General features: G+C 47.9%; 32 protein-coding genes and 1 tRNA gene (1 of these 33 only partly in view). 20 read left to right on the top strand and 13 right to left on the bottom strand.

Annotation, left to right across the window (positions count from 1 at the left end):
• The 4 genes from DXZ20_RS14850 to DXZ20_RS14865 form a co-directional block, all read left to right on the top strand.
• On the top strand, positions 1-948 hold a 948-nt coding region (locus tag DXZ20_RS14850; protein ID WP_250565762.1), incomplete at its 5' end, for a GNAT family N-acetyltransferase.
• Between the two features lie 213 nt (positions 949-1,161).
• On the top strand, positions 1,162-2,787 hold the full coding sequence (locus DXZ20_RS14855; RefSeq protein ID WP_163698961.1) for an SAM-dependent methyltransferase: 1,626 nt from the start codon (positions 1,162-1,164) through the stop codon (positions 2,785-2,787).
• A gap of 145 nt (positions 2,788-2,932) precedes the next feature.
• On the top strand, positions 2,933-4,621 hold the full coding sequence (locus DXZ20_RS14860) for a collagen-like protein (protein ID WP_250565763.1): 1,689 nt from the start codon (positions 2,933-2,935) through the stop codon (positions 4,619-4,621).
• 231 nt (positions 4,622-4,852) lie between these two features.
• Positions 4,853-5,440: an alpha-ketoglutarate-dependent dioxygenase AlkB gene (locus DXZ20_RS14865; protein WP_163666434.1), complete on the top strand. Its 588-nt coding sequence runs from the start codon at positions 4,853-4,855 to the stop codon at positions 5,438-5,440.
• Between the two features lie 4 nt (positions 5,441-5,444).
• Here DXZ20_RS14865 and DXZ20_RS14870 read toward each other — a convergent pair whose 3' ends face one another.
• Positions 5,445-5,624: a hypothetical protein gene (locus tag DXZ20_RS14870; RefSeq protein WP_163661781.1), complete on the bottom strand. Its 180-nt coding sequence runs from the start codon at positions 5,622-5,624 to the stop codon at positions 5,445-5,447.
• Positions 5,625-6,142: 518 nt separating this feature from the next.
• On the opposite strand from DXZ20_RS14870, the gene DXZ20_RS14875 reads away from it, so the two are divergent.
• The 5 genes from DXZ20_RS14875 (at position 6,143) to DXZ20_RS14895 (ending at position 8,708) form a co-directional block, all read left to right on the top strand.
• Positions 6,143-6,436 (top strand): DUF6916 family protein, encoded by a 294-nt coding sequence (locus DXZ20_RS14875; RefSeq protein ID WP_163666437.1) that lies wholly within the window; start codon positions 6,143-6,145, stop codon positions 6,434-6,436.
• Positions 6,437-6,526: 90 nt separating this feature from the next.
• Complete coding sequence (locus DXZ20_RS14880; protein WP_163666439.1) at positions 6,527-7,042, top strand: GNAT family N-acetyltransferase; 516 nt, start codon at positions 6,527-6,529, stop codon at positions 7,040-7,042.
• A 74-nt stretch (positions 7,043-7,116) separates the two neighbouring features.
• Entirely contained in the window at positions 7,117-7,620 is a 504-nt protein-coding gene (locus DXZ20_RS14885; protein ID WP_163666441.1) for a phage tail protein, read from the top strand.
• Positions 7,621-7,632: 12 nt separating this feature from the next.
• Positions 7,633-8,160 carry a phage tail protein gene (locus DXZ20_RS14890; RefSeq protein ID WP_163666443.1) on the top strand — a complete coding sequence of 176 codons (528 nt, stop codon included), beginning with the start codon at positions 7,633-7,635 and terminating at the stop codon, positions 8,158-8,160.
• Between the two features lie 17 nt (positions 8,161-8,177).
• Entirely contained in the window at positions 8,178-8,708 is a 531-nt protein-coding gene (locus DXZ20_RS14895) for a phage tail protein (protein ID WP_163666445.1), read from the top strand.
• A gap of 271 nt (positions 8,709-8,979) precedes the next feature.
• Here DXZ20_RS14895 and DXZ20_RS14900 read toward each other — a convergent pair whose 3' ends face one another.
• Both DXZ20_RS14900 and DXZ20_RS14905 read right to left on the bottom strand, forming a co-directional pair.
• Positions 8,980-11,700 (bottom strand): calcium-binding protein, encoded by a 2,721-nt coding sequence (locus DXZ20_RS14900; RefSeq protein ID WP_163698962.1) that lies wholly within the window; start codon positions 11,698-11,700, stop codon positions 8,980-8,982.
• 693 nt (positions 11,701-12,393) lie between these two features.
• The gene (locus DXZ20_RS14905; protein WP_163698964.1) at positions 12,394-13,407 is read right to left on the bottom strand and encodes a ParB/RepB/Spo0J family partition protein; all 1,014 of its coding nucleotides are present in this window, start codon (positions 13,405-13,407) and stop codon (positions 12,394-12,396) included.
• Between the two features lie 713 nt (positions 13,408-14,120).
• On the opposite strand from DXZ20_RS14905, the gene DXZ20_RS14910 reads away from it, so the two are divergent.
• Positions 14,121-22,964: a CHAT domain-containing protein gene (locus DXZ20_RS14910; RefSeq protein ID WP_163698966.1), complete on the top strand. Its 8,844-nt coding sequence runs from the start codon at positions 14,121-14,123 to the stop codon at positions 22,962-22,964.
• Positions 22,965-22,974: 10 nt separating this feature from the next.
• Here the strand turns inward: DXZ20_RS14910 and DXZ20_RS14915 are convergent, their stop codons facing one another.
• Both DXZ20_RS14915 and DXZ20_RS14920 read right to left on the bottom strand, forming a co-directional pair.
• Entirely contained in the window at positions 22,975-23,754 is a 780-nt protein-coding gene (locus DXZ20_RS14915) for a DUF4114 domain-containing protein (RefSeq protein ID WP_163698968.1), read from the bottom strand.
• Positions 23,755-24,096: 342 nt separating this feature from the next.
• Positions 24,097-26,541 (bottom strand): cadherin-like domain-containing protein, encoded by a 2,445-nt coding sequence (locus DXZ20_RS14920; protein WP_163698970.1) that lies wholly within the window; start codon positions 26,539-26,541, stop codon positions 24,097-24,099.
• Positions 26,542-27,364: 823 nt separating this feature from the next.
• Between DXZ20_RS14920 and DXZ20_RS14925 the strand changes: the two genes are divergently transcribed.
• Positions 27,365-32,866 carry a CHAT domain-containing protein gene (locus DXZ20_RS14925; RefSeq protein ID WP_163698972.1) on the top strand — a complete coding sequence of 1,834 codons (5,502 nt, stop codon included), beginning with the start codon at positions 27,365-27,367 and terminating at the stop codon, positions 32,864-32,866.
• 376 nt (positions 32,867-33,242) lie between these two features.
• On the opposite strand, the gene DXZ20_RS14930 is transcribed toward DXZ20_RS14925, so the two are convergent.
• Positions 33,243-33,920 (bottom strand): hypothetical protein, encoded by a 678-nt coding sequence (locus DXZ20_RS14930; protein WP_163698974.1) that lies wholly within the window; start codon positions 33,918-33,920, stop codon positions 33,243-33,245.
• Positions 33,913-34,458 carry a hypothetical protein gene (locus DXZ20_RS14935; RefSeq protein ID WP_163661649.1) on the bottom strand — a complete coding sequence of 182 codons (546 nt, stop codon included), beginning with the start codon at positions 34,456-34,458 and terminating at the stop codon, positions 33,913-33,915. Before DXZ20_RS14935 ends, DXZ20_RS14930 begins: the two co-directional genes overlap by 8 nt.
• Positions 34,459-34,662: 204 nt before the next feature.
• On the opposite strand from DXZ20_RS14935, the gene DXZ20_RS14940 reads away from it, so the two are divergent.
• The 4 genes from DXZ20_RS14940 (at position 34,663) to DXZ20_RS14955 (ending at position 39,153) form a co-directional block, all read left to right on the top strand.
• Complete coding sequence (locus DXZ20_RS14940) at positions 34,663-35,643, top strand: tyrosine-type recombinase/integrase (protein WP_163698976.1); 981 nt, start codon at positions 34,663-34,665, stop codon at positions 35,641-35,643.
• A 426-nt stretch (positions 35,644-36,069) separates the two neighbouring features.
• Positions 36,070-38,124 carry a cation:proton antiporter domain-containing protein gene (locus DXZ20_RS14945; protein WP_163698978.1) on the top strand — a complete coding sequence of 685 codons (2,055 nt, stop codon included), beginning with the start codon at positions 36,070-36,072 and terminating at the stop codon, positions 38,122-38,124.
• A 104-nt stretch (positions 38,125-38,228) separates the two neighbouring features.
• Complete coding sequence (locus DXZ20_RS14950; RefSeq protein ID WP_163698980.1) at positions 38,229-38,678, top strand: YaiI/YqxD family protein; 450 nt, start codon at positions 38,229-38,231, stop codon at positions 38,676-38,678.
• A gap of 196 nt (positions 38,679-38,874) precedes the next feature.
• Positions 38,875-39,153, top strand: a complete 279-nt coding sequence (locus DXZ20_RS14955; RefSeq protein ID WP_163663104.1) for an HU family DNA-binding protein — start codon at positions 38,875-38,877, stop codon at positions 39,151-39,153.
• An 81-nt stretch (positions 39,154-39,234) separates the two neighbouring features.
• Here the strand turns inward: DXZ20_RS14955 and DXZ20_RS14960 are convergent, their stop codons facing one another.
• Both DXZ20_RS14960 and DXZ20_RS14965 read right to left on the bottom strand, forming a co-directional pair.
• Positions 39,235-40,839, bottom strand: a complete 1,605-nt coding sequence (locus tag DXZ20_RS14960; RefSeq protein ID WP_163698981.1) for a TROVE domain-containing protein — start codon at positions 40,837-40,839, stop codon at positions 39,235-39,237.
• Positions 40,840-40,914: 75 nt separating this feature from the next.
• Positions 40,915-41,055: transfer RNA gene (locus DXZ20_RS14965), tRNA-OTHER, on the bottom strand.
• Positions 41,056-41,217: 162 nt separating this feature from the next.
• Here DXZ20_RS14965 and DXZ20_RS14970 point away from each other — a divergent pair.
• Positions 41,218-44,004, top strand: coding sequence for an NACHT domain-containing protein (locus DXZ20_RS14970; protein ID WP_163698983.1), 2,787 nt, complete (start codon positions 41,218-41,220; stop codon positions 44,002-44,004).
• Between the two features lie 61 nt (positions 44,005-44,065).
• Here the strand turns inward: DXZ20_RS14970 and DXZ20_RS14975 are convergent, their stop codons facing one another.
• Both DXZ20_RS14975 and DXZ20_RS14980 read right to left on the bottom strand, forming a co-directional pair.
• Complete coding sequence (locus DXZ20_RS14975) at positions 44,066-44,992, bottom strand: hypothetical protein (RefSeq protein ID WP_163698984.1); 927 nt, start codon at positions 44,990-44,992, stop codon at positions 44,066-44,068.
• Complete coding sequence (locus DXZ20_RS14980; RefSeq protein ID WP_348917920.1) at positions 44,985-45,845, bottom strand: ParA family protein; 861 nt, start codon at positions 45,843-45,845, stop codon at positions 44,985-44,987. The genes DXZ20_RS14975 and DXZ20_RS14980 overlap by 8 nt, the downstream gene beginning before the upstream one ends.
• 765 nt (positions 45,846-46,610) lie before the next feature.
• Between DXZ20_RS14980 and DXZ20_RS14985 the strand changes: the two genes are divergently transcribed.
• On the top strand, positions 46,611-47,417 hold the full coding sequence (locus DXZ20_RS14985; protein ID WP_163663119.1) for a hypothetical protein: 807 nt from the start codon (positions 46,611-46,613) through the stop codon (positions 47,415-47,417).
• Positions 47,418-48,237: 820 nt separating this feature from the next.
• On the opposite strand, the gene DXZ20_RS14990 is transcribed toward DXZ20_RS14985, so the two are convergent.
• Positions 48,238-51,420, bottom strand: coding sequence for a hypothetical protein (locus DXZ20_RS14990; RefSeq protein WP_163698986.1), 3,183 nt, complete (start codon positions 51,418-51,420; stop codon positions 48,238-48,240).
• A gap of 437 nt (positions 51,421-51,857) precedes the next feature.
• Between DXZ20_RS14990 and DXZ20_RS14995 the strand changes: the two genes are divergently transcribed.
• Positions 51,858-54,653 (top strand): protein-arginine deiminase family protein, encoded by a 2,796-nt coding sequence (locus tag DXZ20_RS14995; protein ID WP_163698989.1) that lies wholly within the window; start codon positions 51,858-51,860, stop codon positions 54,651-54,653.
• 175 nt (positions 54,654-54,828) lie between these two features.
• On the opposite strand, the gene DXZ20_RS15000 is transcribed toward DXZ20_RS14995, so the two are convergent.
• On the bottom strand, positions 54,829-55,404 hold the full coding sequence (locus tag DXZ20_RS15000) for a pentapeptide repeat-containing protein (protein WP_163669281.1): 576 nt from the start codon (positions 55,402-55,404) through the stop codon (positions 54,829-54,831).
• A 176-nt stretch (positions 55,405-55,580) separates the two neighbouring features.
• On the opposite strand from DXZ20_RS15000, the gene DXZ20_RS15005 reads away from it, so the two are divergent.
• Together DXZ20_RS15005 and devC are read left to right on the top strand one after the other, a co-directional pair.
• Positions 55,581-56,771 (top strand): HlyD family efflux transporter periplasmic adaptor subunit, encoded by a 1,191-nt coding sequence (locus DXZ20_RS15005; protein WP_163698990.1) that lies wholly within the window; start codon positions 55,581-55,583, stop codon positions 56,769-56,771.
• Between the two features lie 11 nt (positions 56,772-56,782).
• On the top strand, positions 56,783-57,671 hold the 5' portion of the coding sequence (gene devC / locus DXZ20_RS15010) for an ABC transporter permease DevC (protein ID WP_163698992.1). The gene runs 299 nt beyond the window's last position; the window shows 889 of its 1,188 coding nt (coding positions 1-889); the start codon lies at positions 56,783-56,785; its stop codon lies beyond the right edge, outside the window.

Here is a 57,671-nt window from a genome sequence, read left to right on the forward strand (position 1 = left end):
CGCCAAAAACTCTTCCCCAACACCAACAACAACCTTTTCCCCACCCTCCCCACCACCACCCTCCTCCTGCTAATAAAAGCCTGTCAGCACCTGCAAGACTGGCCCCTGATAATCCACTGCTGCCAAGAATACCAAACTCGCCTCGACCGAGCCGACAACAACAAACCCTCTCGCAACAGCCTCAACAACCTACACCTGCTCAGCCAAGCCTACCAACACCTCGGCCTGTACCCCCTAGCCCAACAAACCCTACAACGAGCCATTCACCAGACTGACCAGCCCCCCCAAACCCTCCTCGACGCTTACCAACAACTACAAAAACAAACCAAAACCCTCCCCAACGGCATCGACACCCTACAAACCGACCCACTCATCCTCACCCCCCTCCAAAGCCACCACCAAGACAACTTTCTCTGGCAATACGCCGACCCCACCATCGCCGAGCTGTGCAACCTGCCCGACTTCAACAACGCAGACGAAGACTGGCAACAATGGCTCCACACCAACCAAACAACCACCAAACACCTGTTCGCCGTCAACCACCGCCACTGGGGCCTGATCGGCTCCGTCGGCCTCGAACACTTCAAACACATCGGCTTTTTCCACTACTGGCTCGGCCAAAACTTCCAAGGCCAGGGCCACGGCCCCCAGGCCGTCACCACCCTGCTCAACTGGGCACATCGTTACTTAGGTCTACGCTGCTGCTACGCCACCACCTATCGCCACAACATCCCCTCCCGCAAAGCCCTCGCCAAAATTGGTTTTCAACCCATCCCCCTAAAAGTAGTCCTCCCCAACAACCCAGCCTATGAAGAAGACATATTTTATCGAGGTAACCAGAAAAGCGACAGAGCCCTATTTTCTGAGATTAATCGACTTTTTATAGAACGTGATTTTGAAGGACAGGTGGTGTCGGTGGGGAGGAGAGGGGTTGGACTAGCGGCGTGAGAGGGAAAGTAAAAAGTAGCAAGTAGAGAGTAACAAGTTTGTATGCAGAAAACCCAGTCCAGCTAACTGATTATTTTTCACTTGTTACTTTCCCACAACGCCAACCCATTACTTGTTACTTCTTACTTTTTACTCTTTACTTTTCTCCCAACGCCAACCCATCCAACTTTTTACTCTTTACTCTTTACTTTTTACTCTTTACTTCCCACTCCCATGGCCCACTGCATCGGCAAAAAACGAAAACGACACCCCAGACACCGTACCCAAAACGGCTACGCTGCCAGCCACGACCACCGAGGCCACTGCATCGAGCAATCTCAGCCATTTTCCCAGTCTCTGTTATGGACCCTGCAGCGCGACTACTTCACCCAGCGTGGTATAAACGCATGGTCCCAGGGCGAAGTGCCCCACTACATCACCAGTAACCCCACTATTGCTACCGCCTACGCAGAAATTGTTTTTGCCCACTGGCAAGATCAACGCCAGCACATCACCAGTGCTCAGCCCTTCTATCTATGTGAGCTGGGTGCAGGCTCCGGGCGCTTTGCCTTTCAGTTTCTTACCCACCTCACTCAGCTTTGTCAGCAACACCAAGTTCCCCCTACCCATTTTCGCTATATCCTCACCGACTTTGCCCAGGCCAACCTTGATGCCTGGGAGCGTCATCCTCAGTTCCAACCCTTTTTCCAGCAGGGCATCCTTGATACCGCTCGCTTTGATATTAACAACGACGACCACCTTACCCTGCACCATAGCGGCGAAACCATCAGACCCGGTACCCTTGAACGCCCCCTGGTGGTCATCGCCAACTATCTTTTTGACAGCATCCCCCAGGATCTGTACTACATCAACAACGGTGAGATCCATACCTGTCTTGTCTCCCTATTCTGCCAACAAAATCCCCAAACCCTTGCCAAGGCAAAACTGCTGGAGCACATCGAACTCCACTACGACTACCAACCCACCGATCTCAGCCGGTTAGACCCCACTCTGCAGACCCTACTGCGGCACTACAAAAATCGCCTCACCGACACCCACCTGCTAGTGCCCAACATTGGCTTTCTCTGCCTCAAACGACTGCAGGCACTATCCCAGCAAGGACTGCTGCTACTCTCCGCTGACAAAGGTAAACTCGACCTCAGCCACCTCCAGGGCAATCGGCCCCCCAGACTGGTCACCCACCATGGCTGTTTCTCCCTTAGCGTCAACTACGGCCTATTCCAAACCCTTTGCCAACAGCAGGGAGGCATTGCCCTGATGCCGGCATCCCACCACAGCCTCTGCGTCATCGCCCTAATCATGGGCCAGCATCCAGAGCGCTACCACCACACCCAGTGGGCCTATGAGCACTACATCCAAACCTTTGGCCCCGACGACTTTTTCCGCATTACCAAACACGTACGCAACACCCTGGACCAAACAACAGTGGCCGACATTCTGGCTTACCTACGCCTCAGCCAGTACGACAGCCATCAATTTAACCGCTACCTACCCCGACTACAGCAGCTTGCCCCCCATATTACCTCCCAGGAACAAACCACCCTCCTAACCACCATCGACCAAGTCTGGCAGCGCTACTTCCCCATCGGCGAAACCAACGACTTTGCCTTTAACCTAGCCAGCTTCTGCTATCAACTCCAAGACTACCAGCGAGCCCTAACCTACTTCGAACAATCACTACAACTCCACGGCCCACAAATTAACACCCTGCTCAACACAGCCCTATGCAGCCAGCACCTAAACCAAAACCACCGAGCAAACACCCTCCTCAAACAAATACTCAACCAAGACCCCAACCACAAACAAGCCAACAAACTACTAGCCAACATAAATAGTTAGAAACCATCCCCTAACTTGTTACTCGTCACTCGTTACTCGTTACTCGTTAATTGTTACTCGTTACTTGTTACTCGCCACTTTTTACTTTTTACTTTCTACTTGTTACTCGTTACTCATCACTCGTTAATTCCCCCCCTCCACCACCATGACCACCACCACCTTTTCCACTCGCACCGCCTGGGAAGCCGAAATAAAAGACAACCCATTAACCATTGAAACCTTTGATGCCGAGCGTCCTCGCCCGTTAATTTATAACGATACCAATACCGTCGGTGTTCTAGAAATAGAGACCATACGACCGACGGGCGCGACGGGCAGTATGGTGATCATCGACGCCACCAACTCCCATGCATTTAACACCACCAACGCCTTTTACTTGGGTCTTGATGGTAACCCCCAGGCATCCCTGACTATTCACTTCCCTAAACCTGTTTTAGCCTGGGGGGCAAACTACTCAGCTCCCAAGTCCGTAGGTGACTCAGCCCAGGCTACCTTTAACGAGGATACCTATGACTTTCCGGCCACAAATTCTGAGGGCTTTATTGGGTTTGTTAGTGATACGCCTATTTCCTCTGTTGTGATCCAGAATCCTGGCAGCAGCTTTGCCACCCTGGTGCTGGATGATTTCTCATTTATTACCGGCCCCCGCATTACCAGCCCCATCGACGGTGCGATTGTCACCGCAGGAGAGTCTGTAGTCTTTTCCGCCATTCCCGCCGAGGTTACTGACCCCATTTGGACCTCCAGCATCGATGGTGTGCTAGGTAGCGGTACCAGCCTTTCGTCGGATCTGCTCTCGACCGGTATTCATCAGATCACCATTACCGATGGGTCTTCTGAGTCAACATTCCTGCTGGCCGTGCTAAGCGTATCCCAAACGGGGCAGGGAGAAACCGGTCCCCAGGGTCCCCAGGGTGAGAAAGGTGAAACCGGGGCTCAGGGCATGCAGGGTGAGAAAGGTGAAACGGGAGCCCAGGGGCCCCAAGGTGAACAAGGTGAGAAAGGTGAAACGGGAGCCCAGGGGCCCCAAGGTGAACAAGGTGAGAAAGGCGAAACCGGAGCTCAGGGGCCCCAAGGTGAACAAGGTGAAACCGGAGCCCAGGGTCTCCAGGGTAAGCAGGGCGAGAAAGGTGAAACCGGGGCTCAGGGGGCTCAGGGTCTCCAGGGTGAGAAAGGTGAAACCGGAGCTCAGGGGCCAGCCGGTGTTATTGATGCTGAAACCCTGGCCAGCTTACAAAGTGCGATCGCAATCCTGACTCAACGGACTGAATGCCAGCGTATATTTCATGTCCTAGAATTTGCCGGTGCGTTACAGCTAATGCCAGATGAGGAATCAGAGCAGGATTATATTGAACTTAATCAGGCCACGGCGGAAAGACTGAAGATTGATGTTGACGACGCCATCAGCTGTATTGCAGACATCACAAATCTTTCAGTCCAGCTAAGCGAAACAGAAATACCCCTTGATCTTGAAGTCACCCTGGTCAGGACAGATAAACAACGGGTACTCACCGTAATAGAGAATAACACCCAGATATCTGAGGATGAGATTGATGATTGCGAAATTACGATTGCTGCCAATCTTCCTGAGAATAGCCCTTGGTTGGATAAGGTGAACAGTATGGAAGTTAATCTAAATGATGGTCAAATTGTAAGAACTGAAAATGCTCCCCCCTATAGCCTATTTGGCAAGAAAAACAGTAAGTCCATTGGTGGAGAAGAATTCCTAAATGAGGGTACCCATACAATTACGTTTACCCTATTTTCTGAAGAGAATCTAGGAGGAACCGAGCTAGGAACAGTCACTCGAACGTTTACTGTTACCGATGATTAAAATTTGCCAAACTCCAGTGCATACTCTAATTGCTCAAGAATTAACCGTACTACAAGCTCTTTAGACTAAAAAGAGCTTTGTAAGCAAGTATTCATTGCTTCAGCCATAACCTTTGGAATTTATAAAATTCTTATCTCTTAACCACAATGTTAGTACGATAGGGCCTACTGGACATAGGTCAAATTTCGGTGTGACGTTGCACCGAGGCGAGATTATGCAGATATCAAACTAATGAAACTACTGTCCATAGACTGTGAAGCGTTTTATGATGCTGATTTTTTAGGCAGAACCAAAGCGAAGTCACTTTTTGACGAGATTATCTCTAGCTTTGATGTTACCAACAAGACTGTCAAAATGGCCGATGGGAGCGAGCAAATCACTGAACTAGGCACTTACCTATTTGCTGACGCGGAACTAACTTCATTCGAAGCTTTTCCAAAAGTATGGGGTAAACGGTCAGCTTGGCCTCAGACCCTGGCAAATGTGCGAGACTGCATTGAGCGGAAGACAGGTGTTCGATTTCAGGTAGCGCGATGTGTGTATTACCAAAGTGGTAGCAAAAGTATGGGCTTTCATAGAGACTTGCCAGCCTATGGAGATACATCTGCGATCGCATCCCTCAGCCTTGGAGCCGAACGGGAATTTATCTTCCGCAAGCCTACCAACCCTAACGAAAGTTTTGCTATTCCCCTTGCCTCGGGCAGTCTGCTCTTTATGGGCAAAGGCTGCCAGGAAAATTATGAGCATGCGTTGATTGCAGATCCCCAATGCAATCAACCTCGTTTAAATCTCACTTTTAGGAAATATGGTTGGGGATAGAGTTTCAAGGATGATAATAGCCTTCACTCAGACCAATCCCATTCACATAGCTGGTGACCCCAGACGGTTGAGTCGTCAAGAGTACCCCCCATAGCAGCAGGACAAACCACTCGAAACTAGCTTCGCGGCTAAAGACTGGACGGAATGTTAAAACTATTTGCTCTATGCGCTCATATAACTCCATAATAAAACCGGCTGATTGGTATGATTTCAGCCAGTTTCGGACATTCCTTGCCAGTTGGCTACAGGGATGTTCTTTTTCTAGAAATTCTCATCTGGTGGAGATTAACTTCGCACTGTCCAGTTCTGTAAATGGAAGTATTATTCTCCCAAAATGCTAGATGCAATTCCAAAATAGTGAATTGTATTCAGCCATTCTGACAGTGCAATTATGACGAATTTAATAAACTCTGCCGTTTCTCTCAGTGATCGTATTCAATTACCCCCTGTCTTTCGATCTTTTTCTCTATTTCCCATGGTGTTTACATCCCTCAATTTATTCGACCAAGTGGGGGAAAGTCTCAGTTTTGTTTTGTTATTACAAACTCAATTCAACAAGGTACAAATATCAGTAAAGTAGAGTAATGAAATTTAAATTTAAGCTTTGTTGTCAGCTAGAATACGATAGCTTGATAGTTACCTAGGTAAATTTGCGTAGCACGCAGGAGTTCAAAAGATCAATACTACGAGGAATAAGCTCCGATGTTCAAAACGCTGACATTATCTGATTTTTCATCCACAGTTGGTAGTTCGTTTCAAGTCTGTCCTGAGCCTGATACTTCTTTGCAATTAGAGTTGTTGGAAGCTGTTGAACTAAGTTCGTCTTCAAGCGCTCGCTCTGAATCATTTTCCCTTCTGTTTAAGGGGCCGAGTGATGTTGTGTTACCTCAAAAGCTTTATTCCATGAACCATTCAGATCTAGGTGATCTGAGTATCTTTCTAGTACCTGTGGCCGGTGCATCAGATGGAATACGTTACGAAGCGATCTTTAACTGATTTCGATCCTTTCTTATGGGGGCGCACAGTCTTGTGCTCCTACGTCCTTGCCAGGCCAAACCTATTCCACACAAACAACATCGATAACCTATGGTTTATGTCTCAGCAGACCCATTGCTAAAAGGAGAGGCGATTGCTCGTTACGAGCTTACACTGCGACCCATCGCCGATGCCGATCAACCTTTTCTCAGGCAGGTTTATAACAGCACTCGCGAGGAAGAATTGGCTGTTGTTCCTTGGCAAGAGGAACAAAAACAGGCATTTTTAGAGTTTCAGTTCAACGCCCAACATACGTTTTATCAGAACAATTTTAAGCAGGCTCATTATTGGGTTATTGAGCAATCAAGTGCACCGATAGGCCGACTATATTTAGATCGACGCGCTGATGAAATTTGCATTATCGACATTGCTTTGTTGCCCGCCTATCGCGATTGTGGCATCGGCACAGCTTTGTTGAACACAATCTTGGCGGAAGCACAGGCTAGAAATCAGCCTGTCAGGATTCATGTGGAGCCCAACAACCGTGCTCTAAACCTTTATCACCGCCTTGGATTCAGGCAAATAGGAGATGCAGGTGTTTATAACCTGATGGAATGGACACCTTAAGGTTGATTCCTTTTCTCTTAGGGCCTAATGCCCACATGTCAACAACATGTCAATTTAAACCAGGAGATCACGTTATGAGTGAACCTTTTTTAGGGGAAATTAAGATGTTTGGCTTTAACTTTCCCCCAAGGGGGTGGGCCAAGTGCGATGGGGAGACCTTAGCGATTAATCAAAATCAATCACTGTACTCCCTATTAGGCACGACGTACGGTGGCGATGGTCGGACCTCTTTTGCCCTACCAGGCTTACGGGGACGGGTGCCCATCGGCTTTGGCAGTGGTTATCCCCAGGGGCAACGGAGCGGTGAAGAAGGTTCCACCCTGACAACATCTGACATGCCATCCCACACCCACACGGTTCAGGCAACGAGCGCTGATGCTTCGGGCACTACCCCAATCGATCAGGTCTTAGCCCACACTGCCAACGTAAACATTTATGCAGATGCCGCAAATCTGGTTTCTCTAAATTCAAATACGGTTGGTTCTGCCGGTGGTGGGCAGGCTATCGATAATATGCAGCCCTTCCTTGCGGTCGAATTTTGTATTGCTCTGACGGGTACATTCCCTCCACGTAATTAAGGAGATTAATTCATGGTAACACCCTATATCGGCGAGATTCGCATGTTTGGGGGCAATTTTGCCCCTGTTGGTTGGGCCCTATGTGATGGTTCACTATTGTCGACTCAGCAAAATGACGCCTTGTTCTCACTGCTCGGTACCATTTATGGTGGCGATGGCCGTACTACGTTTGGGCTACCCGATCTCCGGGGGCGAGTGCCTATGCATTATGGCGAGGGACCAGGGCTCACCAATCGTCCTATTGGAACAAAATCAGGCGTAGAAACAGTCACTCTTACGGCTAGTAACATCCCCAACCATACCCATGTTTGGCAGGCTTCCAGCAATTCTGCTACCGACACTGTGCCAACTGGTAAAGTTCTTGCCACGGCTCCTGATGCCCATCCTATCTATGCCGAAGATGCTTCAGGCACTAGTAGTATGTCATCGTCAGTGATTGCTAGCAGTGGAGGGAGTGCTTCCTCAGTGAACAACCTCATGTCCTTCCAGGTCATTAACTTTATTATTGCCCTTACGGGTATCTATCCAACCCAAACGTAATTAGGAGATCCACTACCATGGCAGAACCATTTATTGGCGAGATCAGACTTTTTGGCGGTACCTACGCCATTCGGGGTTGGGCATTTTGTAATGGGTCAACCGTGAGTATTAGTCAAAACCAGGCCCTCTTTGCCGTACTTGGCACCACCTTTGGTGGGGATGGCCGTAACACCCTTGGTCTACCCAACCTTCAGGGCAGAGCTCCCGTTGGCATGGGTCAAGGACCAGGCCTTAATCGTTACAACATTGGGCAACATGGAGGCTCTGCCACAGTGACTCTCACGGAGAGCAACATGCCTTCTCATACCCATCAGGCAGCAGCAGTAGAAGTACCAACCGCTTTTGGTGGATCAACAACTGCATCCAACAATATTTTGGCCCAGCCAGATATCAACATCTATGGCAGTGCCACTAGCCCTGTTGACATGGCAAGTAGCAGCCTGAGTTCAGTCGGTTCTGACTCGTCGAGTACGGTTGATAATGAACAACCCTACTTAAGCCTCAATTTTCTCATTGCCCTTACTGGTATCTTTCCAAGCCGGGGCTAAAGCTTTCTTTGGAAAAATACACGCAATGACAGCAGGTTAGCGCCTCAGAACGCTAACCTGTTTTTTGGCTGAAAGCAAACGGTAGGCTATTTGCCATATCCATTGAGGTGCAACGTCATGCGCCCTTTGAGGTGAGGTACGTGAGCACAACGACGTGAATCTTAGTAAGAAACCGTCGCTGGTTTAGACCAGCGACGGTTTCTTGTTAGCTGCCCAGAGATTATCTAACCCATGCTGATCAGGTCAGATAATACAGCTGATTTAGAGTGACCTAAAAAGATACACCAAAGTTGACGTTATTGCCAAATTGCCCCACCGAATCACCATTATTTAATCCGGAAATATCGGCCAGGGCTTGGGCAACATTTACGACGGCATTTGCACCACTGTCAATGAAGAAGATGTCTGCTTCAAACGGGAGATTACCAGTGCCGGTGGTGCCATTGTCACTCTGCATGTTGTTGCCAGTCACACTGATATTTAACGTGGCATTGTCCTCCGCATTCAACGCCAAACTAGCATTGTTGGCAATACTCGGTGCTATTGCTGACGGCACACTATTGTTAGTCACCGTGGCATTAATGGTACCGTTATTCTCTGAGTCAATCAGAATATGGAAGTTACCGGTGCCATCAACGGTGTTGTTGTCGACTAAGACATCGAGAACACCTGCAAAGTTTATGACCTCAATGCCTGAACCGGCCCCTAGCGTGCCAGTATCGGCATCAATGTCGTTGTTACTGATCGTCGCCGTCACACCATCGCCACTATTTTCAAGCCGCAGCACATCGGCACCACTTGAGGTGCCACGATCAATCGTATTGCCGGTGATATTAACAATGGCATTGTTAGCATTGTTGTCAATCAAGAACCGGGTCAGGTTTGTTCCTGTTGGATTGACTGGAGTCAGGGTGTTATTCAGGATGTTGAGTGTGGCACCAGCCGTGTTGTTTGTAATCGCAAGATTACTTCCGTTGTTACTAAAGACCACATCCTCAAGGGTCAGGCTACCGACATTGGAGCCAGTAATATCGCCGTCAACGTCAATCCCCTGCACCGTATTACTCGACGCCAGACCAATATCACCGGTGATTGTCGGTCGATTGGCGTTAGCCCCAGAGATCAGAGTGGTGCCACCAACCACTAAATCGGTTGTTTGACCCAATAGGGACTGACCATTCTCCAGAGTAATGCCGCTACCATAGGAGCCATCCAGGACGTAGATGGTATCGCCAGCACCATCAAGGCCGTCGCTGCTACCGCCAGTGTTAATGGGAACTAGGCTATTGAACGGGTTCCCTGACGTGCCATCGCCGCCAGCTGCTGCATCATCGTCAACATACCAGATGCGATCGCTACTCACATTAATCGTCGCCGTTGCCGTGCTGCTACCGCCATTGCCATCTAAGACAGTAAACGTGAAGGTATCGGCAACGCTGGCATCGCCTGCCTCAGGAGTATAGAAGAAACTACCATCGGCATTAATGGTAACGCTTCCACCCTCCGTAGTAGTCTTCGTCTCCTCAAGAACAGACAATGTATCACCATTGGCATCTGTCGCACCGGTGAGCAGGCTAGTTGCACTGGTTACAGAGGCCACCTCATTACCAGGAATATCTGCACCAGCAACCTCTAGCACCGTATTACCAAAGGTGGAATAGGACTGATTCTGGGCAACAGGATCCACATTTTCAACCACATCGGTAACCGTGATAGCAATGTCTTGAACATCCGTTAAACCACCTGAGTCAGTTGCGGCGACCTGAATGTCGTAGACATTATTGCCACCAGCATCTCCAGGATTCTCAAAATCAGGTGCTGCATTGAACGTGACTACACCAGTATCAGCATCAATGGAGAACAGGGCTTGATCGGCACCACCAGTGAGGCTATAGGTCAAGCCTGAGCCTTCAGAGTCATTATCATCGGTCGCATTGACATCAATTGCACTCGTCTGTTCCTCCTCAACGCTAGCCGTGGCTGAACTCGTAATTGTCGGTGCTGCATTCTCAGCTACATCCGTCACACTAATGACCAGGTCTTGCGTATCGGTCAAACCAGAGGAATCTGTAACCGTAACCTGAAGCTCATAGTCATTGTTGCCATTGGCATCAACAGGCGCTTCAAAGTCCGGCGCATTGGTAAAGGTCACCACACCACTGTTGGCATCAATCGAGAATAAGGATTGGTCTGCTCCACCTGTGAGACTATAGGTCAAGCCTGAACCCTCGGAATCATTATCATCCGATGTCTCCACATCTATCGCACTGGTCTGATTCTCCGCCACACTCGCTGTCGCAGAACTGGTAATGGTTGGTGCACTATTAGAGCCGCCGTCATCAAAGATAAAGTCATCCTCAGTTAACTTATTAGGACGAATTCCTACAAGTTTTGCCAATCTCTCACCATCATTCGGGTCGCCTGGTTTATCAATGCGAATCTCTGAACTGAATCTACCGTGTTTGCGGATATCCAAATCCTCAAAGGTGAGACCGCCCTCTAACTGAATTTTATCTTGTCCATCCTTAAAGTCTGTTAGTACGTCAAATCCATTGCCAGGAGCTAGCAAAACAATATCTGAGCCTTTACCAAGATGGATAACGTCGTTACCTAATCCACCATCCAGAAGATCGTTACCTGAACCACCAAGCAGTAAGTCATTACCATCACCGCCGCTGAGATTGTCATTGCCACCATCCCCCCAAAGTGAATCCGCACCCTCACCGCCAAAGAGCCAGTCGTGGCCTTTACCACCTAGCAATACATCATTACCAACACCGCCCTCTAATTTATCGGTTCCTCTACCACCGGAAAGCCAGTCATTACCAATTCCACCTTCCAGTAAATCGGCCCCGGCCATCCCTTTGAGGCGATCATTACCACCCAGACCAAACAGTTGATCGTTTAAATTGGTACCATTCAAGACGTTATTGCCACCATCTCCGGTGAGGACAACGCCATTGACTTCTGGGTTAAAAACTCCGTCAGACATTTACTTAGTCTCCTAAAGCAGTTAAAAAATAAGTGAGTAATCTTTTCTGATGCAGTCCCGTGGCTAGATCATTGCAACGTTGTTTGAACCTATCTTACTTACGTCAATGACCTCACTATCGCGAAAACTTCTAGCAGAAAACATCCTGAAATGTTCAGGTTTGTTCAGATAAAAGTTCAGATTTATTCAGGTGTTATAAACATGTGTGATTTGTGTCAATCTATGGGGTTAACACAAATCACACTTAGCAATTGATTAGTAGGTAGCCATCAAAGGTAACCGTCCAAAAAGAAACTAGACGCAATTTGAGTCAGACCATTACAAGAACATAATACAGTCTTTCCTCAGTGAAAAAGGCTGGCTATTCCTTGACAGCCAGCCTCTTATAAGAGAGTCTCTACCTAAGTACGTTTTTTACCCTAAGTCTCTCCTCAGATTTGGCATCTGATGAATGGCATTGCCCTATTCCATATCCAAATAATAATTTACTCAACAAAGGCTCTAAGAGAGATACATGCTCAGCATACAAATCTGCATCACTCAAGTTACTTCACTAATAGACAACTTAAAATAGTTACTAACCATCAAGTTGACAAGAGATTGAGCACTACAATCAATAGCATTGACAGCATTTGACCTTCAAATCAGGCATCTATCAAAGTATCTTAAACATCCTTATTGCACGCCTTAAAACTATTCACCAGCATTCTTTAAAAAATCATCTAATGTCTGTAGAATAGTCTCAAGCTGATGTCGTTGATCTTGATTGAGCTGTTGTTCAACCTTATTTATCTGTTGAGCGACAACTTTTAGTTGATGACCAAGAGAGGCTGAAGCTTGTTTAATCGGTTCAGATACTTCTGCTCTTAATGCTTTCACCCTCTGCTGCACCCACCGAAATGATGTAGACTCTCGGTTTAAGATCTCCTCCAGCAATGCCTGACGCACTGTTGTATCCTTAAGCTTATGCATCTCTAAAGCAATTGACCACGAGATTTGTCCTTTCAGGTGAGCTTGAATCAGTTCATTCGGTAGGAAAAGACTACGCAAGTTTCGGGTTCGAAACGTTTGTAGTTCAATATCAAAGGACCGCAGCACTGCTTCAATATTTTGCAATTCTTGGCTTGGTGCAACGTCACACCGGGAACGTTTATCCGGATGCCCTTCTGTTCGTATAATTTTAGAGGCTTGAGCTTGACTGAGTCCATAACGCATCTCGATCAATCGCAAGATGGCCATAGTTTCCTCTAATTTGCTGAGATCAACTCGTTTAATGTTCTCAATCAGCGAAAACTGTAACGCCTCTTCATCACTAAACTGATTTACCAAACAGAGAACTTTTTTAATCCCTGCTTTTTTAGCAGCTCGCCAACGACGTTCCCCTGCAATCAGCTCATATCGCTCAGTATCTAACGGTCTAACATTAAGTATCCCCTTAAAGCCATTCTCTCTAAAATTCTTGGCCAGGCTATCGATTTCCGACTCATCAAAATACTGACGCGGTTGCAATGTTCCAGATTGAATATTCGCAACAGCTATCCACTGCTCCATAGACACATTATCTAATCGTCTTTCATTTAAGCATTGTTTGTCACCCTTAATTTCCCTCTGACTTTCAACAATAGGGAATATGAGACTATCACTCTGTCCATCGGGTAGCTGAACAGTAGAACTCGTAGATAAAGTATTTAGATCGTCTTTAAGCATTTTTCGGTTTCCTGGCTGGCCATCGTTAGGTTTTCATTGATTTCAAGAACAACGCCATGGTGAAAGATGTGCACTCTACTCACCAAAATTGCTAAAGTAAAATACAAACTCTGATAACTCACATCCCCAATATGCCGAATAGTGAGAGCAGAAAAAATACCGATAAGTTGAGGTTTATTCAGGTAAAAGTTCAGGTAAAAGTTCAGGTTTATTAAGTAATTAGAGGGATGAGTGACTGCAATCATGACGCCAGCTTGCTCAGATCACCATTTTCTCCGGACAGCTGTGAAGTTCATCACTGGTCCTAGCCGTTTCTAAACTTGACTTCATTATGGCCGGGTCAAGCCAACTGCCATAGTAAAGCTTCAATGGGTCCTGGAGAGGAATTAGTTATGTTTTTCCTTACCCGATCGGATTGACGCATCTCCTTGTATTTCAGGTGCTTTTACCTCTGATGTATGTAAGAGAATGAGTTTTTATGAAGGGTTCCTTATATACCTTATACATTTCGATACAATATCATCGAGTTTCGAATTCCTCAGGGTGTCCATAGGCAAAATCACATTGAACCAATTCTCACAATGATGGGCAAGTCACGCACTATAAAGGGTAACTTCAGTAAACTCCTTGGTTGGAAAATATTGAGCACAGTGCTCACCTTACAAAAGGTCATGATTGACTTTAGAGGTGCATCTGAAAACCAGAATAGCAACATGTCAAGCTCCCAGAAATCAACCCATATCAAGGATCAGCAACACTCAGAAAAATTGAAACAGTTGTTAATTCTTAGCTTTTGTAGTCTCTTACCAACAAGGCCAGCATTAGCTCAACTGATTCCTGATGCCACTACAAATACCCAGATTCAGCCCAACGTTAATGTGAGAGGCTTGCCATCGGATTTAATCGAGGGGGGCACGATCCGTAGCGATAATCTTTTCCATAGCTTTCAAGAATTTAACATTGCCCCTGGTCAGGCAGTTTACTTTGCCAATCCACTGGATATCAGTAACATTTTCTCACGAATCACTGGACAAAACACCTCTAGTATTGACGGCACGTTAGGGGTTCTGGGCAGTGCCAATCTCTTTTTACTGAATCCTAACGGCATTATCTTTGGACCCAGTGCCAGTCTAGATATTCCTGGCTCCTTTACAGCTAGTACGGCAGAGGCATTTACCTTTGGTGATGATGTCGAATTTAGTGCGACCAATCCTCAAGCGCCGCCTTTGCTGACCTTAAGTGTTACCCCAGGAGTTCAGCTGGGTCAGGGGGATATTACCAATGCCGGTAGTCTGGCAGTACCAAGCGGACAAACGCTCACGTTGCAAGGACGCAACATTACCCACACAGGTGATCTCATGGTTCCTGGTGGCACGGTAGGGCTATTTGGTGAAACAGTAGGGGTACTGGATAGCGCGCTGATTGATGTCTCGGAGAGCAACGGAGGGGGCACCGTTTTAATTGGTGGGCTCTTACAAGGTGCGAATCCAGAACTCAATGCTCAACGCACATTTATTGGTCCTAACACTCGCATTATTGCCAATGCCCTGCAATCTGGTAACGGTGGTACGGTTGCCATCTGGTCCGATCAGGTGACGGGTTTTTATGGCGATATTACGGCTCGTGGCGCTAATAACCCAGTACAGTTCTCTAATGGCGGGTTTGTAGAAGTGTCCAGTGGCGGCCATTTAATCTTTCGTGGCGCTGTCGATACAACCGCACCCTTTGGTCAAACGGGCATTTTGTTGCTAGACCCCACTACGATTACCATTGCCAACGGTACAGCCGATAGTGCAGCAGACGGAACAGATAGCTTTGCAGGGAATGCCTCTGGGTTGGCAGGACAGGTCTTGAGTGCTCCCCTAAGCGCGATTAATGATGTCAGTCCCAGCACGATTTTTGAATCTGAGCTGGAAGGTCTGTCTGGGGATACCGATGTTATTTTGGAAGCAACCGATGGCATTACGGTTGAAGATTTAGCGGATAACCAACTGCGTTTTTCCAATGGAACAGGTCGCATCGCCTTTATTGCCGATGCTAATGGAGATGGCATTGGGGATGTGGTGATGCTGGATTTACAAGATACTTTAGCGACCAATGGTAGAGATTTGACTATCTCTGGAGCCAATTTTTTGCTCGGCAACATCGACACATCCACCTTATCTGAAGAGATAACGGTTGATGTTGATGCCGGAGGCCCAATTCCAGCGACAGGTACATCGGGGTCTGCCCAGTTTAGCTTTACTGTTCCTGACGGAGTCGGCACTGTAGATGATCTGGATGTTCGATTTTCTGCTGCCCACACCTTTGATGCAGATTTAACGGTAACGCTAACAAGTCCTGATGATGACTCACTGATCCTCTTTGATAGAGTGGGGGGTAACGGTGATAATTTTCAAGATACGCTTTTCGATGATGATGCACCCGGTTCCATTAATGATGGAACGGCACCCTTTCTTGGCACCCTTAGGCCCAACGAAGACTTAGATCTGTTTGCCGGAAACGTAGCCGACGGGGTTTGGATTTTAGATATTGTTGATAATGTTGGCGGAGACTCTGGCGAGCTGTTTCAAGCTGGAGATTTTGCCCCTTGGGGGGAAGCGGCTGGCACACAATTGTTGTTTGCTATTTTGACTGAAGGTAACGGTGGTGCGTTAGAGCTTAGATCGACGGGAGATATTTTAGCCAATGATATTACAACTTCTGGAGTGGGTGCCGAGGGCCAAGGCGGCTCAGTGGTGATTGATGCCGGTGGAGCATTGTCATTGACCAATATTAATACATCTGCCAGTGGCGGCGGTGGAGATATTGCGATCGCAAGTCAAGGCAATATCTCCATCAATGATTTCAACACCGTTGCCCAGACATTTGGCGGGATAGGCGATGTAGTTGGTGGAGATAGTGGAAATATTACGATTGCGGGTCAGGGGAACGTTGCCATTGGAAATGGCAATACCTCTATGCAGACATTTGGGGGTACTGACAATGTGTTTGGTGGAGATAGTGGAAATATTGAGATTTCAGCTCAGGGTAGCATCCTTACAGGCGACTTAACCACAGGAGCTACCACGTTTTCTAGTAATGCTGACAATGTTGTTGAGGGCAGGGGAGGAAATATTACTCTGTCAACCGCCCTGGGTAATATTTCTGCGAACCGATTAGACACATACGCCCAGGGCATGTCTGGCAACACCTTAACCGGTGCAGATAGTGGAGATATCATCCTGTCATCTACATCTGGAGATATTCAAGTCTCATCCCTGGGCACCTTTTCCAATGACTTTGCTTCTGGGGATATCATTGATATTGGCGAGCGTGGCGACATTACCATTACAACAACCTCTGGGAATGTTGATATCTCAAATATTGTTTCAAGACTCCTCGCCACTGGAAATAATATAACAGGTGGAGGCGGGGGCGATCTTTCAGTGTCAACTATCTCTGGCGATGTGACCCTTGGCAGTATGACTGCAATATCACAGGTATATGGCGATAACGTTACAGGTGGCTTTGGCGGTAACATTACCATTGCCTCAGATTCCGGTAACCTTGATATTGGCCCCCTATCATCAGATTCCCGGGTCAGGAGTAGTTCCTCTAACAGTGCTGGAGGAACGGGAGGGGACGTTAGGCTCTCAACGGGGACGGGAACTATCTCTAGCGATGATATCATCACCTCCAGTAATGGAGCAGGGGGGCAAGGCGGAGCCGTTGTTATTGAAGGTGAGCTGTTGTCATTAGCCAATATTGATACCTCTGCCAGTGGCGACGGGGGAGATATTGAGATCGCAAGCCAAAGCGGCGTTACAACAGGTGATTTAATTACTGAGGCTCGAACATTAGGTGGATCGGCCAATGTTGTTGGGGGAGATGGGGGAGATATTACGATCGCAAGTCAAGGAAATCTCTTAACAGGTGATTTAACCACCTCTGTAATAACATTTTCTAGTGGTGACAATATCGTCGCAGGATCGGGAGGCAATATTGCCTTGTCCACCACCTCAGGTGATATTTTGACAGGCACATTAACCACGGATACCAATTCCACAGGGGGTAACCTGACAGCGGGAGAGGGGGGAGATATCACCCTGTCCACCACCTCTGGCAACATCCAAATCCCATCCATATTAACCATTTCCCGCGCTATTGCTGATGATGATATCGTCACTGGAAACGGTGGTGATATTGCCATTACAACCACTTCTGGGAATATCGATATCTCAAATGCTAATGCAAGAACAATAGCTGGGGGAGATAATGCAACGGGTGGCAGCGGGGGTGTTTTTTTTGTTTCCACTCTCTCCGGTGATGTAACCCTTGGGAGCATTACGTCAACGTCAAATATATCAGGAGAGACTGTTTCAGGTGGCTCTGGAGGCAACCTGAATGTTTTCACAAACTCCGGCAATATTGATGTAGGTGGCGTATCTTTAAATTCCACAACCAGTAATAGTAGTTCTTCGAGTGCTGTAGTTTCTGGAGGGACAGGGGGAGACATTCTGCTCTCAACCGTGACTGGCAATATCTCTAGCAGGTCTTTGCAAGCCACGACAATCATAAGTGGAAATACGGAGAATTTGATTGCCGGTACTGGAGGGCAGGTTGAAATTGCTAGCGAGGCAGGTACTATCAATCTCCAAACTATTAATACGTCTACATCACAAAGCTCATCAACGGGGACATTAATGGGAGGTCGCGGTGGTGATATTTCAATTACAAATAGAACTGGAGATATCCTTGTCACATCCGGCTTAGAAACCAGTTCAAATACGTCTTCTTCTGCTCAAACAGCCCCAACAATTGTGGGGGGAGATGGGGGAAATATCTCAATTACTAACGATGTTGGCGACATTACAACTCAGGTTCTGCGGACGTTTGCCAGTACATCTTCTTCAACCGGAAGTACCCAGGGAGGCGATGGAGGAAGTATTACGCTATCGTCCAACTCTGGAGATATTACCGTTACTGATTCTATAAGTACGTTCGCATCTCTCAATGCTGCCGACAGTGATGATGCAGTTGGAGGCGATGGAGGCGATCTGTCTATATTCTCCAACAGTGGTGAGATCGATCTGAATGTTCCGATATCCACCTTCTCGTTCTCAGAAGCAGGAGCATCAGGTAATGGGGGAGATATCTCTCTGATTACAGAACAAGGTAATATTTTAGGCACCAATGTGCTAACTGGTGAGGCGCTCTCCCTACGTTCATTTTCCATTTCTGAAAATGCGGCAGGGAGCGGTAGTGGGGGCCAGGTCATCCTGTCGGCTCAGGATTTGATTTCAGGTTTAGATATTTTGACGGTTTCTTCCCAAGGTCAGGCAGGAAACTTGTTAGTGAATGGCACTGGTGATCTGCTGTTAGATAATGTTGATCTCATCACCAGTGCCACAGTCTCCGTGAATATTGGTTCTGGTCCACCGCTGATTATTGAAATTGATGGGATTGGAGAATCGGGAGATGTCGATATTATTGGCAATGGCGATCTAACCTTGGGTAATAGCAGCATTATCAGTAGTGCCCAGGGCATCCGCGATGCAGGGGATGTACGCATTACCAGTCCAGGATTGATCACGATTCAAGACGAGACTCAGATTTCTAGCAATACGGTGAGTTCAGGTGCCGCTGGGGATATTTCGATTAATTCAGATACAGAGATTTTGGTTACAGGGGACAACACATTTTTGTCAGCAGTGACCGATGCCCAGGGCAGTGCGGGGAATATTTTGCTCAATGCACCCCAATTAACTCTGGCAGACAATGCTCGGATTACGGCCACAGCAACCGCCACAGCGACGGGTATTGAGGGCAGCGGCAGTATCACCCTAAATGCCTCTAGCATGGATTTGGCAGGTGAAGTGGGAGTTTTTGCTGAAACAGAAGGGCAGACACCGGCTGGTACATTGACTCTACAGCCGTTTGATACAAACTTTGGACAGGGGGCTGCTGTGTTAGATCCTGAGTTAAGTATTCTTCTAGCACCTGGTGCCAACATTTCTGCCTCGACATCTGGACAGGGACAGGGGGGAAGTTTACAGGTATTTGCGCCAGAAGCGATTACCATTGCCGGTCCCGGAAGATTGGCCGTTGAATCTAGGGGCGTAGGGGATGCTGGAGATATTGAGATTGAAACACAGCAGCTGACGCTGACCGATGATGTAGAGATCTCTGCCTCCACCTTTGGTACATTGCCTCTTCCCAATACGGGGACGTCTGGCTTTAGTAGTCCGGGGGATGCGGGAGATATCAGGGTGAATGTCGATACGGCCAACATTACGAACGGGGCAACCATTCAGACAAATACTGAAGGAATTGGCAATGCGGGCTCGATTGACGTCAATGTCAGCGATACTTTGAGACTGAATGGGGGTGCGATCGCAGCCAACACAACATCCACATCCACCGGTCGCGGCGGTAACATTAATGTAACGGCTAACACCGCTCGCTTGAGTAATGGCAGCATTACCGTTAATAGTCAGGGCGAAGGACAAGGAGGCGATATCTCCGTTGATGCCGATTTGCTCTCTCTGCGAAATCAATCGGACATCAGCGCCACCACCGCCAGTACCGACGGCGGCAACATCAGCATTCAAGCAGAAGATGCCCTGATCCTGGCCGATCGCAGTGAAATTAATGCCACAGCCGGTACAGCGGCTGCCGGGGGAGATGGCGGAAATATCGACATCAACGCCCAATTTATTGTTGCGCTGCGGGAAGGTCAAAACCGGATTACGGCTGAAGCGTTTCAAGGTAACGGCGGTAATATCAACATTGTTACCATTGCCTTGCTAGGTACAGAGGTGCTCGATATTTCCGCCTCTTCCCAGTTTGGCTTAGATGGTGAAGTCTCCATTAATTCCCCCAATCTTGATCCAGCTAGAGGCTTAACCCAGCTGCCCACTAATCTGACCGACGCCAGTAATCAAATTGCCAATGCCTGCGCTATTGATCAACAGGGTCAAGCCCAATTTGTTGTCACTGGCCGTGGCGGTTTACCCACAACACCCGCCAGTCTGGCCACCAGCTTTTATCTACTATCTGACCTAGGCGTTCGTCAGATACCCGTCATTTCACAAACACCCCAGCCCAAAGAAGTGAAGTTTGGGAACCCCCATGAAAATGTTGTCGAGCCCGCCAATAGTGTGAATCATCTGCTGCAACAAGCCGCCCGTGCCTACCACCGAGCGGACTATGTACAGGCTATTAACCAATGGCAACAGGCGGCGACCCAGGTCAGTTCAGACGATGATCCTTCAACCTATGCAGCGATCCTCAGCAATCTTTCCCTGGCCCATGCTCAGCTAGGGGATTGGCAGCGGGCAAATGCCGCCATCGTGGCCAGTCAGCAGCTCCTCACCCCTGATGTGGTTACCCCCCAACTGCTGGCTCAGGTTTTGAATGCCCGTGCCAGCCTTAACCTGGGTCAGGGAAATACACAAATGGCCATCACCGACTGGCAACAGGCCGCCGCTATCTATGACCATATTGGCGATCGTTCAGGATACCAGCAGGCTCAGCTGAATCAGGTTCAAGTACTGCAATCAAGAGGGTTGTACCGTCAGGCTCAAGCTCAGCTACAAGACATTTGGGCATCGTTAGAGAACGAGCCCCCATCATCTGAAAAAGCAATCCTACTATTGACATGGGGCAATAGCCTACGCATCAGTGGCGAACTATCCCAGGCAAAATCCACCCTGGAAACTGCGCTGGCCATCGCCCAACAACTCAATCAGCCAGGGTTAACGAGTCGGATCTTACTTAATCTGGGACATGCTACCCAGGCTGATCAAGCCCTTGCCTATTATCAACAGGCATTTGCGATCGCACCCACTGCACTCAGTCGTTTTCAAGCCAGTATTAGCCAGCTTCGATTGCAGGCCAATCAAGACCCCGCAGCTGCCCAGCATCTTTGGGCCAATCTCAAACCCACAATCCAGCAATCTCAGCTGCCCACTAGCCATGAGGCCATGTATGCCCAATTAAACCTGGTTCACACCGTCTTGAACTCTAGCCTTGAGCCGGTACCGGCTCATCTCTTGTCTCTGCTCGATCAGATTGCTCAACAGTCTCAGATCCTGCAAGATCCGGTTGCGGAAGCTTACACCCTGGGTTATCAGGGAGAGATTTACCGTCAACAACAACAGTGGCAACAAGCCGAAGCTTTGACACAAAAAGCATTCCGTCAGGCCCAAACCCTACAACTCCCAGAAGTGATATATCCTGTTGCTCTGCAGCTAGGTCGGTTGCACAAAACTCAAGGTAAACGTGCCCAAGCCATCGATGCCTATGGGGCCGCCATTGATGCACTAGAAATTTTACGCAAAGACCTGATCGCCACCAGCGATGATGTTCAATTCACGTTTCGAGATGATGTAGAACCGATTTATCGGGAATTTGTCAAACTCTTATTGTCAGACAACACCAGCCATTCTCCCCAAGAAAACGATCTAAGGAAGGCCAGAGAACTGATTGAGGCACTACAGGTCGCTGAAATTAATGACTATTTCCAAGACGCCTGTGTGCAGGGATCGTCTACCTTTGCTGACGAAATTGACCCAGCGGCGGCCGTTATTTATCCAATTCTGTTGGAGGAGCGCCTTGACGTTATTATTAGCGTTGGCGGTAATCTAACGCATTACAGTCAGCCCGTTTCTTCTCACGAAGTAGAAACAACCATTCAACAACTGCTCGGATCGTTGACATCGCCTATTCGAGCGAGACGCACCAGCACTACTCAACAGCTACAGCAAGTCTACGATTGGATAATCCGTCCAGCAGAAGCCGATTTAGAACAACAAAATATTGAAAACCTTGTATTTGTGGCAGATGGCGTTTTACGCACATTACCACTGACAACTCTCCATGATGGAGAACACTATCTGATTGAAAAGTATAATGTTGTTCTTTCTCCAGGCTTAAGTCTATTAGACCCACAGCCTTTGCCACAGCAGGGCCTAAACATGTTGGTGGGTGGACTCAGTGAGGCTCGCTCTGGCTTCCCCGCTCTACCCTTTGTCCCAGAAGAGGTCCAGGACGTCACGGCGCAAATTCCAAATAATCAAGTCTTACTCAATCAGACCCTAACTCAGCCTAATTTGCTGAACAGCCTCAAAACAGCCCCAGCCAATGTGGTGCATTTGGCTACCCATGGAGAATTTGGGGCAACAGCTGAAGACACATTTATCTTGACTTGGGAAGGAAAACTCACCATGGAGGAAATGAGCCATGTGCTACGGGCACGAAATAGTAGTGACCTATCCCCGGTAGAGCTATTGGTCTTTAGTGCTTGTAAAACAGCATCCGGCGATAGTCGAGCTGTCTTAGGGATTGCTGGTACAGCCATTCGTTCTGGGGTACGCAGTACCTTAGCCGGACTATGGGCCATTAATGATCAAGCCGCCGCTGCCTTTATGGGTGAGTTTTACCAGGCGTTGGCACAGCCAGGAGTGACTAAGGCAGAAGCCTTTAGACAGGCACAGTTAACCTTGATGCAAGATCCAGAGTTAGCCTCTCCCTACTTCTGGAGTCCGTTTGTCCTGGTAGGGAACTGGCTATAGGCTGCTGTGTCTAAGGACGATGCAGATACATTAACCCAAATAGACCCATACCCAAGACAGCGGCTGTGCCCATAGGTTCAGGCACAGATTGAGTTGCAGGCTCAGAAACCGTAGGCATTACAGATTGAGTAACAGCGGGCAGCACAGGGGGCGTAACAGGAGGTGTAACCACAGGAGTGGGAATCACATCGGCTGCTGGGCTGTTAAACCCTCTGATCGCAATAACAACATCATTAAAATCACGATCATTGCGACGACCTATGCGATCTTCAAATCCCAAGAGTAAAAATTCACCTGATTTATAGCTAGCGATATGGGCTTCACCATCAGGATTTTTACTAGCATCCATACCAAACAGGTTGCCATCAGCCTGTAAGAAGAAATCGACAACGGTACCGTTAGGCATTGCCCCCAAACTCTTTCCCTGGCCAAGCGATAAGGGGCCATCGGCCTCAGGGATTAAGCTATAGGGGGAGGCAATATCATTCCAAATAGTATTTAAATGATGGCCAGCATCTGTTGAATAGAACAGCTGGCTCCTAATAGCAGCTCCTTCATTAATAAAGAAGACTTCAATGTTATCTACCCCAGTCTCCCAGGTAACATCGTCCAGACTGACAGGGTTAAGGGCGGCATCACTAATGGCACTTCCCTCTTGATTGGTGGCCAGTCGATTAAATAATGACCATTGAGCATAGCTGAGCCCATAGCGATGGCCTAGCTGTTGCTCATAGGCCACTTTAGAAAGACTGGCAGCCTCTGCACCTGGGGTAAATACTGTGGCTGCCATCAGCGCAGCACAACATGATGTGAAGACCTGTGTAAACTTTATACTCATTAATTTTTTCCCGCAGCGACGATAGTGGATTGTGCGATATATCCACTATCGCCAATGGCAACAACAGAAAAAATCCCGGTTTATTCAGGTTTATTCAGGAAAAAAGCAGATTTATTCAGGTGTTGGGAAAGAAAAAGCGAGTATGGAACTATCCACACTCGCTTTAATCGCCCATAGAAAACTCAACTCGATGCCAGGTTGATCTTTTGCAGATAGTTAAAGACAACTAGAACCATGACAACACCAGTATCTATAGCAAAACTAGCTATAGCAAAACTTGTCTTGGTCAATCGGTTAAACAAACTGCGCCTGGGCAACAGATATGTTGGCATCTTGAACAAAACCAATCAAATCTGGTTGGTCATCGAGTCCTACATAGCTGATTTGCGTGCCTGCCCCCAGACCGTTAAAGTCCTCGACAAAGGTAAAGTCGTAGCTCTGGTTGGACACAGAAGACAGATCCTGAAGTTGAATCTGATCTGGACCACGTCCAAAATCAGTGATCACAGCCAGATCAGCATCACCCATACCCTGATAGAAAACATGTTTGTCGTTCCCCAGTACGAAGGTATCTCTACCATTACCGCCCGTTAAAATATCAAATTCACCTTTTCCTGGATTGCGTGAAGGTTGATCAACGCCCGAGAGCCTATCTGGAGCGTTGCCTCCATTGAGAATATCGTCTCCAGATGTTCCGGTCAGGATATCTTTCCCATTGCCCCCGTTTTGGGTCTTGCCAACTCGTACTTTGACCGTTCCAGTGTCCAGAAGTTCACCGTCACTGACTGTGTAATCGAACGTAGCAACACCGCTAAATCTTTTATTAGTCGAAGTGTAAATAATATTGCCGTCATCATTCAGAGTCACTGTGCCAACTGTCTTGCCATTCCTACTGACGGCATTTGCTGTCACTCCAGTGATCAACAGGGCATCACCGTTAGCATCGGTATCATTCGCCAAGAGAGTTGATGCCAGGATAGTCTTAGGATTGTTGAGGCTTTGATTAGCCGTTGCAATATCGTCAACAGCGACGGGAGATTCATTACTAGGACCACTAATGGCAATGTTCAGATTGACAGTGGCCGTATCGATTGCACCGGTCCCATCAGCAATTGTATAGGTAAAGCTATCCTCTACAACCCCATTTCCCAAGGAGCTATCAGGAGTATAGATAAAGCTACCATCACTATTGAGGGTTAAATTACCAAAGTCTAGCTGTATTGGGTTTCCGATCAGCGTATCATTGTCATTGGCAGCAATGATTGTAAGGGACGTGCCCTCAAAGTCAAAATCGGAACCCTGGCCATTATCCGATAGCACATTACCCGCAAACGAGTCAGTACTGGTTAAGGCAAAGACATCATCGACGGCAATGGGGATAAGATTAGTCGCAATTGACTCAATTTGGGTATCGAGATTGGTGCCAGTATTTTCAGTAATCACATCATCAAAAGTTTTGATCCCAACAACAGCAGCCTCCAGGTCATTGGCGACTTGATTTTGGGTAACTTGCTGGGCCTGAAAGATGTTGACTACTGCATCCTGAGGAGAGTTATTGGTTGCCGTAGTTAAGATTGCTCCCGTACTGGCCGCAATCACCTCACTGATGGCAGTACTATTGTTGCTAACAGTGTCTAAATCGAGCGAAGGATCCTGATTTTTAAGGTTGGTGACCGTTGCCTCAAGGATAGTCTTCACCGTATCAACATCACCCAAGTCAACAGCATTTCCGGCTTCTGCCTCAGGTTGGATCACCTCAAGGGCTGTCATGGCAGTCGTGAGCTGCAGCGTCATGGGTGACTTATCTGGTAACGCCCCTGACAGGGTCTCCCCAGTCTGGACAATCAGGGTTTGCAAAGACACCAAATCAGCTAATACCTCAGCTCCCACGGCATCACCATTGGCCGCAGCCGAGAGCGGGTTAAAGTTGGTTAGATCGAGAGAATCGGGCAGGTCAAACGCCGTCTTGATCAGAGCTTGTGATTCTGCCGAAAGCAGTCCCACATTACTAAAACCGTCTCCTAGGGTGAGGTTGCGAAAGTCGAACCCTGAGTCATTAACACTGAGGTTAAAGTCTGCAATTGCATCTGGAGTGCCCCCTACGGTGGGATCATCAACAAAAACATTAATGTTGAATTCAGACTGGACATCAAAATCCAGGTTAGTGCCAGCGGCTAGAAATAATTCAGTACCCTCGATTTCAAAATTAGCGGCATCAGCCCCTGTGAGCCCAAGCGTGTTGGTGCCTAAATCATCATCGGTAACATTAATATCGGCAACCTTAATGCGAGTGGTCGTATCTGTGTCTTCCCGTAAAGCAGCAGTACGATTGGTCAAAGTTACTGCACTGGGAGCTTGATTAATGCTACCAATGACTAAATCATTGTTAGCACTCAGAGATCCTGCCTCTCCTGGAGTAGGTAACGTCAAATCAGGAATATCGGGAGACTCAATGATGCCGATAGATCCTTCACTGAGATCAAAAGCTGTTGTTGAGAAATAGTCTAAGTCAGAGCTGACATCTCCAGACTGAACAGTATAGGTGAATTGTAATGTGTTGGATCCATTTCTGCCGCTGAAGTTAGCAAATCGATCGGTAGTGCCAGTCTCCAATAAAAGTCGTGGGTTTCCATTTACAAATAAGTTAGAGTTGTCAAACTCAACATTAATGGTAATGATATCGCCCACTGTATAGGCTTGATTGGAGTTAGGTGAGCTGACATTGATGATTTGAGCCATCTTTGAAATTTTCCCTGAAAGAACAACTTGGGTAGAATGCCTAAACCACATCCAGGTTGAAACCTGCAGTTTCTTTTAGATCAAAACGACCACTTTAGGCCTGAAAAATATTTGATACAACATCGTAAACAATCATCAGAATTGATGATTGTTGCAGAATTTATCTGCTAACTGTTATTGCATTATCTTTGGCCTGTTTCGTTATTAAAAAAACTACCAATGAGTGTAATAAAGGGCATAGAAGGGACTAGTAAGTCTTGTCCCCGTTTGGACATCTTCAATATCGCTAAAATCTTTAACAGAAACCATCCTGAATCATTCAGATTTATTCAGGTAATTGTTCAGGTTTATTCAGGTGCTGAAAGAAACAGTATTGTAACTGTCCTAAAAGAACTCAAACACAACTTATAGCCCAACCCTAGACTAGGGAAACATACATAGAACTGAGTTTATTGTTTTTAGTCAGATACCATCGTCGATATCCTTACTCTTTAAGGACTAACGATATTTTTAGTGCCAACAATCCTGAATGCTGCAGGATTGTTCAGGTAAATATTCAGATTTATTCAGGTTTTGGAAGAATCGGTGATTGTAATCATGGCAAGAGATTGATGCAGAGCACAATTTTTGCTCAGTGTGAGTTTAGGCCTTATTACCGAGTCTGCATTACTCATCTCGGTGCAACGATGCACCGAACTCGTTTATTTCATATTTTCTCCAACCGTGAAGCACCTGACTGTAATACTTCTTTAAAGTCCTAAGATTTATCTGAGATAATCAGATAGATGGATAATCGACCTAAAACTCCTACAGTTTTGAAACAATGTTTGGACTAAAGCCCTTACTACATAAATTACTCTTGAGTCAAGATTGCGCTAATGTACCGGTCATTACTCTACAGCTGCTATTGCTGGTTATCTGTATCTTACTCCCCCAAAAGCCAGGGTTAGCTCAAATTGTGCCCGATAGTACCTTGCCAAATCCTTCGACTGTTCCAACTGGAGCTGATTCAGGCACTTTACCTAATGTCTTAATCGAGGGAGGGACGCAGAGCAACACCACATTGTTTCATAGCTTTGATCAATTCAACGTTAACCTCAATCAGGAAGTGCGATTTGCTAATCCAGCTGATGTTGAAAATATTTTTTCCCGAGTGACTGGAGGACGGCTATCTAATATTAATGGCTTGTTAGGGGTTAATGGCGTAGCCAATCTATTTTTCTTAAACCCAAATGGTGTAGTGTTTGGCCCTGACGCCGAATTAAATCTAAATGGCTCCCTGGTGGTGTCTACTGCTGATCAGTTTCTCTTCCCAGGTGATAATAGCTTTAGTGCCGTTAATCCACAGGCTCCCCCAATACTAACCCTGAGTACCCCCATCGGACTACAGTTTGGAGCTAATCCGCAAGCCATTACGGTAGATGGAGCATCGCTCAGGATGCGGACAGGGCATCCATTGGCCTTAGTAGGTGGAGATGTTACTGCCATTAATGGGGCAGACTTTAGAGTGCAGGGAGGACGAGTGGTGTTGGGGGGACTATCTGGCCCAGGTACGTTAACCCTAAACCTTGATGCAGTGGAGTCTGAGGATGTTGTTAGCATTCAAACTGGTGTGAATCGGGCAAATGTCACCTTGGATGATGCCAGAATTTCCAACCAGTTTGAAGGGAATGGAGACATTCTCATTACCGCCCAAAACATCACTCTGACAGCGAGTGTCTTAGAAACTGGTATCAGAGATAATTCAGGTACACCTGAAAGTCAAACTGGTGAGATTATCTTAGATGCGACTGGAGATGTTCAAATTATTCAGAATTCTAAAATTGTTAATGAGTTTAGGAATAACTCTTTAGGTAATGGTGGGGATATTACCATCAGAGCAAATAATCTTAATGTGAGCGATCGCAGCGATATTTCTACACAGACTCCTCGCAGTGGCAGAGCAGGCGATATTTTAATTAATGTCGAGAATCGTATTCTGGTGCAGGGGGGAGAAGAACTCGACGATCGACGTCGCGGGAATAGCGCTGGCAATCCAAAGCCTGATGAAAGCAGACCTGAAAGGTCGCAGCGAGCACCCAGAACGTTGATTGATTCAGGCTCTCGAGCTAACGAGTCAGGTGCGCCAGGTAATATTACTCTCCTGGCTCAGGAGATAATTTTAGAGGGCGAGGCGCGGGTTTCAATTAATCATGATGGTCCGGTTCGAGGCGGGGATATCACCTTTGAGAGTGACTCTTTTCAACTGCTATCAAGTGCCTCGGTTAATAGCGTCGCCAATGGTACAGCCCGAGCAGGTGATGTGAATATCCGAGCTAGCAGCATTCTGCTTGAAGATCAGGCTCGCCTTCGAGGTCTGGGTGATGGTACACCTGGAATTGATTCTACTGTGGGTAACGGTGGCCGGAATGCAATAGGCGGGACAGTAAACATTACCACAGATAATTTAACCGTTATCGGGGTAAGGATTGGTGCTACGGTTCTGGGTGAGGGCCAGGGTGGAGCGGTGGTGATTAACGCTAGCGATACCGTCACTCTGACTACAACCGAAGCCTCTGGCAGAACCTCAATTGCCAGCGCAGTGCGGGAGAGCAGCCCGTCAGGAACAGGTGGTGATATTTTAGTTAATGCTCGACGTCTGATTGTTGAAAACGGCTCTGCTATTGACGCTGGTGTGGCAGAACCTGAGGCTGATATCAATGGACCTCGCATTAGTGGCACCATTACCTTGAATATTGAAGAAGATATTGTTTTGCAAGGAACACTGCCGGACGGTCAGCCCAGTCGCATTCTCACCCAGCTCAGCCAGAATGCGACTGGAGCAGGGGCGGACATTGTGATTGACACGGCTGAACTGAGCCTGGCAGACGGTGGTCAAATTTCAGCGGCCACCTTGGGGAATGGTCCGGGAGGTAGTGTCATAATCCGGGCTAGTGAGAGAATTACATTAGCGGGCTCAAATGCTCAAATCGAACTATCTGCAGAAGAAGAGTCTAACTTTGTTGCTAATGATAAGGGTTTACCTAGTGGTATCTTTGCTAACTCACCAGGAATGGGCGATGCAGGGGATATTGAGATTGAAACTCCTGAACTGGTGTTGCGCGATCGCGCCCAGATTTCTGTTAGCAGCGAAACTTCAGGGGAGTCCGGAAACATTGGGGTGACGGCCAACAATATTGTGTTAGATAGTGGCTTTTTGAGTGCGGATGCGATCGCAGGTGAAGCAGCCAACATTACCCTGAATGTTGAAGACACACTCCGATTACGTAACGGCAGCCAGATTTCCACCAATGCCAGAGAGGATGCTAATGGGGGCAATATATCCATTTCGAACCCGAATGCAGTTTTGCTCCGGGATGAGTCCCGCATCTCTGCCGAAAATCCAGGAGGTACGGGTAATGGCGGGAATATTAGCATCCAAACCGACTTTTTTGTAGCGGCTCCCGAAGGTCTGAATCAAATCATTGCCAATGCCGATCGGGGTGATGGTGGGAATATCAACATCATTGCCAATTCTCTCTTAGGAACAGAATTTCGAGAGTTTTCTGCGTCTTCACGATTTGGTGTAGACGGTGACGTTGAGATTGACTCGCCCAATCTTGATCCAGCTAGGGGTACCACCGAACTGCCCGCAAACCTGGCCGATGCCAGCAACCAAATTGCCAACGCCTGCTCCATCGATCGACAAGGACAAGCTCAATTTGTAGCAACCGGGCGCGGCGGTTTGCCCATCACACCGACCAGTCAGCCCACAGGCATTTCCCCATTACCCGACCTCGGCAGACTGACTACTGACCAAACACCACAAACCAATGCAACTCTCCAAGAAGCCCAGGCATGGTCTGTCGCTTCGAATGGTGACATTCGCCTAACAACAGGTTCTTCCTCTGAGACTAGTTTTCTCAATGCACTTTTGCAGGAAGCTGCCCAAGCCTACTATCAAACTGACTACACAGAAGCCGCCACCCTATGGAGTCAAACTGCAACTATTCTTACCCAAGGGGATGACGCATTAACCTATGCATCTACCCTCAGTAATCTAGCGCTTGTCTACCATCAGCTAGGCAACTGGCAGCAGGCAGATGCTGCTATGAGCGCCAGCCAACAACTGTTAACTTCCGACAACGCCACCCCCCAGATCATTGCCCAAATTCTCAATACTCGTGCCAATCTACACCTCAGCAAAGGTAATGCCCAGGCGGCCATTACCGATTGGCAACAGGCGGCAGATAGCTATCGTAACGCTGAGGATATTGTCGGCTATCTCCAAGCACGGCTAAATCAGGCGCAGGCATTACAGTCTCTCGGCCTATATCGTCAGGCCCAACCACTGCTGGCTACAATTACTAATAGCCTCGCGGAGCAGCCCCCCTCCCTCCTCAAAGCTACTGCTTTACTCACCCTCGGAAACGGTTTACGCAATAGTGGTGAAACTATCCAAGCAACGCAAACATTGGAAGCGGCCCTGGCCATTGCCCAAGACCTGAAACAACCTGCTCTTGTTAGCCAAATTTTACTGAATCTAGGCCACACGAATCCAACCAGCCCTGACCAAGCCGTTGCCTATTACCAAAAAGCCTTGGAGATAGCTCCCACGGCCCTCGATCAGCTACAGGCCAGTGTAAGTCAGTTTCAACTACTGGTAACGCAAGAACCCAAAGCAGCGCAGCAACTTTGGGCTGATCTAGAACCGACGCTCCAACTGTCAAATCTCCCTGCCAGCAGAGAGAGTATTTACGCTCAGCTATATCTCATCCATACTTTATTGCAACACAGTCTATCTTCCGGTGCCTCTGAGAGTTTAACCACGTTACTCAATCGTACAAATCAGCAAGCGTTATCGTTACAAGATACTGTTGCTCAGACCTACCTGCTCGGCTATCAGGGAGACTTCTATGGGAAAAAACAACAGTGGGATAAAGCTGAAGCATTCACTCAAAAAGCATTTCGCCAGGCCCAAACACTCCAAGCCCCCGAAGTGATATATCCTGTGGCTTTACAACTAGGGCGTCTGCAAAAAGCCCAAGGAAAACGTGCCCAAGCCATTACTGCTTACAATGCTGCCATTGAGGCTCTGGAAATTCTACGGAAAGATCTGATCGCTAGTAGCGATGATGTCCAGTTCACGTTCCGGGATGATATTGAGCCCATTTATCGCGAGTTTGTCAAACTTCTACTCCAGACAAATGGCAGTCACTCTCCTATGAAAGACGAGTTGAGACACGCTAGGCAACTCATCGAGAACTTGCAGGTCGCTGAAGTCAATGACTATTTCCAGGATGCCTGTATCCAAGGGTCTCCTGTATTGGCGGATGAAGTGGATCCAACCGCCGCCATCATCTACCCCATTCTCCTTAATGACCAGCTTGATGTCATCATCAGCGTGGGTGATGATATTCAACATTACAGTCAATCCGTTGCTTCTGCAGAGATTGAAAAAACGGTTCGACAATTACTTAGCTCGTTCACATCGCCCATTCGGGCAGGACGACCTCACACCACTGACCAGCTTAAACAGGTTTATGATTGGATCCTGGGTCCCGCAGAGGACTATCTCGCTCAGCAAAACATTGAAAGCCTGGTCTTTGTCGCTGATGGTGTCTTGCGCACATTACCCCTGACCACATTGCATGACGGTGAGCAATATCTGATCGAGAAATACAATGTCGTTCTCTCACCTGGGCTGAGTCTCTTAGAGCCACGTCCTCTACAGCGACAAGGGTTAGCAATGCTGGCTGGGGGTCTAAGTGAAGCTCGCTCTGGTTTTTCTGCCTTACCTTTTGTGCCTGATGAACTGCAACAGGTCACCACACAAATTCCTAACAACCAGGTGCTGTTCAACCAAGCACTGACTAAGACCAATCTTCTTAACAGCCTCAAAACAGCCCCAGCAGGTGTGGTGCACCTTGCCACCCATGGCGAGTTTGGATCAACCGTCGAGGATACGTTTATTCTCACCTGGGATGAAAAGCTTACCATGGAGGAAATGAGTCGAGTTTTGCAAGCTCGAAACCGCAGCGACCTCTCCCCAGTAGAGTTATTGGTGTTTAGTGCTTGTAAAACCGCAGCGGGTGATAGTCGAGCGGTGCTAGGCATTGCAGGTACGGCGATCCGTTCTGGGGTGCGCAGCACTTTAGCTGGACTATGGGCCATTAATGACCAGGCCGCAGCCACCTTTATGGCTGAGTTTTATAAGGCCCTGGCTCAACCGGAGACTACTAAAGCCGAAGCATTTCGTCAGGCGCAGCTAGCCCTTATGCAAGACCCGCAGTTAGCCTCTCCCTATTTCTGGAGTCCTTTTGTTCTGGTAGGTAACTGGTTATGATAGTTCCTTTGGCTGCTTGAGTTACTTACTGATTGTTGAAGACTTGAGGTAGATTCAATCCTTAGTAGTTGTAAGTTGTTGAGAAGTTCATCGGTCAGAATATCAACGATGATATCACCACCACATTCAAGAAATCCCCGAATTGCGTCTGGAAGCCGTGCGATCGCACGCTGGCGTACATCGTCGATCATAGGAAAACGCTTAAGCCGTTCAGGGTTTTGCACAGATGCCACTGTGTTTGGCATATTTGAATAACTTTGTTTGTATGTTCAGGACTGGAGAAAAAATAGGGTATGCAAATCTCCGGACGGGGATAAACCCGTGCCACTACCAGAAATAGATAATCATTGAGAGATGCCTCACTGTGGCGGGTTTGTTACCCTTTTCTTCTATTCAAACAAGGTACACTCATCCAAATCTCTTCTGTCTCATAAAATTCTCCCCGCTGTTCCAGCTGAAACCCTCCGAGCAGTGCCGCGATCCAAACTTCTACCAACGGCATCCGTAACTGCTGCTGTAGTTCTATTAACCGTTGAGGGGCCAACTTGCGTTTAGCTGAAATGGCAGCAATCCAAGCTGATACGTCCTCGGAATGAGCAACCGACAACGCCTGTTTCTTAGTTTCCTCAAAGGTCAGCTCATCCACCAGCGCCAGGATCGCTTTTTTATCCACGTCAACCACTAAAGACCCACCATCAGAAATATCGTCTGGCTGTTGTGCAGAATAATTATCTGACCGCCGCACCAACTCAGAAAAGTCTATCTCCTGAGTCTGCCGCGTTAATCCTCGCAGCCAGTCCCCATCCATCACAGGTCCATCACTATTATTTGCATCCTGCCAGTCCTCCCAAAGAACTTCGGACTTTGCCTCACATATCTCCGCCAACTGCGCCAATACGTCCCCACCCATCCGCAACTGCTCTCGCCAGGGCAACTCTGCCATCACTCTCTCAAACTGCTGCCACAGCTCTAAAATATTCGCCTCCTCCGGCATATCCACCGCCTCCTCAAAGGCATCCCCGAGGTCCAGCTCTAGCTGACGCACATCAATCATCCACTACCCCACCAGAGTCGAAACTTTCTTTCAAGGGACAATCCTTAAGGGGACACTCGATGGGCTCCAATCGAATCTCATTGGAAAAGTGAGTTATCCCAAAACGTTCTTTCAAATAGGGCATTACCTTCTGTTCCATGTAGCGTTCTAGCTGACGCTTACGGTATCCGGCGCAGTGGATGGGCTCTACTTCTAAAACTTTTTGACCGTTTTGGATAACGGTAGCTGCGATCGCATGGACCGGCGCATCCTTCCGCTTTTCCCGCCAAATATACAAATTTGCATAGGGCAACGAACTCGCCACCACCTCTAACGAAATTCGCTCCACCCCATCATCTGCCCTGGCTGCAGCCACCTGCTGGCGATACTCCACCCGCCGCTTTTCATTCAAACCTTGCCGATTCCGATAGTGAGACCGTCGCCGATGACATCGCTTTTCCACCCAGCAACCATCACCAGACGCCCCATGGAGCTGCCTGGCCATGGCCACACTCAACTGAGCACAAGCCACACATTTTGGGTTAATCCGTCGTGCCATCTGCCACCCAACACCAAGAAATCGACAAAACGCTCTAGTTTCAAGCTTAATGATAGCTCAAATTCAGCAGATTATTTTTAGTGTAAGTTTTTGCGTAATCTATAAAAAGGGGATTAGTTTGGGTAGAATTTGAGCCATGGGGAGAGGCCTACGCTAGATTGGGCGTTTTACCCTGCGGGTTGTTTCAAAGAATGGGAGTTGGCGATGGCTCGTGATATCCCTGAGCCCACCTTTATTGAGTTTGGCCAGGCAGCTAAGGAACCGGTTCGGGTGGCTGAGGATTTGGGCTGGCAGCGGGTGGTGGAGTTTTTGCGATCGCGTGAGCTATCCGCCAGTACCCTCAAAGCCTATGAACGGCAGCTCCGGCTCTTCTATACCTGGACCCAGAATAAACCCTGGCACGACATTACCCACCGCGACATTGACCGCTACAAGCAATACCTGAAGAACCGGCCCAGCAAACGGGGGGGAGCGCTGGCTCCAACCACCATCAATCAGGCCCTGGCCACACTGAAGAGTTTCTTCAAATGGCTCACCGTCAAGGACTATATCACCCGCAATCCCACCCTCACCATTGAGTTTCTCAAAGAACCGGCTAAGCCCCCTCGGGATTTAGCGGAAACTCAGATTAATCAGCTATTTGAGGCCCTGGCCTACCGGGGTGATTCTGAAGTGCGCGACCGGGCAATTCTCCAGGTGCTCAGCCATGGATTACGGGCCAGGGAAGTGTGCGGTCTGGATATCAGCGACTATGATGGACGGCGGTTGAGGGTGCGTGGGGCTAAGTGGGGCAGTGATGGCCTGGTGCCGTTAAAGCCGGAGGCGGTCGCCGTCTTGGATAGCTATCTGGGGTGGTTGGTACGCCATGGGTTCGTCGTCAGCCAGGAGACTCCCTTGTTTATTAGTTTGTCTAATAACAGTCGGGGGCAACGCCTGGGCTATAGCGGTATCTATGAGTTGGTCAAGGATTTGGCGCAAGCCAGCGAGTTAGAGGACATCCATCCACACCGCATGAGACATACCTTTGCCACGTCGCTCGTCGCTGCTGGCATGAACCCATTGTTGGCTAAGCGAGCGGTTCGCATTCGCTCTGACAAAATTTTTGCTCGGTACAGTGACCGAGCCTTGGATCTCAAAATGGAAGAGGCGTTTGAAGAGATTTATGGGGCGTCTGAAGAGTCATGATTTATTGATCTTTAGAACCTCACGTTGTGGACAGGCCTACAACATAAAACCCTATCTAGACAAGGCTTTCAAGCGCCATACTAGAGTTGGTAGGTATGTCCCTTGGAGTGTGGTGAGTGTGAGTAAGGAGCCAAAGGAAAAAATTGTAGAGCTGAAGCTACGAATTCCTATAAGCTTGCGCAGTGAGTTCAAATCTATGTGTGCTGCCAGGGATGAAAATATGAAAGATGTGCTGGTTGCTTCTATGCGGAAATATATAGAGCAGCACAAGTCAGACAAGAGTGAGTCTGTGCTTTGATTTTGAGTCTACTGGTTTCGCCCACCTTACGATTGCTCGTACTCTCTACCAAGAGATTGTCATACGAAGCGTAAAGGACAGAGAATGGACTAGTTTTGCGGCTTTCTCAACTTAAAGGAGGTACTGCCTTGGATGGACTCAGGGAATTGATCGTTGATAATCCTTTGGTGGCCTTTACTACGTTGTTGTTGGTGAGCCTGACTCTGCCGCCTTTGTTTGAGCGGTTGCGGTTGCCCGGCTTAGTCGGCCTTTTGTTTGCCGGGGTGGTACTGGGACCCAGTGTTTTAGGACTACTCGACCCAGCGGGCGATATCGAAAAGCTCTTTGCCGATGTGGGCAAGGTTTATCTCATGTTTGTGGCCGCCTTGGAGATTGACCTGCAGGAATTTAGTCGCAACCGCGATCGCGCCATGAAATTTGGCTTCCTCACCTTTGCCATTCCCCTTATGGGGGGCATTTTGTTGGGGCGCTGGACGGGGTTTGGCTGGGTGGCGGCAGTGCTCATTGGCTCACTCATGTCCTCTCACACGCTGTTGGCGTATCCCATCGTCATGCGACTGGGCGTCACCCGCGATGAGTCGGTTACCGTCACGGTCGGTGCGACGATTTTTACCGATATTGCGGCGTTACTAGTGCTGGCGGTGTGTGTCTCTCTACAGGGAGGTGACTTTTCGCCGTTCTCGTTGACCTTGCAAATGGTGGGGTTGGCAGTTTATGCCGCTGCTGTGCTCTTTGGCCTGAACTGGGCCGGGCGTCTGTACTTTCGCCGTACCGGCAGTGAACAGGGCAATCAATTTTTGTTCGTGCTGCTAGCGGTGTTTTTGGCGGCGGTCGGGGCGCAGATGATAAATGTCGACAAGGTCGTGGGCGCATTTCTCGCGGGCTTAGCGGTAAATGGCGTGGTGGGCGATGGCCCGGTTAAAGAAAAGGTGGAGTTTGTTGGCAGTGTCCTGTTCATTCCGTTCTTTTTTGTCTGCATGGGATTGCTGCTCAATGTGCCGATTTTTATCGAAGCGTTCACCGATCGCCTTGGGTTGACCGTTGGCATTGTGCTCGTACTGTTGTTGACCAAGTTATTGGCAGCGGCAATCGCGGGCCTCTGGTTTCGCTATAGCCCCATGCAAATCTTGACCATGTGGTCACTGTCTTTGCCCCAGGTGGCTGCCACATTGGCCGCTGCTTTAGTCGGGTTGCAGGTGGGGCTGATCACCGCTCCGGTCTTCAACGCGGTGATTGTGCTGATGTTGGTCACGTCCCTGGTGGGTTCGACAACAACTAGCCGATTTGCTAGCCAATTGCCCCTCCCCGTCGGACCGTTAGTCACCGATGGCACGGATGACTGGCTCGAACCGGCGGGGACACCATCGAAACCGTTTGTTGTGGTCGTCCCGTTGTCAAATCTTTCAACACAGCGTTATTTGATTGAGATGGCCGCCTTCATTGCCCAACATGAAAAAGGCTATGTGGTGCCGCTGGCGATTGCCCCCGCCCATGCACACATGGATGATCCGCAATTGCTGAACGCTCTAACCTATCACCAGCAAATCCTGCAAACGGCCCAAGCCATCAGCGATGCCGTCGGCACCGAAGCCCGCCCGCAAATCCGCATCGACGACGATATTGCCGAGGGCATCAGCCGCACCGCCCGTGAGTATGATGCGCAACTCGTGGTGATGGGCCGCAGTCAGACCGAAGGGTTGCGGGCGCGCCTCTTAGGCAGCTTAATCGACAATGTGCTTTGGGCCTCTCACTGCCCGGTGGTGGTGACTCGGTTGAAAAAAACTCCGATTGAGCTAAAACGCATCTTGATTCCCGTCAAGATTATGACCCCGCAAACCATCCGCACAATCCGCTTTGGACAGGTGTTTGCGGCTACCCATGAGGCCTCCATTACGTTGCTGCACGTCAGCGATCTCATTCGTCCCGCCCAAGACCTTCAACGTTTCAAAGGCCAACTGCGCGCGGTCATGGCCGAGGGAGACCAGGTCGAGTACGGTATCAAATGTGTCCGCCATGATGATCCGGCTGCCGTCATTTTGGCCGCGGCTCGCCATGTGGATCTCGTGATTTTGCGCTCGATGCGTCGCCGCACTGCAGGCGGTCTGGCCGTCAGCGATGTCACCCATCAGGTGATTGATACCCTTACCTGCTCCGTCGTCCTGTTTGGCGAACCGCATTCCTGAAAGTTCGCAGATCCCTATGGTGCACCGGAAGCGTCGTGATTTATGGAACACCGATTTAGATGCAAAACTATAGATATAAATTTCCCTAGGGGAGACTAGACCATATGCAAATTTGGGTAGATGCCGATGCATGTCCAAATGCCATTAAAGAAATTTTATATAGAGCCGCCAAACGCTTAGGGATTCGTCTGACCCTGGTGGCAAATGCACCCATGCAAATTCCAGCATCTCCCCATATTGATTCAGTTCTAGTCCGATCAGGTGCTGATATGGCAGACAACCACATCACACAGCACATGGCACCCGGTGACTTAGTGATTACGGCAGATATCCCTTTAGCCGCAAACGTGATTGAGAATGGAGGTATTGCCCTCAACCCTAGGGGTGAATTTTATGATGCGGGCAATATCCGAGAGCGGCTATCGATGCGGAATTTTATGGAGACTCTGCGCAATAGCGGCGTGGAAACCGGGGGACCTCCACCGTTAAATCATCGAGACCGTGAAGCATTTGCTAACCAACTTGATCGATTTTTAACGAAATACATCCATTAACCCCTCATACCAAATCCAAATTTATTAAACTCGATTAAAAATAGACCATCCTGTAGGGGCACTCCCTTGTGGATGCCCTTCGATACCGGGTGCTATCAGTCAGGATTTCGTATTAGTATTGCGAAACTCAAAACAGTACTTGTGTTCTACTTTGGGTTATGCTAAAACAAGGCCAGTTGTTTCAGGCTAACTTGCTATGAACAAAGGTGAATTGATTGACGCGATCTCAACATCTACAGACCTACCTAAAAGTGTTATTGATACCGTTGTTTCCGCTACTGTTGACACGGTTGTCGATACTGTCGCCAATGGTGAGAAAGTAACGTTGGTCGGCTTTGGCAGTTTTGAGCCCCGGGACCGCAAAGCACGCGATGGACGTAACCCCAAAACAGGTGAAGTTATCAAGATTCCAGCAACGACTATTCCCGCATTTTCCGCAGGGAAGGCCTTTAAGGAGCGGGTAAAAAATCCATAGTCCCACCTTGACGTTTCTTTCAAATCAACATTGAGACCAAAAGATAGGTGCGTCAGTGGTGCACCTATCTTTTGGTTTTATTTACGTCCCTGCTGCAATCATTTGGATCGCTTTGGGCATGGCTGGGTCAAATCCACTAAAGTCCCAGGAGTCAGGATCCTGGGGATCCACTAGACTCACCTTGTAAGGAGCCAGTGTCACATAGATCGCCTTTGCCTGAGGATTTACCCGACGGCGATAGTCCGCCAGACGCTGACTAGGATGGGCCTTACCTGCCCAACTTTCACAGTCAGTCCAAAAGCAAAACACATCAACGTGAACCCGATGACGAATAGCCCAGTCGTAGGCTACAGCCGCATCCGTACCCCCAAAGTTTTGGTTAGACGCTTTCGCCAGGGCTGAACTAAAACTATCGCGAGCCGTAATTTTTAGATCGCAAAACTCCGTCGAAAAACCACGAATAATATAGTTTTGCTCAGCTTTAGCCGTAGCCAGTGCCAACGTAGTGGCAATCTCACAACAGGTTAAACCACCGGAACTAACCGTGTAATAGGACATGGAACCAGACACATCCACCGCATGCAGGAATGTCTTACCTGTCGGCTGAACAACATCAAAGGAACGCTCCAGGGCGGTTTCTAAAATGTCTAACACACGGGGAATAGGCTGCCATGTTTTCTGACTGCGGCCCAGCTTGCCACCAGACTGATAGGTCTTGAGCGCCTTGAGAATATCAATGGGGTGGATCCGGGCTTTGCGCAGATTCTTTTTACTCTGCAGTCGTTCTGCTAGATATCTCAAGTTCTTGCTTCTATTGAAGGTCAAGACACCTAAATGGGTGAGCGACCCTAAATTACGTAGGAGCGCCCCCATGGGCATATCCTTGAACAAGAGCTGCCAGGCCTCGCGATCCATGTTCCCCACAGGGGCAATCATTTCATGGGTCAACCGCCCTTGACGAATGGCTTCCAGGGTTAAGGATGGGTCACGCTTAACTCGCTCGTACCACCAAATTTGAGCCATCGCTTCACTAGGAGGTGCTTCTGGTAGGCTAGTCCATCCCTGGGTAGCCCACTGGTAAAGGGCCTGATGATCGGGTGTCTCAGGTTTTACGTGGAACAGACGCAACGCATCTCGGTGGGTGTAACCATGACGCTGCTGATACTTCAATAACTGATAGGCCAAGGCCCTGGCATCAGGATTAGCCAACCAGGTTTTGCCACAGGCACGGATCAGCTTACCAAAGCCCCGTAGGCTGCGGGTGTAGTTAAGCCATTCATAGAAATGGCTGCCGGTTCGCACGACCTGCAAAAAGATCTCCTGAAATGCCCCCTTGGCAGCTGGGGTTTCTCCTATGGACAACAACACTAGGGCAAACAGAGGCGCACTATTATTAATGGCATGGCCATCGCTGGCATAGAGAATCTCTTGTGCCGTGCGGGCCGAATCGATAACCACAGCTTGGGTGACGACATTGACAAACTCCTCAGTCAGCTCATGCTTATTGGCATAAAAGCTACCTTGGGCGGTGCCCAATAACAAACAACGACGTAGCTGTTGCCACAGGTCAATTTTGAACTGATATCCACCGGAACGACCCTGGATCATATCCGCCTGTCGACCAGGAATTGGCTGAGTTTGAGGTGTTCGATTTGCTTTAGTAAAAAAGGTGTAGTTTGCTTTCACTTATCGGCCCTCCTGGACAATCATCAAAATTAGACAAGGGAGTAGAGCAGGAGTTGCACCCGCATCTGAATTCAATGTGACAGGGGGGATTCGAACCCCCGACCTCCCGCTTAGAAGGCGATAACCCTAATTCGTCGACCCTTGCGGATAAGGCCCCTTACGAATAAGGGGGTTGAAAAAGGAATTTAGGCGCTCTATCCTCTGAGCTACTGTCACTTGGTGTCCATGGGCTAGGTTGGAACCCGTTTGCCCCTCGACATGTTTAGAATAGGCAAGCGATTTACCCCTAAGCGAATGCTGGTTCAAGCAGCTCAAAGGCTTAATTAATAGGCGTTTTACAATTGAGGGGTGCTGGTCAGTTAGGGGGGGACCTCAACTTTGCCCAAAATCAGTTATGGTCCGGTGGCCAAACAGCGCACATTAACACTGCTCATGGCCCTGGTGGACTATGGCAATGATGAACTGGAGGTGGATGACGTGGCGCTGGAGCGGCTGCGATCGCAACTCAATCTTCACTGGACCACCGATCGACAGCTGATCGTTCGCACCAAAATCCGTAATCTTGAAACCCTCACCCATCTATCAGATAGCAATCAGGCCCTAACAAAAGCTCAAATTAAAACCGCCCTTCACCATCTGGAAAACCATCTAGAGCTGTTAGAGGATAATCGCACCAGCCGTCGGGGGTCAGAGGTGTGGCACTTTACGTTAACGTTGTGGCACCACCGTCGAGATCGCACCGCCCTACTCAACACCTTTGATCACACCTGGGAACAGCGTCGCTCTGTTCCCTCAGAAGGCCAAGCTGAAAAACCAGCAGAACACGACATCTGGCAGCAATATTGTCAGCAAGCCCTGGCGGCTACCGTTCAAACAGGACTGACCTCTAATCTGCTTAAGCCTACTGACACCGGAGTTGACCCAACCAAGCTACACATCCCGCTGGCTTTAGTGGATCACACCTTAGAACAATCTACAAAGCAACCATCAGATATTGAAACCATCAACACAGCTGAATTGCTGACTTATCTTCAAAACAGCACGATTCAAACTCTGGCCATTGTGGGAGAACCGGGGTCAGGTAAAACCACACTCTTACAACAGCTGGCACAGCAGATTCTACAGCAAACCTCTGATTTAGCCATTTTGATTCCCCTGGCTCGTTTAGGAACCACACTGATTGAAGACTATGTCTTAAAAGACTGGCTTAAACTTGCCCTAAACCAGCGAGCAGTGACCCCTGAGCAACAAAACGCCCTAGCTGAACACATTGAACAGGGCCATGGTTGGCTGCTGCTGGATGCTGTAGATGAAATGGACCAACGTGGCAGTTTAGCCATTACTCAACTCGCCAATCAACTACAGGGTTGGCTGAGTAATGGGCGTATTATCGTCACTTGTCGCCTCAACCTTTGGGATGCAGGCAAAAATACCTTGGGTCATTGGCCCACTTACCGACTGCTGGGTTATGAAAAGTATCGGCAGCAAATCCAACACTTTATTCGTCAGTGGTTTTCCCACCAGCCTGAACAAGGAAAAGCCCTGTGTCAAAAACTCTCACTTCCAGAAAACAAGCGTCTTCGCCACAATCTCCGTAATCCCCTACGTCTGGCCTTACTTTGCCGGTTAGGAAATAGCGGACACCTTCCCAACACACAACACCAGCTCTACCAGCAGTTTGTTACGGCTCTTTATGACTGGCAGCAGGACACCTCACCCACGACGCTGCTAGAACAGCATCAAATCAATACGGTGCTATCAAAACTCGCCGTTGTCACCCTCAAAGCCTCGACCACCCAGCTGAATCTCCCGCTGGTCACTCAACACCTGCAAGCCGAAGAACTCCCCTGGTTTGAACGGGCAATGCAACTAGGTTGGCTAATGCCCCTGGCAACGTCCACAGGTGAAAAAGTCTACGGCTTTCTGCATGGTACATTTCGTGATTATTTTGCAGCCCAGGCTATCGAAGAGTGGCAATATTTTACGACCCCAAAGGACGCTCAATTACCCATGGTGTTACCAAACTGGCAACCCGTGATTCTGCTCTGGTTAGGTCGTAGTGATATCGAAAACGCTGACAAGACGGCGCTAATTAATGCCTTACTTGACTTCCAAGATAACTGTGGTGGATTCTTTGAGCATCGCACCTGGCTACTTGCCGGTAGAGCCTTGGGAGAATATTCTGAGTTTCCCAAAGCCCATGGCATCATTCAACAACTGATAACATGGCGTTTTAACTTAACACGCAAGATATCACCCATCTTGATCGAAGCGGCTAAAGCGGCCTTAGCTGAGTCTGATCTGAGTCAGGTGACCCAGGTGCTTACCCAGTTCGCGCAAGACCCCAACCAGGATTTCTTTGATCGATGGATGGCCGCCTACAGCCTAGGGCGCAGCTACGATCCACAGAGTCAGGTCGCCGTCGAAACCCTTGAAGCGTTATTACCTACCGCACGTAGTGACTATCTCAAAATGGATATGGCCCGTCATTTGGGCACGCTATCCCCAGGCCATGGTTTAGCCATTGAAACACTAGAAGAGATTATTCATAGGAGTCAACAACCTATTGCAAAACGAAAAGCGGCTCTACGATTGGCAAAGGTTGCTCCCCATCATCCCTTACCTGTAGCAACTTTAGAAGACTTACTAGCCCATAATCCTCAAGATAAACCGACATTAGACGCGCTGGTCAACCTTAACCCCAACCATCCCGTCCCCATAAACAGAGAGTCATCCTCCCAATCTCCTAGACGCTTACAACACCGAAGCGGCAAGAAACAGCAGTACCAGCCTGATATTGCTAAACAAATTGACAGTCTGGTGACTCGGATAGAAAAGGGCGATCGCAATCGCCTCCGACTAGCCCAAAAGCTGAGCCAGCTGCAAGCTGGACATCCTATTGCCATAAATACACTATGGCAATATCTGATCACTAGCGAGAATAAAACGCAACGTAAACAAGCTGGCAACGCATTACAACGTGCGGCTACTGATGATCAGTTACCCCAACTCGTCTCAAAACTACGCCTCATATACGAACAAGCCACCATAGCCGAAAACAAAGATCAACAATTAGCCTTCTTCAAATTACTCTGGACTTGGTCAGATACCTTAGGTTATCTAGACTTTCTTGCAGCTTGGCAGAGCACTGAAACTGAGTTGTGAACTAGTGCATTCAGGTGCAGACGTCTGCACCTTCGGATACTATTAACCAGGATTTCGTAGACTATGACAAAATACGTTCAATCGCATCCCTCAGGGCACTTAATCGTTGCAGTTGTAGATCGCTAAGAACTAACGCATCCAACTCTTCAACAGCATGGTTCAGGTTATCTAGCATGCGATCAGCTTTGGTAATTTGGCTAACTGTCTTCTTGCCATTGTTAGCTTTACGTTGTTTTTCGTGGGTACTGATCGCTTTTCTTAGTTGAGAAAATGACACCTCATGCACTTCAATGATGTCTTCTTCAAGGGGCAACTTACCCGCAAGCAACCCCGTTAACGCAACAGGTTCGGGCAAGCGGTAAACCTGTTCTAGCTTGGATACGCCCAGTTCCAGAACACCAGCAATACTATCGGCATAGGAATCTAAAAAGGACTCAACAATATCTTTATTGACCTGTTTCCCTAAGGATTTAAGATGTTGTTCCAGTTCAGTAGATAATGCCTTGCCATCACGAATGGACTCGGCAATTTGCAAGAACTCTTTTAAGCCACGAGTCACCCGCCGATAGGCCCACACCTGGCGTGTGGTAATAGGCGTGCCATTGGGTCGACGCACTTCACCACCTTTAATAAAAGCAGTGAGATTATCATAATCTTTCTCCTTATAGAGATGCTTCTCTTCAATTACATCTAAGCGACTACCAATGGCATAGGCATATATGGTGCTTTGGGCCTGGGCTGTTTGGAGAGCCTGATCAATCTGACCTTGATAGGTTTCAATTTCATGCAACAGCGTATTCAAGGGCTGAGCATTATTGGCCTGACAAATATCGAGTGCCCGTAACCAATTTTCACGATCGGCCAGGTCCACACGTTCTAAGTTGACAACTTCATCTGTCGTCTTACGTTTGGGGACAACCGCTAATTTGCGAGGTACGGGGGCTTTCTCAGCAACAGTCGCTACCCTGGAAAAACTTTTTTTAGCCAACGGTCTCTACCTCCAGAAGATTAGACGAACTACGTAGGGATTCTAAATACTCTGCGATCGCAACAAACGGTTTACGATGTTCTTCTTTCACAGAGCTGTACGAATAAAGAGACTCCCCTTGAGCCGATAGCTCTGAGTACACAGTTAAATCCCGAATGGGAGGAGAGGTCCAAGACTCTTCTGCTTGATGGGGCAAATGGGTACGCACATCCCAATCGATAATTTGCTGGTGGATGCTCTTATGCAAACTGGTGGACTTCATGCGGTTCGGAACCAATGTGGAAACTCGCAAATCAGGATTCGCCCGATCAGCAATCTGACTCACCATTTGCAATAGTTCTGGAATATTCTTCAGAGCAAAGTACTCAGTTTGCACTGGCACTAACACCTCATCACAGGCAACTAAAGCATTTTTGGTAAATAGACCTTCCCCTTTAGGAGTATCTAGCAGCACGTAATCGTAGTTCTCATAAATACTATTAAACTGAGCCAAGGCATCCCTTAGACGACTCTCACTGGATAAGCCTTTTTCGATTTCAGTTTGATATCCACCTAAATCCATCCCTGGAGTAAGCAGGTGACACCACCCCTGCACGTCGATAATGCCCTGAGCCATCAGATCAGCCTGATCTCGCTTGGGAGCATAGAGGATTTGACCAATATCAGGGGATGAAGCGTCGCGTTCAACGCCCATAGCGGAGGACAGATCCCCCTGATGGTCTAAATCAATGCATAAAACTTTTTTGCCCAGATGGGCTAGGGTGGCAGCTAGACAGAACGTAATAGTGGTTTTGCCAACGCCTCCTTTAATTGCTGCGATCGCGATAATCATTGTCCCAATCCACAATTGCACAACTGTACACCGGACAGGATACATCAGTATTGCAATTTTGAACCATAAAATTGTGAATTAGTGCAATTAAGTGCAGACGTCTGCACTTACAAGAAAAATATGGCAGTGGATACAACACTGAAGACCCTATGGTGTGGACGGTTTTGATCTCACACCATAGGATCGCAGATCTGGCAGCGGCACGGCAGAAAGCTATCCTACTTCAACCTGAGTAGGGCGAAGACATCCAGCCATAATGCTATGTACGATGCCTACTCTATAACCGTTCGCTCAACGATCAAATTAGGCATATCATTCATGGTGCAATCCTTACTTTGCAAGGGTTATAGCTTTGTTTGCCCGCCGTTCAATTCAGTTCGACGAGTGTTCGAATATGAAGCCTTTGAACGGTATGGATACCGATTTACCTGCGAGGGTAAGGATAATACCGAATTTATCTGGAGCGTAGAAAAACTTTAAATAGGGTGTCAGAAATCTAGCCACTCATTGGCTGAAACCAGTTCAAAACAAGGCCTAAAGGGTGTCAGAAAACTCAGCGGAAACGCTTTAGAATAGGGTGTCAGAAAACTGAGGGCTAATAGGCTCAAACACTTATTGCATAAGCACTAGAAGGTGTCAGAAAATTAAAATTCGTAAGTTCGGCATCTTTACCCAACCCTGTAATATCAAAAACCACTTGCCTTGATTTCTGCCCCCCGATTAAAAGTCAGCCCATAATGGGGCTATTCTCAATAATCAATACCTTTGTACTTATTAGTCCACACAATGCTCGAATCTGGTCAGGTAGTCCCCATTAAATTTAAGGATCGCGACTTCAGGGTTGTGATCATCGATCCAGACGGACTTGGCCCCGACCGACCCACCATTGGTGTGGGCTATCGCACCATGAGTCGCCATACCAATGTACCGGCCCAAACCTTTGCTGATAGGGTGTCAGAAATCGAAGGGGTGAACTACCTCAAGCTCCCATCTGGCAAGCAGTTTAGGGTGTCAGAAATCAAAGCAAATGACGGCAATACCTACCGGGTAATCGAAGCATCTGACTGGGTAGAATTGGTCAGCGACTGGGCAAAGAATCCTGGAAAGCTGCGGGCAAAGGCAAAAAATGGACTGATCGACTTTTTGGCCTGGTTTGCAGCTGAAGGTCTATATGCTGAGGCCTACACATTTCTCAAGCAAACGTACACTCGCGAGGATAGTGAACGAATTCAGCAATGGCTAGTGGCTCGGCAGGCAGGTAAGCCAGCCAGAAAGGATTGGGCCTACGCCGTCGCCGAACAAGGGGGAAACAGTCCCTACAAATTTGGTAAGTGGACTAACTATGTCTATCGTGGCCTGTTTGGTATGGATGCCAGCGAGATCAAACAAATCTGGGAAGCGCCTGTCTCGGGTTCGCGGCACATTGCTCGCAACTATATTCCTGAGACGCTGGGATTGGAGATGGTTGAGTATTGCGAAAAGCTAGTGGCTATTTTTGAACTCGACGATTTGGAGCAGGCCCATGATGAAGCTATTCGCATGACCCAGATGAAATTTAGACAGCGATTAGACTCTGAAAGATTAGGCGACTGAAAGCAGCACTTACGTTAAAAGCTTTGCAGACCGAGCATCTTAAAATAAGACAAGCAAATCCGTATCGGCTCACCTATAGGCCAAAGGGCCAGAATTACTCGAAAGTTTTGTCTCAATAAGACAGCATTATCCGTATCGACTCACCTGTTAGCAGGGCTGTCTTAACGGCTTGTCTCAATCGCTAAAATTCTCCGTATTCGATCACTTCACCGTCTTGGTAACGATAGTGATTGGAACCGCTAGGGCTAGAGCAAATGTAAGTTTGTCTCAATTTTTAAGACAGTCTTATCCGTATATAGTCACTACTTTATCTACCGAAAACCTATATTCCTTGTAAGTCAAGGTTTACAGCCAACCTTCGTCAGCTCTACGGACTGTATTCAGCCCTAAAGCCAGAAAAATTATAAGACATGTCTCTCTGTATTAAATCACTTGTGTCTCCTCAGCAGGTTGAAAAGCTTTTAGTGGCATCACATTGCTTCTGGAAAGTCAGGGTTTTTTAGAGAACAGGTGAGATCGCTATCCACCATAGTCAACATCCTTGAGCAGCTACAACAACTAGATTGGGGACCACAACGCATAGGTCAAGAGCTACAAGCATGCTTCTCAGTATCCTCACTAGCCCATCTCACGAGTGAACAAAGACAACAGTGGTTATCTTATTTGAGAGCGCACCCTGATACAGAATAAAGGGATGGATGGATTGCGATCGCAAATTCTAAAAGGTCTTGAATCGCTGCGCGCGATCCGTCCAAAGTCCAAAGAGTTTGGATCGACCACTGTACATATAGTAAATTCGACTGCCTAAGTTCTTCAAAAATCATTCTATAAATGAGAACTGAACAACTCTCTCTCTGCCCTCTATTCCAAGACCTTCTGGCTTGGAAAAAGCTTTTACACTTAGCGTATAATTTCCTAATACAGGTTGAACTCCATTATTACTGTAAAGGAAATAAGGACGTGTGTTCTCAGTTCTTGTCTGTTGGCCATCGTTAAGATTCAAAACCACACTACCAACGTATTTCGGATCAGCTATTGCCCTTAGGTTAATCATAGATGGCATATCATTAATGCTGAGCACATCACCATTTTCTATTGACTGGATATCTGCTTGAGTTTGAGCATCTACAAGTGCTAAGCCCATAATAGCCAGGGCAGGTGTTGGCTCTGAATCTGTTGATTCCCACTGCCAGCTCCCTGGAGGGTTCTGGACCCAGGCTGGCAGATCATCGTTGGCTCGTACATAAAGCAAATTAGTAGGAACACGAATATCCCACGGTTCACCAACCAGAATTTCACCCTGTGGTGCCCCCGTACGTTCTTTAATTTCATCGACAATCGATACATAGAGGGGACTGGTAATTTGTGGTGGTTCTCCCTGGCCATCCCACAATTTACCCGTATCTAGATAATGTTGTAACGCTGTTTCAAACCCTGGGCGTACAGAAATCACGACCCGAGCTGCACCTGCCTTTAAAAACTCACGAAATTGCGGATCTGGATTGTCGGTTGTAAACCGATCTTCCCAGGTATTGGTACGGCTCCAGAAGTATGGGTAAAACACATATTGCATTTGTTCCCATTCAAACACCTGCTCAAAGAATCGGATCAAACTTCCTTCTTCCCGCGCTTCATCAAAATCAAAAATAGGTGGAGCACCATCCATTACCGCATTGATAAATTCATAACGGCTACCGGTGACAATAGATATGGCATGTTTCTTTAGTTCATTGCGCTCCGTTATGCGATTGAGAGACGGTGGAGCCCCAAAACTTCTTTCTTCTTCCGCTGCAGCCTGCGCCAAGGCTTGCTCCGCTCTGATAGCAGCTACCTTCTCCTCATATTCCAATACCCGTCGCTCATAGGCCTGTTGAATCTTTTGGAATGTTTTTAATTTCCATTGTTCATAAGCTTCAGGTCTGCGTTTGCAGAATATTGTGATATCAACAAGAAAGGTACGACTCTCAAAAACAAATACCCCTACTGATAGCTGCGTACCTTGTGGATAACTATAATGCCCCGAATCTAAGCTGATATATTGTGGGAATCCAGGCCAATTTCCACCTTGTGATCGCGTAATGCGGTGAAATCTTGATCCGATCAGCACTGTAATCGCTAGGTCATCGTCAGTGGTAGCTTGAGCCGCATATTCCACTCTTTCAGGGCCATATTCTTCTGGTATGGTGAGCTCTTTCGTTTTTGCAAACCGAGGCGTACCACCTTCATCACCACCCTCATTCGTAATGGCTGCAGATGCTAATACATAAGGAGCAGGTGGGGGATCAATTTCAGTAGCGCCATACTTAGCTGCTTCAGAGCCATAATTGGTCTCATTGATTTGCGTATGAGAGGTTAGCGTAAACCTAGGAGGGGGATCTGGTAACTCTAGCTCACTATCTGGTTGATTACGGAGATAATGCAAATAAGAGGCGGGTTCCGGAATCATGAAGTCATACATCATGCGGATGCCATAGTCAAAGACTTGAGCCTCGTAAATTTTGTCTACAAACTGATAGACCCCACGAATATGCTCCGCCCCATTATTGGTTAAGGAATGGGTATTTTTCTCCTCAACCTCTCGCAATATTCGCCGTGTTCTTTCTTCACGAATATGCTCAACTATCTTCTCAAGCGAACGCTCAACAATATTTTGGGCATAGCTGGTTGAGTTGCTATTGGTTTCCTCAACTGATTGACTGGTCTCTAACTCGAAATTGGTGGAAAATTCAACATATGGTCCATATTTACCCGATAGATTGACGCCGAAATTTACATTCTGATCCTGTTGAATAGTTCGAGAAGCCTCTCGATTTAACTCAAATCGCTGGGAGGTTTCGAGTTCATTCTGCTCTTCACGGGTTGTTTCAAAGACATTGGAGAATGTTTCCTCAACCAGTTGAAGTTCACGCTGTTCTCTTGATTTTGCCTCACCAGATAAAATATTTTCAATATGTGCGACTTCCGTAGGCTCATAGCGCTTAATTTGTTGCTTAACGACAAGAAGATTACCGACTCCAGAAGGACGAATATCTCTCTGGGTGCTGCCAAGCTCTGCATGACGAATTACGCGAGCAATCTGCGGTTGAGCATTAGGATCTACACTGGTTGAGATCGCAGACGACTCTTGCTGAAGCGTCGTATATATATCCATCACGATGGCATGAATGGGCGTATTTTCTGGATCAATCTGTTGTGATTCAAGCACCGCCCGTGTCTCAGTCGATAAACTGTTGACGACAGTCTCCTTTAGCGCAAAAACATTTGTCCCTTCAGTGTTTACTTCAGCTGATTCTGGCTGTATCAGGTTCTGGTTGCGATCGCATCTCATTAATTCTTGATAAGCGTTATAAAGCTGAGATTTTCGATCAATCGTCGTATCTTCTGATTGAGTAGTGACAGCAGTTACAGTCGGTTCCGATGAAGCTGCTTTTCGTAAGCTGACAACTGACGTTAAGGCATCCTCTGGAATAATAATGGACATGCGCAAAAATCTATCCCAGGATAGCTGTATATCTTCTTCAGCCGCAGTCTGGACAATAAGATAGTAAGCGCGATAAATGTTTTGTAAGATACTCAGATTTGGCAATGAATTAGTAGTAAACATCCTTGCCAAAAGCGTGTCAGATAAACGCACCCTATCTTGTTGAAACGCGGCATCGTTTGCTAGTTCAGAGATATCCGCTATTTCCAACAAACCTGTAAGCGTCACAATAAACAAATCTGTAGAAGGCTCATCCGCGTCTGAGGTGGTGGCTATCGAATTTTGAATAGCTGTGCCATGCTGAAGTTGCTCAGGGGAACGAACAAACAGCCCACTTTCAGAATTATTAGCAATATAAGTATCGGCAATGGATTGCCTCTCAGTGACCGTTGTAGCACTTTGCATCTGCGTAAAGAAATTCGTCGACGCTACCAACGGAATAAATTGATTTTCAGCCAGACTAATAGGTGGACGCAGCTGAACAAACCTAAACAGGTCATTTGGTGAGCTTTCAGGTCTCATAAGTAGGCCTCCAGCTAAATTATTGAAAATTATTGAAGTTTAAAGCACACTTGAACAAGTAACAGCCACTGCACACATAACTGTTATTTCAGAGAATTCGTCTCAGGCATAGGGTCTTAGAGATATCATATCTCGTGAAAATTGATGTTAGTAACTTACATGTTACAAATTATATTCTTGTTAGTTATTAGTAAAGCCTCATTTTGACGGTTTTGTAGCATTTTTAATACCTGACGGCATTCTGCGCAGCATTACTTAATCGGAGAAAAAACAAAGAGTTTGCTTCTCGGAACTTAATGATCAACAAAAAAATAAGAGCCGTTATCATACTAAGAACAGCTGGCATAAGATACCGACAATGCTAGAAAGCATTAAAAATAAAGTGGAACTGACTTTATTTGAACCAGAACCATAAGCGCTGTAAAGGAGTGTTTCACATGCCTGGAATTGAGCTCCATGCTGACTTTGACCGTGATGGAGGACTCACGGGAAACCCGCGTGAGCGAACTGCCCGCCAGAACTGGCCAGGTGCCATTGTGGTTCCGAATCTTGACCGCGATCAGCGTCGCTTACCTGCAGCTGTCTCCAGCAGCTCAATTCCACGGGCCGATTACAGCTTAGCTACCGCCAACAGTGGTGATGATGAACTAGTCCCCCTGCAAATTAAAGTGATAGCTGGTGCGCTTGGTCCCAACGAGAGTCTTCATATCCGTTGTCCTGGTGTTATGCATACCCGTATTCGCCTCTCCGACAGTACAGGTCAGATCATTCCCCAGCGGCTAGGAGAGCCTGAGGTGTTTGAACTGCCTCCCATCCCCACTAATGGTCGCTTAAACCTTACACTCCAAGTTCGGACAATTGCAGGGGCCAGTTTTGGGCGATTATCTAATCTCGAGCTCGCCTATCGAGCAGATGCCCGTGAGGAGACTCGCTTCGAACTCATACTATTTCGAGTTGATAACCTTGGCAGAGTCCATGAGGAAGATCGCGGTCGTTTCTCAGTTGCCCCCTTTATCTTGGATGATCGACAGGCACCAGCGGTACGGCTCTACATGGTCAACACCGATGCCAATCATCCGTCATTTGTTGATGTTCAGAATGCTACACGGGCGGCGGCGGTCCCGATGGTCCAGGTGCCACCTGAGATTAGCAATGGTGATACCTGGTTACAGGACCAGTATCAGCACAGTTTTTTACAAGGGCCAAATCACTTTCGACAGCTCATACTACATCTTCCTCGTCTACGTCATGAAAATACGAACGCAACCGTAACTGACAACCTGGAAGATTTTGTCAACAGCCATTTTCGTTCACGCAATATTGGACTTTACAACGATCTTTGGGAGCGGATTATCGTCGTTAATACCACCGATGGAAATGTCCTTAGGATTGACTTTCGCGCAGTTACCGATTGGGCTAAGCGAGTACTGAGAATTCTAGACGTGGCGGAACGACTTAATCACTTTGGGAAATTAATAGACACCACCTGGCAAGAAATTAATGTGATGGCTTGGGTTGATACCCTCAGCAGACTTAGATCGGAGCTTGCTAGATTAAATCAAACCCTCGACCGGGCCATTGATGAAGCGAGACCAGAACGGGCAGAACTGATCAGAGGGTTGAAGAAAGCAGCGGAGAGCCTTGTAGATGAGGTAACTACTGAATTTACTGTCGTACGCGGTGGTAGTGGTAGAGACTTAGGCCTTCGATCTGAGATTGCTGGACAGACCGCTACAATAAATCGCGACACAGCAGAACGTCTCTTTGATCGGGCCAATCAGATGAATAGCTCAGCGAACTATGGCGGGAATGTCGAATCGACACCGCCCGTTCCTGGTGCTCCGCTTGGCAAGATAATCATTGGTAATTTTATCTTTGGTGACGGCAGTGAATTTGTCGATCCCGATCTACTGCGCGTACTCGCCAAACAGAAAAAACAACCCATTGTTGAGATTAATACGGCATGGCTGCGGGTTGGTCACATAGACGAGATGATGGCTATTGTACCACATGGACGGTCCGACTTTTCTGTTCTGCACGCCTCATCACGGGCAGCAATGGCCCTTCTACAGCGAGCTGAAACCCGTTATCGGGCTGGGCTCCCTGCCAATCATCCTGATACTTTCCGCAACCGCCCCTCCGGTGTACTTTCACGGTTGATGAATGAAGGCAGTTCTCCGGTCACGCGGCTTTTTCGCGGTAAAGCCTGGCTACACAACCATCCTCCCGCCCAGCGTGGTCAGATACCCGAATCCCACGAACCGCCTGCTACTTACATTAAATTAGCCGAAGGGTTGAGTGCTGGAAATGGGTTTAATATACACCGAATTGGCTATGTCCCAGGGGAAGGACCGCCGCGTCGTTATCCGGCTGACATCACCCCCTTTGAGATTATTTGGGCAGAGCGTGATGCCCGCAACAACAGTACCAATGACTTTATTGACAGCGAATTTCTACAGCCAAGCCGTGTCCATTTACAACGAGAGTTAGGGGTGCCTATTTATCCTATTCCTGTTCTCTGGGATAGGGTAGATGATATCAATCGCTTTCAGGAAGCATTTTGGCAACAGCCCACGACCGCATATTCGCCGGATATTGCAAATATGCAAGTCCTAAACAATCATCTGCTGGTTCCCAAGCCCTACGGCCCACGTATGCGACCCAGGGATGCCATTGCAGTGGTTCAAGCAGCGATGCAAGACGTTGGGGTGCCAGGTACCATCCGTGCCCAGGTCGGCCATCGACTGATCAGGCAACATCGTATGACACGCGCCCATTACTGGATTGAAAAAGTATCTCCCGCTTACCTGTTCAGTCCTATTGGCTCCATTCGAGCGTCCTATGGTGGCTTAATGGATCAACAAGATGTGATTGATGCTTTTAAGGATAGTTTCCCCGGTGCCTCAGACCGTGAAATTCAACGCCGATTGATTATCCCCAACAGGCGTCATTTTGACGCACGTGGTATTTTACGCCGCGATCATACGCGGCTCTTGGTGAATGATGGTATGGTCGACCTGTTTGAGTTGTTTACGGCAGCGATCGCAGCTCATTTAGGGGTCACTATTCATTTTGTAGATAGTTGGTATTATCACATCCGCGAGGGCCAAATTCATTGCGGCACCAATGTTTTGCGTCGGCCTCGAAGGAGGGCCGGATTACCTAATGTTTGGGATATACCTGATGTGGAGTTTCGTGGCCAAATCTTGATCTTTGAGGATGACGAAGTTTAGATAGTGGCTCAAGGATAAAGATGATGGTTGGGGTCTCTTGCGTCCCATCTAGGAAATAGGTCTGAGGAGATTCCAACCTAAGACAGGCGAGATTGCGATCGCTTATCCCATCAATGTTGTGCTAGAACAGCTCCGTGCTTGGGAGGTTATGAAGTAACTTTTGTCTTCATAACAATTACCAAGGTGTCTCCCAATGCTGAGGCTTACTCAATCGTTCCAACAGGGGAATCTCCTGCAGCCAGATCTCAGGCAAAATTGCTCCTTGTAAATTTGTCTCACGTAAGTTGGTGCGTGTCAGCTTGGCCTGACTGAGATCAGCATTTTGCAAATCAGCCCCATAGAGATTGGCCCCACGTAGATCTGCCTGCTGTAAATTTGCTTGCTGTAAATTTGCACCAGCCAGTATGGCTCCTTTTAGGCTGGCTGAAGATAGATCAATCTGGGACTGAAGCGTTCCCGTGAGCACTGCTTCACAGAGGTTAGCATGCTGCAAATTGGCCTGTTTGAGATTGGCCCCACTTAAATTGGCAACAATCAAAGTGGTCCTGCGTAAATTCGCACCACTCAGATTGGCCATGACTAGAAAGGCACCACTCAGATTGGCATTTTCCAGGATAGTATGGGACAAATCAGCCCGGATTAAATTAATACCGCTGAGTTTTGCTCCAGCCAAATTTACTCCACTCAGATTAACTTTGCTGAAATCTCGTTCTCCAGCCGCGTATCGTTCTAATAGCTCTTCGCGATCCATGGAATTCTCCTCGGTGCTGCGATATTTGAGCTTTAACCCAGGTGCCTGGGAGTATCGAGTTTGATAGCGATAAGACTTGTAAGGTTTCCCTCTTAAGTATATTTACTCTAACGTAAAATCTAAATGGAGATTCTAAACCGTCAACAAAGTCAACACCACATTAGAGGGTTGGCACAATGGCTCGTATTCTTCATCGCAAACTATTTCCCCAGGATTGGGTCACAGGTACGATAGCCATCCTACTGGTGGGGACAACAGGTACCTATTTTGTTCTGTCTCAGGCACAAGAGCAGAAATTGGCGCAGGATACCCAGGTCGAAATTCTGCCTGCTAAAGCAGTGACTGCCCTGGGACGGCTGGAACCTCAAGGGGAGGTGATTAAGCTTTCGGTAGCGAATGCTCAGGATAGTCGTGTGAACCAGCTCTTTGTTGAAGAAGGAGATTGGGTAGAGGCTGGCAAGGTAATCGCTATTTTGCAAGGACTGGATAAAAAACAGGCCGAATTAACAGAGGCACAACAGAATGTGGTCATCTATCAGGCCAGACAAGCCCAAATTGAAACTGGGGATGCCAAGATAGCAGACATCGCCGCCCAACAAGCCGTGATTAATCAGCTCAAAGCCCAGCTCCGTACTGAAACCATTGAACGACAGGCTGAAATTACCAGTGCTGAAGCTGAACTCAGACACGCGAAACAAACCTATCAGCGGTATCACCAGCTCCATCAATCAGGGGCTGTTGAAACAATGGCACTAGATGAACGACAGGAGACTTTCGAAACGACTCAAGCAGCCTTAAGTGAAGCTGAGGCCCATTTAGAAAATACGGTATCCACTCTGCAAGAACGAATTCGACATGAGCAGGCCTTATTGGCCAAACTTGAGGAAGTTCGTCCGGTTGACTTGCACGTAGCCCAGGCAGAAGTGGAGCATGCGATCGCACAGGTAAATCGCATCAAAGCCGAACTGGAAGACTACTATGTACGGGTACCGGTGGCAGGCCAAATTCTGAAAATCAACACCCGTGTGGGGGAGCAGGTCAATACCAGCCAGGGCATTGTGGAACTGGGGCGCACCGCTCAGATGTATGCGATCGCAGAAGTCTATGAAACCGATGTGGGTCTGGTACAGCCAGGACAGCGAGCTGCCGTGATTAGCGAACATGGTGGTTTTGAGGGTGAGATCCGAGGCACCATTGACCATGTGGGCATGCAAATCAAAAAACAAGATGTGATCGATGCCGACCCGGCGGCAGATAAAGATGCACGGGTGGTTGAAGTGAAGGTGCGGATTGATCCGGAAGATAACGATAAGGTGGCAGGTCTGACCAATCTGCAGGTACGCATCACAATCAATGTAGAACGCTGAGAGGTGGGCTGATGAAGTCTCCTGCTTTCCAGATATTGTTCCAGCATTTACGTCAGGAGCCGCCCCTAGGCTGGGCGCAGCTGAGCCATCAAAAAGTACGCTTATTGGTTGCTCTAACGGGAGTGGCCTTTGCCGATATTTTGATTTTCACCATGCTGGGCTTTCAGAGCATGTTGTTTGAGGGCTCCACCTTTGTCCACAAAAATCTGCGGGCCGATCTGGTGTTGCTGAGCCAGCGTACAGAGGCCTTGTACTTCGGGCAAACATTCTCTCGACGTCACCTATATCAGGCCAATGCCGTTGAAGGGGTGGCCTCTGCTAAGCCGTTCTATTTTGGTGGGGGTGCGTGGATAAATCCCTGGGATGGCGAAAGCACTGATGTGATGGTGCTCGCATTTGATCCTGCCCATCCTGTCTTGGATTTACCCGAAGTTGATCAGCAGCTCGACAAGATTAAACTGCCCAATGTAATCTTGCTTGATCGAAAAACTCAGCCCAAAGTTGGCCCTGTTGCGGAGACCCTGGATCAAGGCAAATCGGTAACCACCGAACTCTCAGGGCATCGCATTAAGGTGGAAGGATTGTTTACCCTGGGGAGTAGCATTTTTACTGAGGGGCATCTGATCACCAGCGATTCCAACTATTTACGCTTTACTGGCCCAGATAGTTTGGAAACGGTCAATGTAGGGGCATTAATTCTGGAACCTGATGCCGATCTTGAAACTGTTCGACAAGCCCTTGATACCCGTTTACCCAAAGAGGTTAAAGTACTTACCCCTGAAGAATTTATTCAAATTGAGGTCGGCTTCTGGGCGAGTCAACCCTCAGGGGTTATCTTCAATTTTGGAGCGGTTATGGGCCTGGTGGTTGGCATTGTGATTGTTAATCAGGTGTTGTACT

Source organism: Adonisia turfae CCMR0081 (assembly GCF_011009555.1).
Classification (GTDB): domain Bacteria; phylum Cyanobacteriota; class Cyanobacteriia; order Phormidesmidales; family Phormidesmidaceae; genus Leptothoe; species Leptothoe turfae.

Excerpts from the sequence above, each read along its gene's own strand:
- DXZ20_RS14855 (WP_163698961.1), top strand. The coding sequence starts at position 1,162 with ATGGCCCACTGCATCGGCAAAAAACGAAAACGACACCCCAGACACCGT.
- DXZ20_RS14860 (WP_250565763.1), top strand. The coding sequence starts at position 2,933 with ATGACCACCACCACCTTTTCCACTCGCACCGCCTGGGAAGCCGAAATA.
- DXZ20_RS14865 (WP_163666434.1), top strand. The coding sequence starts at position 4,853 with ATGAAACTACTGTCCATAGACTGTGAAGCGTTTTATGATGCTGATTTT.
- DXZ20_RS14870 (WP_163661781.1), bottom strand. The coding sequence starts at position 5,624 with ATGGAGTTATATGAGCGCATAGAGCAAATAGTTTTAACATTCCGTCCA.
- DXZ20_RS14875 (WP_163666437.1), top strand. The coding sequence starts at position 6,143 with ATGTTCAAAACGCTGACATTATCTGATTTTTCATCCACAGTTGGTAGT.
- DXZ20_RS14880 (WP_163666439.1), top strand. The coding sequence starts at position 6,527 with ATGGTTTATGTCTCAGCAGACCCATTGCTAAAAGGAGAGGCGATTGCT.
- DXZ20_RS14885 (WP_163666441.1), top strand. The coding sequence starts at position 7,117 with ATGAGTGAACCTTTTTTAGGGGAAATTAAGATGTTTGGCTTTAACTTT.
- DXZ20_RS14890 (WP_163666443.1), top strand. The coding sequence starts at position 7,633 with ATGGTAACACCCTATATCGGCGAGATTCGCATGTTTGGGGGCAATTTT.
- DXZ20_RS14895 (WP_163666445.1), top strand. The coding sequence starts at position 8,178 with ATGGCAGAACCATTTATTGGCGAGATCAGACTTTTTGGCGGTACCTAC.
- DXZ20_RS14900 (WP_163698962.1), bottom strand. The coding sequence starts at position 11,700 with ATGTCTGACGGAGTTTTTAACCCAGAAGTCAATGGCGTTGTCCTCACC.
- DXZ20_RS14905 (WP_163698964.1), bottom strand. The coding sequence starts at position 13,407 with ATGCTTAAAGACGATCTAAATACTTTATCTACGAGTTCTACTGTTCAG.
- DXZ20_RS14910 (WP_163698966.1), top strand. The coding sequence starts at position 14,121 with ATGTCAAGCTCCCAGAAATCAACCCATATCAAGGATCAGCAACACTCA.
- DXZ20_RS14915 (WP_163698968.1), bottom strand. The coding sequence starts at position 23,754 with ATGGCAGCCACAGTATTTACCCCAGGTGCAGAGGCTGCCAGTCTTTCT.
- DXZ20_RS14920 (WP_163698970.1), bottom strand. The coding sequence starts at position 26,541 with ATGGCTCAAATCATCAATGTCAGCTCACCTAACTCCAATCAAGCCTAT.
- DXZ20_RS14925 (WP_163698972.1), top strand. The coding sequence starts at position 27,365 with ATGTTTGGACTAAAGCCCTTACTACATAAATTACTCTTGAGTCAAGAT.
- DXZ20_RS14930 (WP_163698974.1), bottom strand. The coding sequence starts at position 33,920 with ATGATTGATGTGCGTCAGCTAGAGCTGGACCTCGGGGATGCCTTTGAG.
- DXZ20_RS14935 (WP_163661649.1), bottom strand. The coding sequence starts at position 34,458 with ATGGCACGACGGATTAACCCAAAATGTGTGGCTTGTGCTCAGTTGAGT.
- DXZ20_RS14940 (WP_163698976.1), top strand. The coding sequence starts at position 34,663 with ATGGCTCGTGATATCCCTGAGCCCACCTTTATTGAGTTTGGCCAGGCA.
- DXZ20_RS14950 (WP_163698980.1), top strand. The coding sequence starts at position 38,229 with ATGCAAATTTGGGTAGATGCCGATGCATGTCCAAATGCCATTAAAGAA.
- DXZ20_RS14955 (WP_163663104.1), top strand. The coding sequence starts at position 38,875 with ATGAACAAAGGTGAATTGATTGACGCGATCTCAACATCTACAGACCTA.
- DXZ20_RS14985 (WP_163663119.1), top strand. The coding sequence starts at position 46,611 with ATGCTCGAATCTGGTCAGGTAGTCCCCATTAAATTTAAGGATCGCGAC.
- DXZ20_RS14990 (WP_163698986.1), bottom strand. The coding sequence starts at position 51,420 with ATGAGACCTGAAAGCTCACCAAATGACCTGTTTAGGTTTGTTCAGCTG.
- DXZ20_RS14995 (WP_163698989.1), top strand. The coding sequence starts at position 51,858 with ATGCCTGGAATTGAGCTCCATGCTGACTTTGACCGTGATGGAGGACTC.
- DXZ20_RS15000 (WP_163669281.1), bottom strand. The coding sequence starts at position 55,404 with ATGGATCGCGAAGAGCTATTAGAACGATACGCGGCTGGAGAACGAGAT.
- DXZ20_RS15005 (WP_163698990.1), top strand. The coding sequence starts at position 55,581 with ATGGCTCGTATTCTTCATCGCAAACTATTTCCCCAGGATTGGGTCACA.